Here is a 56,494-nt window from a genome sequence, read left to right as displayed (position 1 = left end):
TCGACGCGCCAGATGTCTATCACCTCTATTATGGTGACGAGCACGGTACGCCCGGCTCGGTGATGACCTATTTTCCGTTCCCGGACATTGCCAAGGGCCGCCATGGCGTCGGGGAAGTCGGTACCACGGCCTATTCGGTGCCGGCCGGCACGCTCGGCTATTGGGAAAAGCGCTTCGCCGATGAAGGCGTTGCGGGTGTCTCCCGCGAAGAGACGTTCGGCGAGAAGCGGCTGGCCTTCGCCGGTCCCGACGGCGACGGTTTCGCGCTGGTCGAAGACAAGGCGGACAGCCGCGCGCCATGGTTGAAAGGCGGCATTCCCGCTGATGAGGCGATACGCGGCTTCCACTCGGTCTCGCTCAGATTGAAGGATGGTGGCGCCACGGAAGAGCTGTTGAAGTTCATGGGCTATGAGCAAGTGGACAAGTCCGGCAGTGTCAGCCGGCTCGCCATCAAGAACGGCAACGGCGCTGATGTCGTAGATATCGAATCGCTGCCTACCGCGGGCTTTGCCAATCTCGGCGCCGGCTCGGTCCACCATGTCGCCTTCGCGGTGGAGAACCGCGCCCAGCAACTCGAAGTGCGCAAGGCGCTGATCGATACGGGTTATGGCGTAACGCCGGTGATCGACCGCGACTATTTCTGGGCGATCTACTTCCGAACGCCGGGCGGCGTGCTGTTCGAAGTCGCTACCAATGAGCCGGGCTTCGACCGCGACGAGGACACCGCCCATCTCGGCGAAGCCCTGAAACTGCCGACGCAGCACCAGCATCTGCGGCCCTATCTTGAAGAGCATCTGCAGAAGCTGGAAGGCTGAGACGATGAGCAAGGAAGCTTACATCCATAAGGCGCTGCCGGGTTCGCCCGGCGGCCCGCTGCTCTTCGTCTTTCACGGCACCGGCGCGGACGAGAGCCAGCTGCTGTCGCTCGGGCGCGACCTCGCGCCACAGGCGACGATCGTATCGCCGCGCGGCGATGTTTCCGAGCATGGTGCGGCGCGTTTCTTCCGCCGCACCGGCGAGGGCGTCTACGATATGGACGACCTCGCGCGGGCGACCGCCAAGATGGCCGGTTTCATCAAGGCGCAGGTGATAGCGGCAAGGCCATCTTCGGTCTTGGGTCTCGGCTATTCCAACGGCGCCAACATCCTGGCGTCCGTAATGTTCGCCGCGCCCGAGCTGTTCGATGCGGCGGTGCTGATGCACCCGCTGATCCCGTTCGAACCGCAGGTGCAGGGCAGCCTTGCCGGACGCCGCATCCTAGTCACCGCCGGCAAGCGCGACCCGATCTGCCCGCCCAACCTGACATCCCGGCTGGAGGCCTATTTGCGCGCCGATGGCGCCGATGTCACAGTGGAGTGGCACGATGGCGGCCACGAAATTCGACCAAACGAGATCGAAGCGGCGAGGCGGCTTTTTGCCGATGCGCCGGTTGAAGGAGCAAGCGATGCCTGACGAATTGCCTGAGATCGAACTCGAGGACCGCGGCTCGAAGGGACGTTATGTCCTGCGCGGGCCCGGTGGCGCCGAGGCGGAAATGACCTTCACCAAGGTCGGCGAGCACCAGATCATCATCGATCACACCGAAGTGCCGGACGTGTTTCGCGGCCAGGGCGCCGGCCTTCGGCTTGTCACACGCGCCGTCGAGGACGCGCGGGCAGTGGGCAAGAAGATCATCCCGCTCTGCCCCTTCGCCAACGCCCAGTTCCGCCGCCATCCGGAATGGGCGGATGTGCTGAAGCAATAGACCTTTTTCCCTTCTCCCCTTGTGGGGTGAGCAGCCGGTTCGCGGCAGGCGAATTCATCGTGCCGGTGGCATGATGAAAGGCCGGCGAACGCCGGGACGCTGCGAAGCAGCGGGGACCGGCAGGTGGTCGGAGTCGCTCAGCCACAAGAGCGAACGCCTCTCTGGCATTTGCGCAGTTCGGCCTTCTTGCCTAAGTACACAGTTCGCTGCGGTTCGTCCGCTCCTGCCAACTGACCGAATGGCTTCCTGATGACCGAATCCGATCTCGTCCCCGTCTTCGACGGCCACAACGACACGCTGCTGCGACTGTACCAGTCGAAAGACACCGACGTCGAAAAGCTGTTCATCGAGGGGACGCAGGGCGGTCATATAGATCTGCCGCGCGCCAAGAAGGGCGGCTTTGCCGGCGGCATGTTCGCGATCTTTCCACCGCCGGTCGAGAAGAGCAAACGCTCTGCGGTGCCGCCGGCGCCGAGCGACAATGAGCCGTTGCCGCCGGAACTGCCGCGCGCTGATGCGCTCAATTCCACCATCGGCATGGCCTCGATCCTGTTTCGGCTGGAGCGAGCGGGGGCGCTGACCGTCTGCCGCAGTGCCGGTGACATTCGCGAGGCGATGGCGAAAGGTTCGATCGCGGCGGTGTTTCATATTGAAGGCGTCGAGGCGATCGATCCCGAACTTACCTTGCTCGACGTGCTCTACGAAGCCGGCCTGCGCTCGCTCGGCATTGTCTGGAGCCGCCCCAACGCCTTCGGCCACGGCGTCCCGTTCCGCTTTCCGTCGTCGCCCGATACCGGACCGGGGCTGACCGATGCCGGCAAGGCGCTGATCAAGGCCTGCAATCAGCTCAAGATCATGGTCGACCTGTCGCATCTCAACGAAAAGGGCTTTCGCGATGTCGCCGCACTCAGCGATGCGCCGCTGGTCGCCACCCATTCGAACGTGCATGCGCTGTGCACCCATTCGCGCAACCTGACGGACTGGCAGCTCGGCGCTATCCGCGAGACCGGCGGCATGGTCGGGCTCAACTTCGCCACCGGCTTCCTGCGCGAAGACGGACGGATGAACTCGGACACCAGCCTCGGCATCATGGTGCGCCATGTCGACTCGCTGCTGCAGGCGCTGGGCGAGGACGGCGTCGGTCTCGGCTCCGATTTCGACGGCGCCATGATCCCGGCGGTCATCGGCGACGTTGCCGGTCTGCCGAAGCTGATAGATGCGCTGGCCGCGCGCGGATTCGGACGCGCGTTGATCGAGAAGATCGCCTATCGCAACTGGCTGAGCGTTCTCGAAAGAACCATAGGCTGAGGCTTAAGCGCCCATGCGCTTCAGCCAATCCTGGCCGCCGCGATCCCTGATCATCGGCAGCGGGTTCTCCCAGTCCAGCCGCGCGCAGATGCGGTAGACTTCGAGCGTCTCGGCGCTCATTTCGCCGCGCTTGTAGAAGTACATGGCGGCGGCATAGCGGGCGCGACCCGACCATTTTTCGCCGAGCGGCGTGTTGACCAGCTGCCACTGTTCGGCGGCTTCCGCCTCATCATCCGGTTCGTTGGCCATGATCAGAAATCCGCCGGCGGATTGGCGGTGCGGCGGTCGAGCTTGATGAAGGGACGGGCCACCACCTTGGCCCGCTTCATCAGCTTCTGGTACTGCAACTCGCGCATTGCGTAGATCTCGACCCAGAGGTCTTCGACCATCCTATCACCATAGGGACGCGTCAGCGAGGCGATGGCGATATTGCGCTTGGCCATCGGCGACCAGATGGCGGCGCTGACCAGCCCGACCTCCTGATGCTTCTTGTGATAGACGATGGCGTGTTCGGCCGGGATGTTGCCTTCGATCTGCAGCCCGACCAGCACATGGCGCAGCTTGCGTTTGGCGCGCGCTTCGAGCATGGCGCGGCGGCCATTGAAATGGCCTTTTCCCAAATCGACCATAAAGCCGAGCCCGATCTCGTCCGGCCTGCGCAGACGGTCGGCGCGAATGGCATGCTCGGCGGTGGTGAAGTCGGCATTGGCGACGATGAGGCCGGCTTCCAGCCGGGCGCGGTTGAGGGCGGCGTAGCCGATGGCGCGGATGCCGCGCAGTTCGCCTGCCGTCATCAGGCGGTCCCAGAGGCTGAGCGCTTTTTCGGCCGGCACGAACAGTTCGTAGCCGAGATCGCCGGTGAAGCCGGTGCGCGAGATGGTGACGGTGCTACCGTCATGCGGGAACTCGGCGAGATCGAACACTTTGAGTTTTTCAACGCCGGCGAAACCCGCCTCGCGCAGCACGGCGAAGGAGGTTGGGCCTTGCAGCGCGAGACCAGCGACGCTTTCAGTCTCTTCCTCGACGGTCACTTCGAAACCGATGGCGCTGTCGAGCAGCCAGGGCAGGTGCCGCTCCTGCGAACACAGGCGGAAGCGGGTCGGCGACAGCCGGAACAGCGTGCCGTCATCGAGGACGAAACTCTCGTCGTCGCACCATGCGGTGTAGTGGACGCGGCCGGGTTTCAGCTTGGTGACATCGCGCAAGGTGACGCGGTTGAGGAAGGCTTCGGCATCCGGACCCTCGATGCGGTATTTCGTCATCGGCGAGATGTCGAACAAAGCCGCCTGGCTGCGAATGGCGAAATATTCGAGTTCCTCGTCCCACAGCGAATGCGGCGCGCGATAGCCGGCCCAATTGTACCAGTCCTGGGTTCTGGCCAGCGCATCAATGCGCGGCTGGAACGGCGTGCCGAGACGCAGTGTGCGGAAATGCGACTGCGCTGTGGTGCGGGCGGCGTTGTTGACCGGACTCGTCATGACGGCATTCCTTCGCCGTAGAGTGCGGCGTTGACTGGCTGAAACATCCGATCATCCCTTCATCGCTATGATGCGCCGCGCCGCATTCAAACCGGGAGCACCCGAAACGCCGCCGCCCGGATGCGAACCGGCGCCGGCCAGGAACAGCCCGTCGACCGGCGTGTTGTAGCCCGACCAGCCGGAGAACGGCCTCGACATCAGCATCTGGTCGGCCTGCAATTCGCCGTGGTGCCACTGGCCGCCCGGCATGCGGTAGTTGGCTTCGATATCGGCTGGCGTCAAAAGCTCGGCATGCAGCACGGACTTGCCGATACCGGGGGCGTACGCTTCGAGCTGCGCCATAACAGCCTTGAGGAATTTCGGCTTGCCGGCATCCCAACCCTCTTTCAGCGCATAAGGCGCGTATTGCACGATCGCCGACAGCACGCAGGCGCCGCTTGGCGCGAGCGAGGGGTCGGAGAGCGAGGGCAGTGTGATCTCCATCACCGGTTCGGCTGAGAACTCGCCATATTTCGACGGGTTGAAGGCGCGCTCGACATGGTCGGGCGAGGGCGCGATAACCAGACGGCCCTTGTGATTATCGGCGTCGACGCCGGAAAATTGCGGTGGCCGATCGAGCGCCAGATGGAGCTTCGCCGCGTCGCCCCTCATGCGGATGTTCTTTACCTTGCGCACGAAACCCGTGTCGATCTCGCGCGGGCCGACGAGATCGAGCATTGTGGTCGCCGGGTTGATGGCGGAAACGATCGTTCTGGCGTGCAGCACCTCGCCGCCGTCGAGGGTCACGCCGAGGGCGCGGCCTTTCTCGACGACTATCCTGGCCGCGGGCGCTGCCGTGCGGACGGTGACGCCGGCTTTCTCCGCCGCCGCGCGGATCGTGGCGACGACTGCGCCCATCCCACCTTTCGGCAGCATCTGCGCGCCGGTTTTGCCGCCGGTCTCGCCGGCCAGCCGATAGTAGAGGCCGAGCAGGGAGGTCGGCGAACGCGGGCCGAGGTGGCTACCAAGCGTGGCGTCGAAGGCAAGCAGGCCCTTCAGCCTGATATCGGCAAGCTGCTCGTCGAGCAGGTCGGCGACGTTCATCAGGAGAACGCGCAGGAAGTCGCGCATGTCTTCCTTGCCGAGCTTTTTCAGCGCCACGGCCGTCTGGCCGAGCGCTGCGGTTTCAAGCAGCGACATGCCACCGAGATCGGGCGGGCGCCGCGACAGGAACGGTTTCAGGATGCCGGCATAGCGCATGAGTTGCGCGCGCAATTCCTTCCAGGCGGACTGCTCGGACGGAGTGGAGCCGGTCAGCACTTCGCCATAGGCGCCATGCAGGACAAGCGGCGGGCCGTCCTTCGCCAAGGCGACTGACGGCATGAAGTCTGTACGGGTGACCTGCAGCCCGTGTTTCTCCAGCTCCAATGTCTTCACCACGTCGGGGTGCAGGCGGTTCAGCACATGCGCGATCGAGGAGACCCGAAAACCCGGCGCAAACTCTTCGGTGCGCGCCGCGCCGCCGACATCGCCGGCCGCTTCCAGCACCAGCACCTTGCGGCCGGCTTTCGCTAGAGTGGCGGCAGCGACAAGGCCGTTGTGGCCACCGCCAATGATAATGGCATCAAATGACGTCATGGGCCGGGCTCATATGGGAGGTCGATTTGGCGAGGTCGCGCAGGATCTCGGCTGCCGCATTGCGGCCGGGTGCGCCCATGACGCCGCCGCCGGGATGGGTCGAGGAGCCGCACATATAGAGCCCGCCGACCGGCGAGCGGTATTGTGCGTAGCCCGGCACCGGCCGGTTGAACAGCAACTGGTCGAAGGTCAGCTCGCCCTGAAAGATGTTGCCTTCGGTGAGGCCGACCTCGGCTTCGATCTCGCGCGGCGTGCGAACCTCCATGTGAACGATGCGGTCGCGGAAGCCCGGCGAGTATTCCGCGATCTGCGCGACCACGCTTTCGGCGAAGCCGTCGCGGTCGGTATCGGTCCAGTCGCGGCCGTTCACCTTGGGCGGCGCGTACTGCACGAAGCAGCTCATGAAATGCTTGCCCGGCGGCGCCATGGTCGGGTCGAGCGTCGTTGGGATGACCATGTCGAGGAATGGGTCGGCCGACCAGCGACCGGCCTTCCAGTCGTCATAGGCGCGCTCCATGCGCTCCATGGAATCGGTGAAATGCATGTCGCCGCGATAAACGGGCGAATCCTTCGGCAGTGCCGGGAAATCGGGTAGCGAATCCAGCGCGATGTTGACCTTGCCGGACGAGCCGCGGACCTTGAAGTTCCTGACCCGACGCAGGAAAATGTCGGGCAGTTCCTTCTCCTCGACCAGTTTCAGGAATGTGCGTTTGACGTCGGCGTTGGAGACGACGAGCTTGCCGTAGACCTCCTCGCCGCCGGCCAGCACCACGCCCTTGGCCTTGCCTCGGCTCACCAGCACATGGTCGACCTCGGCGCCGGTACGGATGGTGCCGCCGGACCCCTCGAAGGAAGCGGCGAGCGCCTTGGTGACAGCGCCCATGCCGCCGCGCGCATAGCCCCAGGCGCCGACCGAGCCGTCGACCTCGCCCATATAGTGGTGCAGCAGCACGTAGGCCGTGCCGGGCGACATCGGCCCGAGCGCGGTACCGATGATGCCGGACAAAGCGAAGTTCGCCTTGATGACATCGGTCTCAAAATATTCGTCGAGGAATTCCGAGATCGACATGGTCCAGAAGCGCAGCGTCAGCGCCATTTCTTCTGATGACAGGCCGGCGAATTTCTTGCCGAGATAGAGAAGCTCTCCGAGGTCACGCGGCTTGAGACTGGTCGGGTCCGGTGCGGTGCGCATCAGCAGCGGCTGGATGAAGCGGCACTGCCGCGTCACGTCGCGCGAATAACGGTCATAGGCCTCGGCGTCGCGCCTGGAGAAGCGGGCAAATTCGCGCCGGTGCGCATCGTGGTCACGGTAGTTGGCGAGGTAGTCGCCATCGCGCGTGAACACGGCGCCGCCCTCATAGGAAATCACCTGCAAGCCGAAACGCGGCAGTTCGAGGTCGCGCATGATCTCGGGGCGAAACAGCGAGCAAACATATGAGCAGTTGGAGTAGAGGAAGCCCGGCGTCAGCTCGCGGCTGGTAGCGGCGCCGCCGACCCAGTCGTTCTTTTCCACCACCAGCACGTCGAGCCCGGCGCGTTGCAAATAGCAGGCGTTGACCAGACCGTTGTGCCCGCCGCCGATGACGATCGCATCCCAAGCTTTCATTCGCGCCCAGCCTTCATGGTGCTCGACCCTTCATTTTTCGCGTGATTTGTCGCCGAATGCGCGGAATTTGGCACGGCAGCGGCTATTCTGTCCAGCCGTTCTGAATGAATGTTCAACAAATTATATTGCGTTTTCCTGTTAATACGCTACGCTTTGCCGGCATTCGAACCTGCGCAATTCGGCTGATGGGACTTAAGGTCTGATGATCGAAACGGCAGATGGCGAGCCGGAATATGACGACGCCTCGATCCGCTTCCTCGAGGCGCTGTGGGGCGAGGGTTATCTGTCGCCGGGCGGACCAGACGAGGTCGACCGGGTGGTGGAAGGGCTGTCGCTCAACGGCAAGACGATCCTCGACATCGGCTGCGGCTGCGGCGGGATCGCGCTGCATCTGGTCGAGCGCCACGGTGCCGCTCATGCCACCGGCTTTGACATCGAGCGGCCGGTGATCGAGGCGGCCAGAAAGCATGCCGCTGCGCGAGGGCTTTCAGACCGCGCCAGCTTCGTCCAGGCGCCGCCGGGGCCGCTGCCTTTTGCCGACGCTTCGTTCGATGTCGTCTTCTCCAAGGATGCGCTGGTGCACGTGCCCGACAAGGACGCGCTGTTTGCCGAAATCTTTCGCGTGCTGAAGCCGGGCGGCGTCCTTGCCGCCTCCGACTGGCTGATCGGCCATGACGGCGAGCCGTCATCTGAGATGAAGGCCTATGTCGCGGCCGAAGGCCTGTCCTTCGCCATGGCCTCGCCGGCACGCTATGCGCAAGCGATGCGCAGCGCCGGCTTTGCCGATGTCACTGTGAAGGACCGCAATTCTTGGTATCGCGAGGTCGCACGCGGCGAGCTGGAAAGGCTGAAAGGCCCGCTCTACCAGACGGCGGCAGTCGCGGTCGGAGCGGCCTATGTCGACAAGAACATACGAACCTGGGAGGCCATGCAGAAGGTGCTTGACAGTGGCGAGCACCGTCCCACTCATCTTCGCGGGTGGAAGCCGGCTGTGGTGGGATAGCCGGCAATGTGGAGCATGACGGCACCGATGAAAGCTGCGCGCGAAGAGCGATCCTCCGACACGTCTGGAAAAACCGAGCCGGAAAAACGCGGCCGCAAGGCGTCGAAGGAGGTCAGGCAACAGCAGCTGATCGAAGCGACCATCGATTCGCTGGCCAAGCGCGGTTATTCGGAAACGACGATGGCCGATGTCGCTGACGGCGCCGGCCTGTCGCGCGGCATCGTCAACTTCCATTTCGAGAGCAAGGAGAAGCTGCTCGTCGCCACGCTGGCCTATATGGCCGACGAATATGCGGCGCATTGGCGCGTCGCGCTGACCAAGGCCGGCGAGGATCCAGCCCGGCAGCTGCGGGCGCTGGTCGCCGCCGATTTCGACCGTTCGATCTGCAACAAGCGCAAGCTCGCGGCGTGGTGCGCGTTCTGGGGCGAGGCCAAGTCGCGGCCGACCTACCAGGCGCTGTGCGGCGCGCGCGACGCGGCCTACCAGAAGATCTTCATCGACCTCTGTGCCACGCTCAAGCAGGGCGGTGGTTACGCCTATGAGCCGCAGGTCATGGCGCTCGCGCTCAGCGCCATGCTGGAGGGCTTGTGGCTGCGGCTGATGATGGGGACCGAGGACGTCACCCGTGAGAGCGCGCTGCAGGCGGCAAACGAATTCCTGTCGGCCGCCTTTCCCAAGCACTACGGATAACCAGAAGCCGGCCAGTCGAGTCGGCAATGCAATGACAAAGAGGATGGAACAGCATGAAAAGAATAACCCGACGCCTGACACTGACATTGGCGCTGACGGCGACGCTGGCTGGTTCGGCCGCGGCGATTGCGGTCGCCGCCGACAAGGACCTGATCGTGTTCGACTGGTCCGGCTATGAGGACCCGAGCTTCCACCCCAAATATGTCGAGAAGAACGGCGACTCGCCGACCTTCGCCTTCTTCGGCGACGAGGACGAAGCCTTCGAGAAAGTGCGCTCCGGTTTCAAGGCCGATCTTGGCCATCCCTGCTCGCAGAGCGTGACAAAGTGGCGTGAGGCGGGGCTGCTGCAGCCGCTCGACACCTCGAAGATCACCGGCTGGAAGGATCTCAATCCCGGCATCATGGCGATGAAGGATCTGGCCACCACTTCGGACGGCAAGGCCTGGTTCATGCCGTGGGACTGGGGCAACACCCAGCTCACCTACAACTCCGACAAGATCGACGCGAAGGATGTGCAGTCGCTGAAGGCCTTCGCCGATCCCAAGTTCAAGGGGCGGGTCTCAATCGGCGACAATGTCGACGACGCCTATGCGCTGGCCAGCCTTGCCATCGGGCTCAAGGACTGGACCAAGATGACGGACGACCAGTTCAAGCAGGCGTCCGACTTCCTGCGCCAGGTGCACAAGAATGTCCGCTCCTACTGGACCGATACCACGGACGTCGTCCAGTTGCTGAGCGGCGGCGAGGTCGATCTCGCCTGGGCATGGAACGATGCCACGGTACAATCCGTCGCTGCCGGTGTGCCGATCAAGTCCAAGAAGGATACGGACGAAGGCATCTCGACCTGGGTCTGCGGCTACGTGCTGTTCAAGGACGCACCCGGCAATGTCGACAAGGCCTATGACTACCTCAACGCGATCAACGATCCCGAGACCGCCAAGGTGCTGGTCAAGGACTGGGGTTATGGCCAGGCCAACGCCAAGGGCATGGCCGGCGTCGACCCGGCGATCCTGAAAGAAAAGGGCTATGACGACGTGCAGAAATTCGTCAACAAGACCCTGTTCCAATCGCCCGTGCCGTCGTCGCTCAAGCTCAAGATGATCGCCGAATTCGAGAAGATCAAGGCAGGCTACTAAAGCTCTGTCCGGCCTCCTCCGTCTGCCTGTCAGTGCGCCGGGCAGACGGTCTCGCCAAGGCCGCTGAAATTCCGTAACGTCGCCCGGCCGCTTTTCGCGATGAGGAGTTTCGCGCCATGAATTCCATGCTTCGCCGCCTCGCCCTTGCCGCTGCTCTTACAGTCGGCGCCGGCGCCGTGCTTGCTTATGCCGAAGGCGGCGGCGACCTCGTCGTGTTCGACTGGTCAGGCTATGAAGATCCGTTGCTGCACCCCGACTACACCGCCAAATACGGCGCCGAGCCGACCTTTGCTTTCTTCGGCGACGAGGAGGAAGCGTTCCAGAAGATGCGCGCCGGCTTCAAGGCCGACATCGCCCACCCCTGCTCGCAAAGCGTGACCAAGTGGCGCGGGGCCGGCATTCTGCAACCGCTCGACACCTCGCGGATCGCCGGCTGGAAGGATCTCAATCCCGGCATCATGGCGATGAAGGATCTCGCCGTCACCGCCGACGGCAAGGCCTGGTTCATGCCGTTCGACTGGGGCAACACTTCGCTGCTCTACCGCACCGACAAGGTCACGGCGGAGGAAGCGCAGTCGCTGAAGATTTTCGCCGATCCCAAATTCAAGGGCCGCGTCACCATCGGCGACAATGTCGATGACGCCTATGCGCTGGCCAGCCTGGTCATCGGCCTCAAGGACTGGACCAAGATGACCGACGCGCAGTTCCAGGAGGCGTCCGCCTTCCTGCGTGACGTCCACAAGAACATCCGCTTTTACTGGACCGACGACACCGACCTCAACCAGGCCTTTACCGGCAATGAGGTCGACCTCGTCTGGGGCTGGAATGAGACCTTCGTGACGCTCAAGGGCCAAGGCATGCCGATCGCCATGAACCGCGACACCAGGGAAGGCATATCCACCTGGGTGTGCGGCTATGTGCTGATGAAGGATGCGCCGGGCAAGCTCGATCAGGCCTATGATTTCCTCAGTGCGGTCAACGCGCATGCCGTGTCCGATTACTTGGTCAAGACCTTCGGCTACGGCCACGGCAACAGCGCCGGGATGGCCGCGATCGACCATCAGGTGCTGAGCGACCGTGGCTTCGACAATCTCGACAAGTTCTTGGACAAGACGCTGTTCCAGCAGCCGGTGCCGCCTGAGCTCAAGCAGCGCATGGTCACGGAATTCGAGAAGATCAAGGCCGGCTATTGAGCGACAGGACTGAAAGAACCGATGTCGTCATCGTCGGCGCCGGTTTCACCGGCCTGTCGGCTGCGCTTGAGCTGAGAAAGGCCGGCATCGATGTCTTGCTGCTCGAAGCACGCGACCGCGTCGGCGGCAGGGTCGAGGCTATTCGCAACGGCCTTGGCGAGCGCATCGACAGCGGCGGCCAGTTTTTCTGCGAAGACATGCCGGAGGTGACGGCGCTGGCCGCGTCCCGTGGCAAGGCCTTCGTCGAAACCTATGTGAATGGCGATTTCATCACCCATCCGTCGCTGTCGGTCGAAGAGGCCGAACGGACCTATCATGGCGCGATGGCAATCCGCGAGCGGATGAATGCGATCGAGCCGGACGATCCCTCGATCGCCGGCATGAGCGCTGCCGCCTGGCTCGAACGCCAGCCTGATCCCACTGACGCCAAGACGGCTTTCCGCTCGATGATCGAAGGCCTGTGGTGCCTGGCGATGGACAAGGTGCCGCTGTGGTACCTCATCGACAATGACCGCCGCATCACCAACGAGGTGCCCGAGCTGCAATATTCGCTGCTCGAAACCATGCAGTCGCTGGCCGAGGACATGGCGGGAGATCTCGGCGACAGGGTTTGGCTGAACGAGCCGGTTACGCGCATCGAGCACGGGCCGCAAGGGGTTCGTGCCGTCTCGGCAAGCAGCGCCATCGAAGCGCGAAAAGTGCTGGTCGCGCTGCCGCCGGCGACGGCCGCGAAGCTGGATTTCGCGCCCGCTCTGCCGCCGGCTCTCGCAAAGGCGCTCGGCGTCTGGGAAAGCGGTGCGGTGATCAAGATCCTGGTGCGCTATCCCACGCCGTTCTGGCGCGAGCGCGACCTGTGCGGCATGGTGATGTGGCGCGACCTGCCGGGCCTGTTCGCCTGTGACGCCAGCAAGGATGCGCAACATGCCGCGCTGGTCGTCTTCGTCGGCGGACCACTGGCGTTGCGTTGGCGTCAGCTCGCGGACGCGGCGCTGCGTGCGGAGGTCACGGCAAGGCTCGTTGATGCCCTTGGCCCGGAGGCGGCCGGCATTATCGATTTCAGCCAGCGCGACTGGATCGATGACCGCTGGAGCGGCGGCGCCTACAGCGACCTAATTGTCGATGTGACGGCACGGGATGCCGAGCGCACGATCCGTGCCGGCGCTGCCCCGGTTCATTTAGCATCGTCGGAACTGTCGCCGTCATTCCCGGGCTATGTCGAAGGCGCCATCGTGATGGGGCGGATCGCAGCCAAACAGATCGCGACGGAACTTAAAATTCTTAGTGGAGCATGATCTTATTCCGAAAATCGGTTCCCACTTTTCGGGATCATGCTCAGTCCGCCATCGCCACCAGGGCCTCGGGATCGTAGCCGAGGCGGACCGAAGTGCCGACGGGGATATCGTCGGCGCCGAAGTCGTTGGTCTCGGTGACCGACAGTGGCTTTTCCAATCCGGGTATCTCGACGATCAGGTGGGTAATCTCGCCAAAATAGTGGCGTTCGACCACCTTGCCGGCCACTTCGAATTTCGCCGTCGCATCGTGCCACAGCACGCGCAATCGCTCCGGCCTGATGCCCAGAGTGGCGCCGCCGCCATTGCGCATGAAGGCCTTCGGCTTGTCGGTCCTGACGCGGCCGAAGCCCAGCGTGTCGACGACCAGCGAGGCGGCATTCTCCTCTATGATCTGCGCTTTTACGAAATTCATGCCGCCGAGGAAATCGGCGACTTGGCGGTTGACCGGCCGCTGGTAGATTTCCTTGGGCGAGGCGACCTGGGCGATCTTGCCGCCGAACATTACGGCGATGCGGTCGGACATAGCGAGCGCCTCATACTGGTCATGGGTGACCAGCACGAAGGTGATGCCGACCGCCTGCTGCAGGCGGCGCAGTTCGACCTGCATCTGCTCGCGCAATTTCTTGTCGAGAGCCGACAGCGGCTCGTCGAGCAGCAGCACCTTGGGCCGCATCACCAAGGCGCGGGCGAGCGCCACGCGCTGGCGCTGGCCGCCGGAAAGCTCGGTGGCGAGGCGTTTGCCGAGGCCGGTGAGCGACACCTGCGCCAGCGCTTCCTCGACGCGGCGCTTTTCTTCCGTTCCTCCCAGCCTGAGCCGTTTCAGCCCATAGGCGACATTCTGCTCGACATTGAGATGCGGGAAGATGGCATAACTCTGGAATACCATGTTGGTCGGCCGGCGGTTGGCCGGGATGCCTTCCATCGACTGGCCGCCGACTGAGATCGAGCCGCTGGTCGGGTTGTCGAAACCGGCAATCATGCGCAGCAGCGTGGTCTTGCCGCAGCCGGAAGGGCCGAGCAGCGAAAAGAACTCGCCCTCCTTGATGGTCAGCGAGGCGTCGTCGAGCGCCTTGAACGCCCCATAGCTGCGGGTAACGCTGCGGATTTCGATCATTGCCCGGTCGGTTTGGGGTCGATCAGATTGGGCCCGCTCGGAATTATCTTGCTTGGATGGCTCATCCTGAGGCCGTTCGGCCCGGGACTGCTCAGGCATAGAGGCCTCCCTCGCTCTGGGTGCGTCTGGCCGCATGGCGGCGCAGGATCTCGGCAACGGTCATCAAAACGAAAGAGGCAACCAGCAGCAGCGTGCCCAGCGCCAACACACCCGGCAGCTTGGCGGCAAAGCGCAACTGGCCCCAGATATAGATCGGCAGCGTCGTCTCGGTGCCGGTCAGGAAGAAAGCGATGACGAACTCGTCGAGCGAGATGGTGAAGCAGACCAGGAGGCTGGAAATGATCGCCGGCGCCACCATCGGTAGCGTCACCCGCCGGAAGGTGCCGAAGGCACTCTCGCCGAGATCGGCGGAGGCTTCTTCGAGGCTGCGGTCAAAGCCCTCGAAACCGGCGGTCAGCACCGTCATCGAATAGGGAATGCAGATCAGGACATGGCCGAGCACGACGGTGAACAGCGACAGGCTCAGGCCTAACTGCAGCATGACCAGCAGCATGGAGATGGCGAGGATGATTTCCGGCAGCACCAGCGGCGCCATGATCAGGCCATTGATTGTGCGGCGGCCGGGATAGCGGTAGCGGGTGATCGAGCGGGCGGCGAGGATGCCGAGCAGCGTCGCCAGCACCGATGCCGAGATACCGACGATCAGGCTGTTCCAGGCGGCGTCAAGCAGCGCCGGCGTCTTCGGCAGGTCTTGGTACCATTTCAGCGTATAGCCGGTGAGAGGAAATTTTGGCGTCGGCGCGGTGTTGATCGAGAAGATCGGCAGGAAGATCACCGGCAGATAGAGAAAGACGACGTAGAGGAAGGCGTAGGCGGACAGCCAGCCGCCGGGAAAAAGGCGCCGCCTCGCCGTCATCGCGCCAGCCTCTGCAGCGCGCGGATGATGAGCACGGTGGCGCCCGCCATCAGCGTCACGACCAGCATGGTGGTCACGGACAATGCCGCGCCGAGTGGCCAGTTGGAGGCCTTATGGAACTGCGACTCGATGGCATTGGCGATCATCACGCCATCCTTGCCGCCGACCAGCTTTGGGGTGACGTAGTCGCCGACGGTGGGGATCATGACGATGAGAGCGGCCGAGATGACGCCCGGCGCCGACAGCGGCAGCGTCACGCGCAGGAAGGAGCGCAGCGGGCCGTCGCCAAGATCGGTGGCAGCCTCGACCAAGGTGCGGTCGACCTTCTCGAGCGAAACGAAGATCGGCAGGATGGCGAAGGCCGCCCAGGCGTGTGTGAGCGTGATGATGACGGCGCTGGAATTGTAGAGTAGCGCGGTCGATGGTTCGTCGATGATGCCGAGGCCCATCAGGCCGGAATTCAGCACGCCATTATAGCCGAGGATGACTTTCCATGACATCACGCGCAGGAGATAGCTGGTCCAGAACGGGATGGTAATCAGGAACAGCCACAGGCTCTTGTGGCGACCGCCATGGAACGAGATGAAATAGGCGATCGGATAGGCGAGGATGACGGTGAAAAAGCTCACCGTCAGGGAAATGTAGAGCGAGCGCCACAGAAGATCGCGGTAGATCGGCTCGGTCAGCGCGATGCGATAGTTCTCCAGCGTGAATGTGTGGTCGATGGTGAGGTAGTTCTGCGTCCAGAAGGAGTGGGCGAAGACCACCAGGATCGGCACCAGCAGCAGGATCAAAGCGTAGACCAAGGTCGGGCTGATCAGGGCAAGGCCCTGGACGGATTCGGACTGCAGAAGGGCGTTTCGCCTTGCTCGCGTCATGCGTCGCGTGGGCACCCCTTCGGCAGCTACCGTCATTGCAGCGACCCGGGCGTGATCTCGGTTGCTGGCTCGAACTGTTCCGCCATGATGCTCCCATTGACCGGGCCGGCTGCCTGTTCCCAATTTTTGCGGAGCGCGCTTTGCTGGTTGCGCTCCAAGCTTGCCGGCTTTCTTTCATCATGAGCGCATCCGTGCATTGAAATCAAGCGCTATTTCTGCAATATTGATTGAACGGACATTCAAAATGAAGTGAAGAAAGCCGGCTTTCCTGCCCTTGGCGCTTCGCTTTCTGTCCGGTGAAATTACGCTCAGACGATGCGAGGCAATGATGGCGGCTGCAAGAGACCTAAGAGCGATGGAAATGGCTGACGGTGGCGATGCGGTCGAGCTGGCCAAGCGCCATCTCATCCAGCCCTGGCCTTATGCCGGCTCGGTCGGCAATGAAGCGCGTGCGCTGATTGGCGAGGGCGATGGCATCTACATCACCGATGTAACAGGCAAGCGACTGATCGACGGGCCGGCCGGCATGTGGTGCATCAATGTCGGCCACCGCCGCGAGGAGCTGGCCAGGGTGATGTACGACCAGGCGATGATGCTGTCCTACAACACGCCCTGGTATACGATGAATGCGCCGTCGGCCGAGCTCGCCAAGCGCCTCGCCGATCATGCGCCGGGCGATCTCAGCCATACCTTCTTCACCACCGGCGGATCGTCGGCTGTCGAGACGGCGCTGCGCTTCATGCAGTTCTACAACAATGTGCGCGGGCGGCCGGAAAAGAAGCTGATCCTCAGCCGCGGCGGCGCCTATCACGGCTCGACCTATCTGTCGGCCTCGCTCAACGGCCGGCCGCGCGACCGCGACTGGATGGACGGCGCCGACGATCTGGTCGTCAAACTGTCCTCGCCAGACCCGTTCCGGCGGCCGAAAGGCATTGACATCGCCGCCTTCTGCGATTTCCTGGTCGATCAGTTTCGCGATACGGTCGCCCGCGTCGGCGCAGAGAAGATCGGTGCTTTCGTCGGCGAACCGGTGCAGGCATCCGGCGGCGTCGTCGTGCCGCCGGATGGCTATCTCAAGCGCATTCGCGAAATCTGCAGGGACAACGATATCCTCTATATCTCCGATGAGGTGGTGACCGGCTTCGGGCGGCTCGGCCATGTCTTTGCCTCCGGCGATGGCTTCGGCATCGACCCCGACATGATCACCTTCGCCAAGGGCGTTACATCAGGCTATTTCCCGCTTGGCGGCGTCATCATCTCGGAGCGGCTGCTTCAGGAAATGCGCCGTTCCAACCATCCCGATGCGATGTTCGGCCATGGCCTGACCTATACCAGTCATCCCATCGGCTGCGCGGTGGCGCTGAAGAACCTCGATATCCTGGAAGACAGCGTGCTGGCCCACACGCGCGATGTCGCGCCCTATTTCCAGGCGCAGTTGAAGACGCTGGAGGAACTGCCGCTGGTTGGCGAAGTCCGCGGCATGGGCCTGATGGGCTGCGTCGAGTGCGTAGCCGACCGCGAAAGCAAGGATCCGCTGCAGCTCGACAAGGATGTCGGCAAGCGCATCGACGCGCATTGCCACGAACTCGGCCTCCTGGTCCGGCCGCTGATCAACATGTGCGTGATGTCGCCGCCGCTGATCATCACGCGAGAGCAGATCGACGACATGGTGGCGATCCTGCGCGAAGGCATTTCGCGGACCATGGATGATCTGCGCAAAGAGGGCGTGTGGCAGGGGTGACTGGCAGTTCCGCCCCTACACCTGCGAGCGCATAGCCTCATTGAGGTTCCACATGTCCTTCTCCTCCGGCGCCGTCTCCAGGCCCAGCACCGGGATCTGCTTGCGCAGATGGTCGTGGTGGGTGCGCACACCGTATTCGAGGTCGGAGAGATAAAAACCCTCGAAGGCCTCCGAGATCATGGACTCGTTTGACCAGACGGAAAGCTGCACGTCCTCGTTCATGGTATCGCGGTCGATGCGGTAGGCGAGATAGCGGGCGGCCGCCTGTTCCCGGGTCTCGTCGGGGTAGCGGTAGATGGCGCCGCGCAGCAGCGTCTCGCCGGTCGACAGCGGGAACTCCTGATAGAACTGCACCGATTCCGGCATGATCGACAGCGCGTTGTTGGGGAAGATGCCGTAATAGATCCAGGCCCTGCGCAGATGCTCCGGCAGGTGTGAGGCATCGGGCGTGAGCTTGATGTATTCGCGCACGCTCCAGCGCCGGCCGGCATGCGGATTGTAGGTGGCAAACGAGCGCGACACGCCGTTGATGAACGGCTCGTCGAAATAGGTCGAGCCGTAGAGATCCTGCAGCGCCGGATGCGCCATGGCGACGTGGTAGCCTTCATTGTCGACGTCGCGCACCGACTTCCAGTTGACCGGCGTTTTCTGTGTCCAGATGCCCCAGGACGGCACCATCTCGGCCACGTTGTAGTGTGCCATCTCGGCCTCGATCGGCTTCAACAGTTCGGCCACCGAAGGCTGCGGGCCGCCCTTGCGAAAGCGGACAAAGATGAAGCCCATCCATATCTCAAGGTCGAGCGGCATCAGGCCGAATTCGGTCTTGTCGAGCTCGGGGAAGGAGCGCGGCCGGGCGGCGCCGCGCAGCGTGCCGTCGAGATTGTAGACCCAGCCATGGAACGGGCAGACCAGCGCGTTCTTGCAGGTGCCCTGGCTGTCGGCGACGACGCGGCTGCCGCGATGCCGGCACATGTTGTTGAAGGCGCGCACGACGCCGTCCTTGCCGCGCACGATGAGCGCCCGCTCGCCGACCACGTCCATAGTCAGATAGTCGCCGGCATTCGGCACGTCGCAGACATGGCCGGCGATCTGCCAATGGTTGCGGAAGACGTATTCCTTCTCAAGTTCGAGAAGCGCGTCGGAGTGATAACTCCAGCCCGGCAGACCCCGCCGGTCCCAATCATTAGGGATCGCCACGTCACGGAGATGCGGGTTCATAAAAAAGCTCTTCTTTTATTGAATACTCATTCAATAAAACCATATTTTACATTGAAATGCAATGGCTTGTAGAAATCTCAACTTTTCAAGTCGGCACAACAGGACCAGCTGAAAGCCAGAAAATCCCGGAATATCCGGGCGTTAACCGGGGGCGTGAAATAGCTGTCCGGCATGCGGATTTGGCCGTGCCGAGCTTGAAAACACGGCCCGCTCCGAGACGAAAATACCTGGCGTCCGCAAATTCGATCCGCAGTGTGAGCTTGTTCATAGTGCGGCCGACAGGAAGCGGGCTTGGTGCGTTCGCGGCCCGCCTGTCGTCAACATTTGATTGCCCGCATGAAACAGCTTCGCAAACGCATCTTGCCGTCGGCACATGACCGGATCTGTCCGGAATGCCCGAATTTTTTGTTTCAAACCTGTTACGCGGGCAAGCCAAGCGCACCATTCGCCCGTTACCAGGCGCGCTTAGGTTCGTTTCATAAGAAAACGAAGGGGAGCAGCAATGCATACGAAAGTCGAGATCACCAGCAACGAACGACGCGCCAAACTGGCACTGCGTCAGCGCGCCAGCGACCATCCGGTTGCGATGTTCTCCATGCTGGGCGCCTGCGCTCTGGCCGTCATGTTCCTGACACCGGCTTCCGGTCCGGCCTTCGCTTCGCTCAACCCGCCGGCCAATGTTGTCCAGGGCGCGCCGACCACCATCAAGACCGCCCGGCTGCCGGAGCCGGAAATCGATTTTGCCTGCCAGGGTCAGGCCTGGGGCGCCGAGAGCGCGGAGTGCCTGCGCGTCATCGCCGCCCAGTCCGGCGTGCACAAGGCGCGTTCCGTCCGCATGATCGCCAACGCAGCGCCGCTGACCACGACACCCAACGTTTTCTGAACCTCCCGAGCGCTTCCTCCCGCGCTCGTTCTTGGCTCCCGCCGCTTCCCTCGGTCGGGAGCCTCTTTTTTAGGGCCTATCGATATTCGGGTGAGGCCGGCCTGCGCATGGAGGTTCCCTGCGCTTCCGGTGCTCGCGTACTTCAAGTACGCTCCGCTCCGGTTCTCGGGAACCACCATTCTCGACTCGGCCTGACCCGAATCTCGATAGACCCTACATGGGTGCTTCCGAAAACTTAGCCGGCGGCGGCGACCTGGTCGGCTATTGCCGAGAGTACGCCGCGGACGTCCAGCGTCGAGAACGGCTTTTCCAGGATTTGCGGGCGCTGCGGCGCCGGCAAGGCTTCGATCTCGGCCTTGGCGCCGATCAGGTCGCCGGTGACCAGCACGAAGCGTTTGGCCAGCGCCAGGTTGTCGGCGAGCAATTCGCGGTAGATGGCAATGCCGCTGGTGCCGGGCATGCGCAAGTCGGAAAAGACGATGTCTGGCGGCATGTGGCCGGTCAAGGTCGCCGCCGCCGACGTCCAGGCCGGCACGACCCGCGACTTGATACCCATCAGTTCCAGGATGTCGGAGAGGGAGCCGGCGACGTCGGGTTCGTCGTCGATGATCAGCGCATGGCGCAAGCCGCTGGAACGAGCCGGGCTGTCGCCGGCTGCTGCCGCGCCGCCGGTGATTACCGGCAGCTGGACGACGAAGCGCGCGCCACGCGGCAGCACCTCCTCGAACCAGATATTGCCGTTGTGGCGCTCGACGATCGATTTCGAGATCGACAGGCCGATGCCGGTGCCGACGCCGACCGGCTTGGTGGTGAAATAGGATTCGAAGATGCGGCTGCGGATCGCCTCGGGAATGCCCGGTCCGTTGTCCTCGACCGAAAACCCGGGGTTGCCGCGATCGCTGCGGAATGTCCGCACCTTGATCAGGCGGTCGCCGCCGATACCGGCCAGAGCGTGTTGGCTGTTGATCAGGAAATTGGCGGCCACCTGCGTGACGTGGTCGGCATCGGCCATCGCCAGCAGCGGGCCGGGCGCGAAATCGGTGTCGATGATGATGCCGCTCGAGCGTGCGCCATAGGCGGTTACTTCGAGTGCGGCGCGGATCACCTGGTTGAGATCGGTCTCGGCCTGCGCCGCCGGATGCAGGCGCACCATCGACAGGAAGCTTTTGACGATGCGGCCGCAGCGCTCGGCAGCGGCGCGCACTTTCTCGGCGCGAACCTTGGTCTGCGGGTCGGTGGCGAATTCATGCAGCAGCGTCGACTGCGCAACGACCACGGCGAGCGGGTTGTTGAGCTCGTGCGAAACACCGGCCAGCAGTGAACCCATCGCCGCCATCTTCTCGTTCTGGTGCAGTTTTTCGCGCTGGCGGTTGATCTCTTCTTCGGCGCGCAGCTTATCGCGCAGATCGCGGATCGAACCGAAGATGAGCTGACGGTCAGCCACCCGCATCTCGGTCGCCGTCAATTCGATGGGAAACACCTCGCCGGCCGCATTCTGTGTCACGGTCTCAAGCCGTTGGCCAACCATCGGCGCGCCGCGGCCAGACATGTATTCGGCGCCCGAGACATAGCCCTTGCGGTAATATTCCGGCACCACGGTATCGAGCAGGTCCTTGCCGAGGATGTCGCTGCGCTGATAGCCGAACATCTTTTCGGCGGCCGGATTGAATTCGATGATCGAGCCGGTCTCGTCGATGACGATGATGGCGTCGAGCGACGCCTGCAGCATGGTGCGGCGGATGACTTCGCTGGCATGGGCGTCGGACGGCGAGTGCTCGATGGCGTCGCCGATGGCGAGCGCGATGATGTGCATCGTCGCCTCTTCCTCTTCGGTCCATTCGCGCTCGTTTAGGCAGTCATTGACCGCGAACGTGCCCCACAGATGACCGTGCGCGAACACCGATACCGACAGGAACGACTTGATGTGCTGCTTTTCGAAATCGGCCCTGAGGAACCCGTCGAGATCGCGCGTATGGCCGGCGAAGATCTTGCCTTGCCGCTCGTCCTCTCCAATCCGCTCCAGCAGCGGATCGGTATCGACGATCGACTGCATGATCACCGTCGGCGAAGCCAGTTCGCCGCCGAAGCGAGGATCGATCCAGTAGGCGGCGACCGATTGGGCGAAGCCCTGGCCGGGCAATTCGCGCAGCCTGAACAGGATGCCGCGCTGGCAATTCATGGCGCTGCAGAGCGTTTCGAGGATGGTTTCCATCTCGCGCTGCCAGTCGCCGGCATCGCGCAACCGGCGGACGACGCGCACAGCCGCCATCGCGGCGCTCTGGCGAGCGCCTTGCGGGTCCATACGTGGTGCTGGTTCAGCGGTCATGTCAGCCATCAGTAAAGGGCCGTCGAATTAGGCAGCTATGGAGCATTTCACGAAAAAGGTGAAACGCTCCATGTTTCAATGCAATCCCGAACGGAAATCGCTACGCACTGTTCCTGGAATTGCTAGAGCGTTTCACCGTTTCACGGAAACGGAGAAGCCTCTATCTCTTTGTTTTTACGCAATTCCGGGCGGAAAACCGCGTACACTTTTCCTGTAATTGCTCTAGTGCCCGTCACCGGTCGGCAGCGAGAAGATATAGCCTTCGCCGCGCACTGTGCGCAAAAATTTCGGATTGGCCGGATCGGTTTCGATCTTCTTGCGCAGCCGCATGATGCGAATGTCGACGGCGCGCGACGATTCAGGATCCTCAACAAAACCAATCGCCTCGGAGATCGCCGATCGCGTCAACAGCCGGTTGGCGCGGGTCAGGAAAACCTCCAGCACATCGAACTCGCTCTTGGCCATGTCGATGACGGCGCCGTTGGCGCCGGTGACAAGCCTGCCGTCGAGGTCGGCCTGGAACGGGCCGAAGGTCAGGCGGCGGCCGCCATCGGCTTGTGTCTTCGCCGCCTGGGGCGGGCTCGGCTGCGGAACGCGGCGCAGCACGCTGCGCACACGAGCCAGCACCTCACGCAACTCGTAGGGCTTGACGATGTAGTCGTCGGCGCCAAGCTCCAGCCCGACAATGCGGTCGAGTGCGGTGCCGGCAGCCGTGGCATAGATGATGCCGACCGGTATTTTCGAGCGCAGCCAGCGGCCGAGCGACAGTCCGTCCTCGCCCGGCATGGCGATGTCGAGAATGGCCAAATGAAACGATTCCGTCTCCAGCAAGGCGCGGGCCTCGGCCGCGCTTCCGGCCTGGGTCACATCGTAGCCGTTGGCGCCGAGATACTCGGCGACCGCGTCCCGGAGATCGGGCTCGTCCTCGACGATGACAATCCGTGCCCGCACTATGGCCTCGCTCCCGCTTTCAGCGGAAAGTAGATTGGGTATAAACATGATGTCCAGCACTCATATCCGGTTGCGGGGGAACGGGAAGAAAAACATGGCTGCACGATCCGTCATCGCGCTGGTTTCCGTCGCCGATGTGGTGGCCGGCGATCTTGCCGATCATCTCGACCGGCGCGGCCATGACGTGCGCGAGGCGCGGCAGCCCTGGGAAGCTGAATCCCTGCTTTCGGCCGGAGGCATCGATATCGTCATCGTCGGCGACAGCCTCAGCCAGGCGGAAGGGCGGGACCTGCTCAGGCGTTATGGCGGCGGCCAGAGCGCGGACGGGAAGGCGGGGCCGGATTTCATCCTGATCTGCCGGCCGGCCGATCTGGTCGACAAGGTGCTGGCGCTCGAGCTTGGCGCCGCAGATGTCGTCGAAAGTCCGCTCAATGTCAGGGAGCTTGCCGCGCGCATCGGCGGCCTGCTGACGCGGCGCGGCAGGTCCGCCCAGGAACTGATCGTGCTGGAAAATGCCACCGTCGATTTGCGGTCGGCCATCGTCATGCACCGTTCGGGTACGGAAGAACAGCTGTCGCCGGGCCAGGTGGCGCTGCTCAGGCTGTTTCTGGCCAGCCCGCGCAAGGTGCTGACGCGCGACGACATCATTGCGGCGGCGCCCGCCGAAAATGCCGATGCCTTCGACCGCTCGATCGATTCGCGCATCGTGCGGCTGCGCCGCAAGCTCGACACCGAAACCATCACAACTATACGCGGCGCAGGCTACCGGTTCGACCCGCCGACGCAGCGCGCCGACTGAGGGTCGGGAGGCTGGATTGTTCCTCGGCTCGCCCAAAAAAGCTGCGCAATCTCGGGCGCCATGCATAGGCGTCAGCGCACCACCAGAAGCGATGGTCCCGACGGCAATTCGCTGGCGACTACGATTTCGCTGGCGGCATGCGCGCGGTCCTTCAGGAGAACCGTGGCGAGACCGGCAAAGCCGAGCAGGCCTTGTGCATAGAGCAGTACCGAAAGCACGGAGGCTGCAGATTTCGTCTTCATCGGTTGTCCCCAAAAATCAGAACCGCGGGTGCTTCAGGATAAACCCGAAGTGCCCGCGTCGCCCACGGAGCCCCCCGTTGCGACGCGGGCCTTCGGTCCTCTCGGCAGCAAGTTGCCGGAGGGGCCGCGCATCCACTTCAACCCGAGGCCGACCCGCCAGAGGGCCCTGAGACGGTTGATGCGCAGACTGGAGACAATCCAGACCAAGGCTATGAACAGCGCGGCATGCAGCGTCGAAATCTCACCCGAATTCATCACCGCCAGTTTCGTCATCGGGGTGCCGGCTACTGTGCCGATGCCGCCGACGACAAATGCGGCGATGCTTATCCTGAAGAGCCAGGACAGGGTGGTCGATTTGATGCTCATTTTCGTTGGCGCCGGCTGTTCTCGTTGGGATGACTGTGCCGCGAGCCTGTAACCAGATCATGCCGCCCAGGCCGCGCTTTGTTGCAAGTCGGTTTCGAGCGAAGCCAATCTTCTTTCATATAAGGACATCAGCACTTTCGTTTGGGGGCGCGGTGCGTGATCGGGAGTGCGCAGCGAAGGCGGAGCACGCTTCCCTTGTCCACCTTGCTTGTTAACCAGAGGAAACAGATTCGAAACACAAACGAGCCTCAGCGAAGTCAGTCTGAAACATGGCGCGGGGATAAGGCGGCCACCGAATTGACGCCGGCAGGACCGGCAAAGAGGAGCCATCATGTACAAAGCCATTTCCGCCAAACTCATCAACGTCACCGCCGCAGCCGGCGGCGCCGCGCTTCTGCTTGGCACCGCCAACAGCACCGCCCATGCCGCGGCAAACCAGATCGTGGCGCGTGTTTCGCTGTCGCAGCAGACCATGGAAGTGCTGGTCGATGGCCGGCCGACTTTCGCCTGGAAGGTCTCGACCGGCGACAGTGCGCATGTCACGCCGACCGGCTCGTTCAAGCCGACCCGCATGCACGAGATGTGGCATTCGAAGAAATACGACAACGCGCCGATGCCGCATTCGGTCTTCTTCAGCGGCGGCTACGCCGTGCATGCGACCAACGCCATCAAGCGGCTGGGACGGCCGGCGTCGCATGGCTGCGTGCGGCTGCATCCCGACAATGCCGCCGACTTCTACCAGTTGGTCGAAACCTTCGGCCCGACCAACACCAGCATCGTCATCGTCAAGTAGCAGACTGCGTTTGGAGCGATGGTGCAGCGCAGCCGGCCAGGTCATGCCGCACCGCAAGTTCCCGCCTGAAGCTCCATCAGAGCTTCGCGGTAAATCAATCCAGTCAAAAAAGAGGCCGGAAATTTCCGGCCTCTTTTCGTTTGTTCGCTAACGCCGTTCGCAGCTCAGTCCGCGTGCACCGGCATCAGCTTCGGGTCTGGCTTTTCGGCGTGGTGCGGCAGGTCCTTGCTGGCGATGAAGGTGTAGAACATCGGCACCACGAACAGGGTGAACATGGTTCCGACCAGGATGCCGGTGAAGATCACGAGGCCCATCGAATAGCGCGCCGCCGCACCAGCACCACTGGACACGATCAGCGGCACGACGCCGAGCGCCATCGCCGCTGTCGTCATCAGGATCGGCCGCAAGCGCACCTTGGCCGAGGCGACGATCGCATCGCGCCGCCTCATGCCATGCAGCTCGCGCTGCTGGTTGGCGAACTCGACCAGAAGAATGCCATGCTTGGTGATCAGACCTATCAGTGTGATCAGGCCGACCTGCGTGTAGATATTGAGCGTTCCAAGCCCCAGATTGAGCGGCACGATGGCGCCAAAGATCGACAGTGGCACCGCCATCATGATGATCAGCGGGTCGCGGAAGCTTTCGAACTGCGCCGCCAGCACCAGATAGATGACGATTACGGCGGCTGCGAACGCGATAAGGATCGTGTTGCCCTGCTCCTTCTCCTGCCGGGACTGGCCGGAATAATCGATGAAGAAGGTATCGGGCAGGCTCTCCTTGGCAAGGTTCTCCAGGGTCTGCAGCCCGTCGCCCGTGGTGACGCCGGGAAGCGGCAGCGCTGATATCGTCGCCGAGTTCAGCTGGTTGAACTGCTCGATCGCGGCCGGCGCGGCGTTGGTCGAAATCTTCACTACCGCTGAAAGCGGCACCATTTCGCCGGTCACGCTACGCACGAAATATTCGCCGAGCTTCTCGGGATTGTCGCGGAATTCCTTCGGCACCTGCGGGATGATGTCGTAGCTGTTGGAGTCGCGGTCGAACTGAGCCACTTCGGCGCCGCCGACCAGCAGCGTCAGCGTCTGGCCGATGTCGGCGATCGGCAGGTTGAGAGCCGCCGCGCGGTCGCGGTCGATGGTCACCGTCACCTGCGGAGCGTCAAAGGACATCGAGTTTTGCACGACGATGAAGCGGCCGGAGGCCTGCGCCTTGTTCTTAATCTGCTCGGCCGCCTCGTAGACCTCGGCGGAACCACCGGTCGAGCGCACCACCATGGAGATCGGCAGGCCGCCGCCGGAGCCCGGCAGCGTCGGCGGCGCGAAGACGAAGGCCTCGACGCCGGCCACCTTGCCGAGGCGTCCCTGGATATCGGCTTGAAGCTCCTTTGAGTTGCGCTGGCGCTCGGCCCAATCCTTGAAGGCGAAGCCGACAAAGGCGCCGTTGGTGGCGCCGCCAAAGGCAACGGCAGAGAATTGCGCCCTGGTTTCGGGAATGTCCTTCACCAGGCCGAGGATCTGGTTGACGTAGGTCTCGGTGTAGTCCGAGGTCGCGTAGCGCGGTGCCGTCACGATCGACAACAGGAAGCCCTGGTCCTCTTCCGGCGCCAGTTCGCTCGAGGTCTTGGTGAACATGAAGCCGGTGAGCGCAACCAGCGCCACGACCATCAGCAGTGTCACCGGTCGATTTCTCAAGGAGGCGGTGACCGCCCGCTCATAGACATGCTCGACACGGCTGAAGGTTCCGTCGACGACGCGCTGGAAGCGACTGTGCGATCCCGCCTTGAGCAGACGCGCCGCCATCATCGGCGTGATGGTGACGGCTATGAGGCCGGACAGCACCACCGAACCGGCGAGCGTCACCGCGAACTCGCGGAACAGCGCGCCGGTCAGGCCGCCGGTGAAGGCCAGCGGCGCGAACACGGCGGCGAGCGTGATGGTCATGGCCACGATGGCGGAGAAAATCTCGCGCATGCCGTTGAAGGCCGCCTGCATCGGCGACATGTGGTCCTCCTCCATGTGGCGATGAATGTTCTCCACCACCACGATAGCGTCGTCGACGACAAGGCCGATGGCCAGCACCATGGCCAGCAGCGACAGAAGGTTGATCGAATAGCCGACCGCAAACAAAAGAAAGCAGACGCCGACCAGCGACAGCGGGATGGTCACGATCGGCATCATCACCGAGCGGAATGAGCCGAGGAACAACAGGATGACCACGACGACGATGGCGACGGCTTCGGCGATGGTCTTGAACACTTCATCGATCGAGGCGCTGATCTGTTCGGTGGAATCGTAGACGATTTCGATGGTCATGCCTTTCGGCAGCGTCTCTTGAATCAAAGGCACGATCTTGTGGATCGCCTCCGCCGTTGTCAGCGGGTTGGCGGCCGGCGTCGGGAAGATGGCGAGGAAGGTGCCGGGCTTGCCATTGAAGCTCACCCTCGTGTCGGTGCTCTCGGCGGCAAGCTCGACTCGCGCCACGTCGCGCAAGCGCACCACCTGGCCGTCCGTCGAGCGCAGCGGAAGCTCGGCAAAGGCCTCAGGCGTCTGCAGCGTCGAGCGAACCGTGATCGAGGAGACGACATATTCGTTCTCGGTGTTGCCGGGCGCCGACAGGAAGTTGGAGTTGTTGATCGCCGCCAGCACTTCGGCGGCGGTGACGCCACGCGCAGCAAGCTTGACCGGGTCGATCCAGACCCGCATCGAATATTCCTCGGCGCCGAAGATCTGCACGTCGGCGACACCTTCGACCGTCGACATGCGGGGCCGCACGACGCGCTCGATATATTCGGTGAGCTGCTCCTTGCTCATGTTCGGATTCTGCATCGAGATGTACATCATCGCGAACTCTTGGCCGGTGCCCTTGACGATGACCGGGTCCTTGGATGCATCCGGCAAGGTGCCGCGTACGCCCTGCACCTTCGACAGGACCTCGGTGAGCGCGACATCCGGATTGGAGCCGAGCTTCATCTGGACGACCACAGTGCTCGAAGACGGCCGGCTGGACGAGGTGACGTAGTCGATGTTCTCGGTCGAGGCGACGGCCCGCGCGATCGGGGCGGAGATAAAGCCCTGGATCAGGTCGGCGCTGGCGCCGGGATAGGCGGTGGTGATGGTGATCGCCGTCTCGTCAACCTTGGGATACTGCCGGATCGACAGGTTGAAGATGCCCTGGAAACCCAGGAGCAGGATCATGCAGGCGAGGACGGTGGAGAGGACCGGCCGGCGAATGAAGATGTCGGAAAAGTTCATTGCTGAGCCTGCTGGTTAGCCGACTTGCTGGGGTCAATGGTGTTGTCGACAGCGACGGACATGCCGTTGAAGAGACGGTTCTGACCGGCGGTGACGACCTCGTCACCGGCCTTGATGCCCTCGATGATCTCGACCATGCCGTCGTTGCGGCGGCCGGGCTTCACGAACACCTGCGACAGCACGAGCGCCGGCTTTTCCGGTTCTGCCGCGGGCTTCGCGGGGTCGACAGCCGGCTTGTCCGCGGGCTTCGCCGCGGCGTCTTCGGCAGCCGGTTTCGCGTCTGCCGGCTTTGCATCTGCCGCCGGCTTTGCTGCGTCGGCCCCCGCGGCAGGCTTTTCCTCGGGTTTCGCGGCTGGGGCGCCTTCCGCCGGCTTCGCCGGAACGACGACGAAGACGAAGTCGCCATAGAGGCTCGACGTCAATGCCGTCTGCGGCAAGGACAGAATGTTTTTCTCCTGCGGCAGCTCGACGCGAACCTGGACGAACTGGCCGGGCGTCAGCTTGCCGTCAGGGTTGGCGACCTCGCCGCGGACGGACACCAGGCGGCTTGAAGCGTCGATCTTGGGATCGATGCCGCGAATGGAGCCGGCAAACGGCATGTCGGCGCCGCCGCCGGTGCCGCCGAGGCCGAGCCGCACCGCCTGGCCTATCTTGAGCAGCGGCAGCTGCTGTTCGGGTACCGAGAAATCGACCCGCATGGTGTCCAGATCCTGCAAGGTCACCACTGCGTTGCCGGGCGAGAGATATTGGCCGAGGTCGATCTTGGGGATGCCCACGGTGCCGGCGAACGGCGCCGTCAGCTGCTTCTGATCAAGCACGGCCTGCAGCTTGTTGACCTGCGCGGCGGAGGCCGATGCAGCGGCTTGAGCGGTGTCGAGCGTGGCATCCGTGCCGACGCCGCGCCGCTGCAGCTCCAGCGCGCGTTCGAGCGCCGTCTTGTCGGACACGGACTGCGCCTTGGCCGCGACCAGATCCGCGCGTTCGACGGCATCGTCGAGCTGCAGCAGGACCGAATCGACCGGCACCTTCTGGTTGGCATGGAAAAGGATGTCCTTGACGATGCCGCTGGTCTCGACGGTAAGGTCGACACCGCGCACGGCGCGTACCGTGCCGATCGCCTCGACGCCCGGCGTCCAGTCGGAAGGCTTGACGACAACCGTCGATACGGTCGTCGCCGGCGGCTTCATGGTGGCGAAATACTGTTTGATAGCGTTGTCGCGGAACAGGTTGAAGCCGACAACGCCGACGCACACCAGAGCGAGCAGAAGCAGAATTGCGGTGATAGAGATGAAGCGCTTCACGAACTGTCCCCTCGGCCGGTGACCGGCAAAATAGCCGAATAGCGGGACACTTATCGACGCCAGGTCCCGATTACAAATGACGGCGAACTTACTGTACCGTCTGGACGGTCTTGTCAATTCCGCCTAGGCTGGTGCGGGGGAAGGGATCGATGAAGACCCAAAGGGCAAATTCGCGCGACAAGATACTCGCCGCCGCCGCCGATGTCGCACGCGAGACCGGTCCCGGCAGCCTGTCGCTTGACGCCGTCGCCAGCCGCGCCGGCGTGTCGAAAGGCGGCCTGTTATATAACTTTCCGACCAAGGCCAAACTGATGCAGGGCCTGGTGGAGAATTACCTGCGCGCGTTCGAGCTGGCGCTGGAATCGGGCCGTGTCGCCGGCGCCAGCGGCGAGAGCCTGCTCGCCACCTATATCCGGCTCTCGGCGGATGATTGTGAGGAGCCGAAGCCGACGGCTTCGTGGATATTCTCGGCGATCGCCGAGGATCCGGATTTCCTGACGCCGATAAAAGCCTTCAAGTCACAGCTGCTGCAGCGGCTGAAGAGCGAGACGCCGGACCTCAAGACGCTGCTGGTCTGCTTTCTGGCCATCGAAGGGCTGCGCAGCATGAACCTCTTCGATTCCGACGTGCTGTCCGCCGACGAACGCCACTTGCTGGTATCGGCCCTACTGGAGATTGCGGGATAGCTTAGGGCGTCGCGGTCGAAGAAGCGATACGGGCCGGGCGGAAAGGACGGTTAGTGAGCGGCATGGCATAGGCACGCATCACGACATCGGCGATTTCAAGCTACAGCCCCCCTGATTCGTTGGATCGATGCTTCAGGAATGACTGCGCGAATGCGCGGCCGACTATGTTGCGCCGCACCATAACACTGCCGTGCCAGCCTTGACGTGTCAGCCTTGAGACGGCGCTCGGCGAGGCCGGCAAAGCGCGTTTTAGGGCTGTGATGGCGCCGGCATATGGTTATGGCATTGTCATGTTGCGGCGCACAAACTATGTGCCTTTGTAGTCCTCCTAACAGTCGCGAGATCTCCATGGGTTCCCTTTCTTCGAAGAATGCGCTCGTCACCGGATCGACCAGCGGCATTGGCCTGGCCATTGCCCGCGCCCTTGCCGCCGAGGGCTCCAACGTCACGATCAACGGCCTTGGCGAAGCCGCGGCGATCGAACAGGAGCGCGCCGGCATCGAGAAGGATTTCGGCGTCCAGTGCCGCTACTCCGGCGCCAACATGATGGACGGCGCAGCGGTGACCGCCATGGTGCGCGAAGCCGAGCAGGCCTTAGGCAGCCTCGACATTCTGGTCAACAATGCCGGGATACAGCATGTCGCGCCAATCGAGGAGTTTCCCGACGACAAGTGGGAAGCCATCATCCGCATCAATCTGCTTGCCGCCTTTTACGCGATCAAGGCCGTGGTGCCCGGCATGAAGGCGCGCAAATGGGGCCGCATCATCAACACCGCGTCGGCGCATGCACTGGTCGCCTCGCCGTTCAAGTCGGCTTACGTCTCGGCCAAGCACGGCCTAGCGGGTCTGACCAAGACGGTAGCGCTGGAAGTCGCGCAGGACGGCATCACCGTCAACGCCATCGCGCCCGGCTATGTCTGGACGTCACTGGTCGAAAGGCAGATCCCCGACACGATGAAGGCGCGCGGCATGACCGAGGAACAGGTCAAGCGCGACGTGCTCCTGGCGGCACAGCCGACGAAGCAATTCGTCACCGTGGAGGAGCTCGCCGCGCTGACGCTGTTTCTGTGCTCGGACTCGGCCAGGCAGATTACCGGCACGACTTTGCCGATGGATGGCGGCTGGACGGCGCAGTAGGCGCGGTCCCCCGGCGCCGCTCTTTCCTTGACAAAGACGAAGGATCAATCCAGCATTGTGGCAAGGGGTTCCTTCGCGACGACCCCGTGAGGCGTCAGCCCAATGATCGCGTCCAAACTCTCACTCTGGAGGTGGACGCCATGCCGTCAACAACCGCAATCACCGTAGCGCAGCTTTCCCGCCTTGTCGGTCTGTCCGACGCGCCTGTTCTTGTCGATGTCCGCATCGACGAAGACTACGACGCCGATCCGCGGCTGCTTCCGGCCTCGTGCCGGCGCGACTTCAAGTCTGTTTCGAGCTGGGCGGCCGAGTTCACGGGGGCTCATGCTGTCGTCATCTGCCAGAAGGGGCTGAAGCTCTCGCAAGGCGTTGCCGCATGGCTGCGCCATGAGGGCATTGCTGCCGAATCCCTTGAAGGCGGCTTCGAGGCGTGGCAGGCGGCCAAGGGACTTCTGGTCAAGGCCGACAAGATACCGCCCCGCGACGACAAGGGCCGCACGGTCTGGGTGACGCGTGCCCGCCCCAAGGTCGACCGCATCGCCTGTCCCTGGCTGATCCGCCGCTTCGTCGATCCCTCGGCGGTGTTCCTGTTTGTCGAGCCGTCTGAAGTGCTGGCGGCCGCCGATCGGTTTGGGGCGGTTGCCTTCGACATCGACGACGTGTTCTGGAGCCATCGCGGCGAGCGCTGCACCTTCGACACGATGATCGAAGAGTTCGGGTTGCGGTCCGAAGCGCTCGATCGCCTTGCGCTGATCGTGCGTGCAGCCGATACGGCGCGCCTCGATCTCGTACCGCAGGCGGCCGGGTTCCTCGCTGCATCGCTCGGGCTGTCGCGCATGTTCCGCGACGATCTCGAACAGCTTGATGCCGGCATGCTGCTCTACGATGCGTTCTTCAGATGGTGCCGCGATGCCACTGACGAAACCCACAATTGGCCCAGCGCGGGCAAAACGCCATGAGCGCCCTCCCCGCGGACGACGATGCACAGGCTACCGAGGCTCCGATAGTCCCGACCTTCCGCCAAGCCGCGAAACTGTGGGCAAGGATCGGCCTGCTCTCCTTCGGCGGGCCGGCCGGACAGATCGCGCTGATGCACAAGGAATTGGTCGAGGATCGCCGCTGGATCGGCGAGCAGCGGTTCCTGCATGCGCTCAACTACTGCATGCTTCTGCCAGGCCCCGAGGCACAGCAGCTCGCCATCTATATCGGCTGGCTGCTGCACCGGACCGCCGGCGGCCTCGTTGCCGGCATCCTGTTCGTGCTGCCCGGTGCGTTTGTCATGCTGGGCCTCAGCATCTTCTACGTGCTTTACATTGATGCGCCCGTCATCGAGGCGCTGTTTTTCGGCATCAAGGCGGCGGTGCTGGCCGTCGTCGTCGAGGCGGTCCTCCGCATCGGCAAACGGGCGCTCAAGAACCGGGTGATGATGGCGATCGCGGTGGCCGCGTTCCTTGCCATCTATGTCATCAGGCTGCCGTTTCCGCTGATCATCCTGGTTGCAGGGCTGACCGGCTGGATCGGCAACCGCTTGGCACCGGCGCGTTTTTCCGGAGCCGCACGCGGCAAGGACAATTTGCCCGATGTCAGGGGCGCCGTCGACGTCATGTTCGAACGCGGCGAACTCGCTCACACCAAGCCGACGAAATGGCACGCGCCGCGCACCATCGCGATCTGGCTGCCGATCTGGCTCGGGCCGGTCGTACTGATCCTGGCGCTGACCGGCCCTGCCAGTGTTTGGGCACAGCTTGGCGGCTTCTTCAGCCTGATGGCGGTGGTCACATTCGGCGGCGCCTACGCCGCACTCTCCTATGTCGCGCAGGCAGCGGTGACGTCGTTCGGCTGGCTGGCGCCGGGTGAAATGGTCGATGGGCTTGGCCTGGCCGAGACGACGCCGGGACCATTGATCCTGGTGCTGCAATTCGTCGGCTTCGTCGCCGCCTACCGGCACGCCGGTGCGATGGGACCGCTTGTGGCCGGATCGCTCGGCGCATTGCTGACGCTCTGGGTGACGTTCGTGCCGTGCTTCTTCTGGATCTTTCTGGGTGCCCCCTACATCGAGGCGCTGCGCGGCAACAAGGCACTGTCGGCGGCGCTGAGTGCGATCACAGCGGCTGTCGTCGGCGTGGTGATGAACCTTGCGCTGTGGTTCGCACTGCATGTCGTCTTCGGCGCGGTGCACCGCGTTTGCCTGGGCATGGAGGTGCCGGTGCTGTCGTCGCTGGACTGGCGTGCCGCGTTGCTGGCGGCAGCCGCCATGGTCGCCATGCTGAAACTGAGGATCGGCATGCTGCCGACATTGGCCGGCTCGGCGCTGGCCGGACTGGCGCTGCTGGCCTTGCCTGCGTAGCGTTCGAAGGCGCGACCAGCCATTATCACAGCCGGATTTTTGAGGTATGCCGGGCCGGCGCACAACGGTCGCGGGCGCTGGTAGGATCAGCGCCGGCCCCGGAGATACGCTTTACGTCGAACCCGATACCGCCAAGCTGAACCTGCTCGACGCGGAGAGCGGCGCGCTGGTGAACTGATTTGACGAGGTTGGCCGAGCTGTTCAAAGTCGATCCTGGATCGCACAACGGGATATGACATGGTGGATTCCGATCGGATCGACAAGCTGATCGCAGGGGTGCCCCCTGCCTTGGCGCTTCGTGCCGGGCTGGACCTTGGCATCTTCACCCGGCTCGGCGGCGATGCTGCGACTGCCGACAGCCTTGGGGCAGCGCTCAAAGTCGAGCCCGCTCGTCTGTCGCGGCTCCTCTACGCGCTCGCCAGCATCGGTCTCCTCGACGTCAAGGATGGTCAGTTTCGCAACGGAGCCGAAGCGTCGGAGTTTCTCGACGCGTCCAAGCCGACCTATCGCGGCGGCGATCATGTGCTGCTGCGCGAACTCTGGGGAGCCGACCTTTTGACCGCAGAGTCGCTGCGGCAGAACCGGCCGGCCGCGCTGCACGACTTTTCCGAAGCGGGGCCAGAATCCGCAGCGGCCTTCAGCCGCATGCTCGCACCGGGAGGGGTGATTTTCGGCCGAAATCTCGCCCGCGAGCTGGACCTCTCGGCGGTCCGTTCGGTGATCGACATCGGCGGCGGCGCCGGGACCATTCTGGTCGGTCTTCGCGAGCGATGGCCGCATATTGCGGCGACATTGATGGAACTCCCGACGGTCGCGGCGGTCGCACCAGCGACCCTGTCGGAATACGGTGCCGGCGATGTGGTTGTCGAAGAAGGCGACATAACGGTCGCGCCATCGACCGGCCTGCATGACTTGGCGATCCTGAAGGCCGTCGTCCAGGTCCTGCCGCCGGACCAGGCGCGCAGTTCGATCCTGAACGCGGCGCGTTGCCTCACCCAAGGAGGCGAGATCGCAATTGCGGGGTGGGGTGTCGTCGATGACGACCGTCTCGGCCCGCCTGAGGGTGTCTTTCTCAATCTCACCTTCCTGAACCTTTACCGCGCAGGCGAATCGTACACGGAAGGTCAGTATCGCGGGTGGATGGCCGAGGCTGGGTTCCGGGATATCTCCAGGTCGCAGCTGACCGACGGCACCACGTTGTTTCGTGGGCGCCTCACGGACTGATCGTGGCTGCTGGTGATCCCGACAGGAATCGAACCTGTGACCTACAGATTAGGAATCTGCCGCTCTATCCTACTGAGCTACGGGACCACGCGGCCCGACACATAGCCGCTTCCGATCGTTTCGCCAAGAGGCTCGCCGAAGGCAATGAAGAGGCCGGCCGAAGGCTAATCGGCCGGCCTTTCGTCGGGGCAGGTCAGGCTGTCAGCGCCGTTTCGGCCAGTTTCACCCAGTAGCTCATGCCGTGCGGTATGACTTCGTCGTTGAAGTCGTAGGCCGGATGATGGAGGCCGGCGGTCTCGCCATTGCCGATGAAGATGAAGGCGCCAGGTCGGGCTTCCAGCATGTAGGAGAAGTCTTCGCCGCCCATCACCGGCTGGATGGCGCGGTGGACCTGGGTGTCGCCGGCGACATGTGCCGCGACATCGCCGGCAAAGACCGTTTCTTCCGGATGATTGAAGGTCACGGGATAGTTGGCGTCATAGTCGACAGTGATCGTCGCGCCGAAGGCGGTGGCTATTCCTTCGCAGATGGTGCGGATGCGCTCTTCCGACTTCTTGGCGATCTCTTTCTTCAGTGTGCGTACCGTGCCGGCAATCTCGGCGGTCTCGGGAATGACGTTGTAGGCGTCGCCGGCGTGGAACTTCGTCACCGAAACCACCACCGCCTCGACCGGATCGGTGCTGCGCGAAGCGACCGTCTGAAGGGCGCCGACCAACTGGCTGGTGATGACGATCGGGTCGATCGTGCCGTGCGGCATCGCCGCATGGCCACCGCGGCCCTTCACGGTGATGGTGAACTCGGCGGTCGCCGCCATGATCGGGCCCGGCCGGATGGCGAACTGGCCCACCGGCAGGCCCGGCATGTTGTGCATGCCAAAGACGCGCGAAATATCGAAACGCTCCATCATGCCGTCCTTGACCATCTCGTTGCCGCCGCCGCCGCCCTCTTCCGCCGGCTGGAAGATGACCGCGACCGAGCCGGCGAAATTGCGCGTTTCGGTCAGATATTTGGCGGCGCCCAAAAGCATCGCCGTATGGCCGTCATGGCCGCAGGCATGCATTTTGCCAGGAATGGTCGAGGCATAGGGCTTGCCGGTGATCTCGTTGATCGGCAGCGCGTCCATGTCGGCGCGCAAGCCGATGGTCGCGCCTTGCCCCTTGCGGCCATGGATGATGCCGACGACGCCGGTCTTGCCGAGGCCCGTCACCACGTCGTCGCAGCCGAATTCCTTCAGCTTCTCGGTGACAAAGGCGGCGGTCTTGAAGACATCGAAATTCAGTTCTGGCGTCTGGTGCAGATGGCGTCGCCAGCCGGCAACTTCATCCTGCATCTCGGCGGCGCGGTTGAGAATCGGCATAATGGTTCCATCTCGCTGTTGGAGCAGACGATCTGGCCTGCTTGATTGCAATTGTGATTGCCATGCTTGTTGCCATCTTGGCACTTTGCCATCTTGGCGTCACATAGGGTAAATAGCACCCCAGACAATGTGATCCGGAAATTGAGGGCCGGATCAGGTCATGCTGGCCATCGCGTAACGAAATCTTACGGAGCCAGGGGCGACTACGGCAAGAGGCGATTTCGAATTCCATGATGCGGCACAGCCATATCCTCAAATTACTGCTAACGGGCGGCTTGGCGCTACCCATGCTGGCTGGGCCAGCTTTGGCCAATCCGGTGATCCTGTTCGACCTCAACAGCGGCAAGGTTCTGCAGCACCAGGACGCCTTCAAGCGCTGGTATCCCGCTTCGCTGAGCAAGCTGATGACCGCCTATGTCACCTTCCGGGCGATTGCCGCCGGCGAGGTCCAGCTCGATTCACCGATCAAGGTGACCAAGCATTCGGCGGGCGAACCGCCGAGCAAGATGGGCTTCAAGCCGGGCTCGGTGATGCGGCTCGACAATGCGTTGAAGATGATGCTGGTCAAATCGGCCAACGATATCGCCATGGCCATCGGCGAAAACATAGGCGGCTCGCAGGCCGGATTCGCCGTTCGCATGAATGCGGAGGCGGCGCGGCTCGGCATGACCGGAACGCATTTCGTCAATCCGAACGGACTGTTTTCGCCGGAGCAGTATACGACGGCGCGCGATCTTGCCCTGCTGGTGATGGCGATCCGCAAGGAATTCCCGCAATACGCCCCCTGGTTCTCGATCGAAGGCCTTGCCGTCGGCAAGAAGGCGATCTCCAACTACAATCTCTTGATCGGGCGCTATCCCGGCGCCGACGGCATGAAAACCGGGTTCGTCTGTCCCTCGGGCTTCAACATGATCGGCTCGGCGACACGCAATGGCCGCACGCTGGTCGCGGTCGTGCTCGGCGAAAAATCGGCGATCAGCCGTGCCGAGACCGCCGCCAGGCTGCTTGACCAGGGCTTTGCCATGCCCGACCCGAACTGGCTCACGGTCGCGGCCATGCCTTCCTATGGCGATACAATGTCACCCAACGACATGCATGATGAGATCTGCAGGAAGAAGGCGCCGCACGAGCAGTCCGAGGCGGCTCCGCCGGTGGCCGCGAAGGGTGCCGACGTGCCGAAATCGCCCTATCAGGAAAAGCTCGACCACGTGCCGACGCTGGTTGCCGTGGGCCTCGGCGGCGCCACCGGGCCGGCGCCGAAGGCGATGCTCGACCAGGGCGGCCAGGAATACGCCGATGTGCCGCTGCCGAGCTGGCGGCCAGACATTCCGGCGCCAAAGGGCGCCGAACCGGCCGTGGTGGGCCAGGCAACCGCGGTGCAGGGCGACCAGCTGGTCAAAGCCGCGAACTAGGCGATGGCTGGCTTTCCGATACCCGTCACGGTGGTCACCGGCTTTCTCGGCGCCGGCAAGACGACATTGCTCAACCGGCTGCTCAAAGATCCGGCACTGGTCGACACGGCCGTCATCATCAACGAATTCGGTGAGGTGGCGATCGACCACCTGCTGGTCGAGCAGGCCTCGGACGGCATCATCCAGTTGTCCGACGGCTGTCTGTGCTGCACGGTGCGCGGCGAACTGGTCGATACGCTGGCTGACCTCGTCGACCGGCTGCAGACCGGCCGTATCGCCCGCCTTGCCCGCGTCGTTGTCGAAACCACCGGGCTCGCCGATCCGGCGCCGGTGCTGCAGTCGATCATGGCGCATCCCGCCCTTGTGCAGGCCTTCCGACTTGATGGCGTCATCACGCTGGTCGACGCGGTCAACGGCAATGCGACGCTCGACGGCCATGTCGAGGCGGTCAAGCAGGTGGCGGTCGCCGATCGCATCGTGCTGACCAAGGTCGATCTGGCCAGCGATCCCGGCGACGTCGATGCTTTGCGAACGCGACTCCATCAGCTCAATCCAGGCGCCGTGGTGCTGGACGCCGGCGACGGCCGAACCGGCGTCGCGGCGCTGTTCGATTGCGGCCTCTACAATCCGGCGACCAAATCCGCCGATGTCCGGCGCTGGCTCGGCGAAGAAGCCGCCCATGAGCACCATCATCATCATGATCATGACCACGGCGAGCATGAGCATCACCACCGCCACGATTCCCGCGTGCGCTCCTACTCGCTGGTCCATGACGGCCCGGTGCCGTTTTCGGCGATCGAGATGTTCCTTGACCTGCTGCGTTCTGCGCATGGCGACAAGCTTTTGCGGATGAAGGGCGTCATCGAGCTTGCGGAGGATCCGTCGCGGCCGCTTGTCGTCCACGGGGTGCAGAAGATCCTGCATCCGCCGGCGCGGCTGCTGGCCTGGCCGGACGGCCAGCGCGGCACCAGGCTGGTGCTGATCACGCTAGATATGCCGGAAGATTATGTGCGCCGGCTGTTTTCCGCCTTCACCAACCGGCCGTCGATCGACACGCCGGATCGCGCGGCGCTGGAGAGCAATCCGCTGGCGATAGCCGGGGGCTGATTGTCAGGCTCGCTCTGCGCCGCGTTCGACCAGGAAGCGGTGGCCGCCGCTGACGGCTGATGTTTCAACAAGCTGGTGGCCAGCGTCGGCGCAAAAGGCGGGGATGTCGATGACCGCCAGCGGATCGGTGGTCTCCAGCCAAAGCCGGCTGCCCGGCCGCATTGCCGCCAAGCGTTTTTTCGCCTTGAGAACGGGCAGGGGGCAATTCAGGCCCTTGAGGTCATAGATCGCGGTGTGATTTGTTTGTTTGTCTTCATGCATGTCTTTGTCCCAAAACCGCGGCGCACTTTTGGGCGGCATGCATCGGCAAGGCGAAAACCTCAGCCGCCGAACATGCCTAGCAGCTTGTTCTTGATCTTCGACATCCGGCTTTCGTCCGCCGGCGGTTCTGCAGGCGCCGCCTCGACGCTCGCAGTGGCGACCGGCTGCTGGGCGGCCTGCTTGGCTGCTGCCTTTTCGGCCAGCGCTTGGGCCTTTGCCGCTTGCTTTTCGGCCAGTGCCTGGGCCTTGGCGGCTTTCGCGGCTTCGATGGCCGCAACCCGCTGTTCCTCGGCCTTGCGCTTGGCTTCCTTCTCTGCGTCCAGTGCCGCCATCTTGCGGCCGGCCGGCGAATCGATGCGGCCCATGCGCGCCGTCTCGGTCAGCGTGCCGTCGGAATTCAGCGACGGCGGTTCGATCGGCACGCGCTCGCCCCGGGCGCGGCGCTTCGACCAGTCGGAAACGATGCTGGCTTCCTTGATGCCGGCAATGGTTGGCTTGGGCGCCGGCACGCTGGCCTTGACCGCGCCGGTGAAGGCCGCGTCATAGCTGCTTTGATATGCGTTGAGTGCGCTCTTCAGCGAATCGGGCTGCGTGGTCGCGGGGCAGGCGCCAGTCGGATCGAATGTCGTGCCCTCGGGCGCCACCTGGTTGAAGACATAGCGCTTGTCGCAGACATCGACCTTCGGCGGCACCTTGGTGATCTCGAAATTGTCGTAACCGACCTTCAGCATCTTCCAGAACTCATAGTTCGGGTCGTTGCGGTAGCGCGCCATGTTGGCGGCGGTCATGCGGAACGGGAAGGCCTGGATCTGGAACTCGGTCTGGCCGCCCTGGAAGGCATCGCGACCAAAAGCGTAGATCTGCTCGATCTGCGGGTCGGTCATCGAATAACAGCCCGACGACGAGCAGGCGCCGTGCACCATCAGATTGGCGCCGGTGCGGCCATTGGCACGGTCATAGGCGTTGGGATAGCCGATGTTGAAGGACAGATGATAGTTCGAGCGCGGATTCATCTGCGACGGGCGGACCGTATAGAAACCTTCCGGCGCCTGGCGGTCGCCCTCGGTGTATTTTGGGCCGAGCTTGCCCGACCATTTGCAGATATCGTAGCTGGCGACCATCTCGTAGCGGCCGGTGGTCTTGGCCTTCCAGATTTCGAGCTTGCCTTCTTCCTTGAAGATGCGAGCCATCACCGACGAGGTGCGGATCATGCCCTTGGCCTTCATGTCGGCCAGGATCTTGTCCGGCAGCGGTTTGCTGGCTTCCGGCGCAAAATTCTTCATCGAGGAATCGTTGCAGCCGGCAACGCCAAGCGCGGCGATCAGAAGTCCAGTGCGGGCAAGCTTGGTAAACATGGATACGGCTATGTCTTTTTCTCGCGGCACGGCCGGATAGCGCCCGGGCCTGCATGCTGAACACTGACGGACCCTAAGCCCGTTAACCTTGAAAATTCCTTACCGCAAGCGTCGGACGGCGCCCCCCACGGCAATTCGCCCGGTGTCACGGATTTTTTATTGAGCCGAATGCGGCGGCATTTTTGTGGCGAAATTGCTCCTTGACGCCACATTGCGGTGCGCTGCCGGCCAAAATCAGAGGCTGCGGCCCATCGCCAGATATTTTTCGCGGCGCTGTTCGCGAAAATCGGTGTTGGCGCCGGCAAAATCCTTCATCGTCTTGGCGATGAGGTCGCCGGTGGCGGCGATCACCGTTTCGGGCGCGCGCTGGGCGCCGCCGAGCGGCTCGGCAATGATGGCGTCGATGATCTTCATTTCCAGAAGGTCCTGGGCGGTGATCTTCATGTTGGTCGCCGCATCTTTCGAGCGCGTCGTGTCGCGCCACAGGATCGAGGCAGCGCCTTCCGGCGAGATCACCGAATAGATGGCGTGTTCCAGCATGTAGACGCGGTTGGCGGTGGCGATCGCAATGGCGCCGCCCGAACCGCCTTCGCCGATGACGACCGAAATCGATGGCACTTTGAGGCCGAGGCAGGCCGAGGTTGAGCGGGCGATGGCTTCAGCCTGACCGCGTTCCTCGGCGCCAACGCCGGGATAAGCGCCGGCGGTGTCGACCAGCGTCAGAAGTGGAATCTGGAAACGGTCGGCAAGTTCCATCAGCCGCACGGCCTTGCGGTAGCCTTCAGGACGCACTGAGCCGAAATTGTGCTTGAGCCGGCTCGCCGTGTCGGAGCCCTTTTCCTGGCCGATGACGGCCACCGGTTCGCCGCGGAAGCGAGCGAAGCCGCCGATGATCGCCTGGTCCTCGCCGAAATTGCGGTCGCCGGCGAGCGGCGTGAAATCGCTGAACAGGCCCTTGATGTAGTCGAGGCAATGCGGCCTGTCGGTGTGGCGCGCGACCTGCACCTTCTGCCACGGCGTCAGCGCCTTGTAGATGTCGCGCAGCGCGTCGCGCACGCGCTTCTCGAGCCGGCTGATTTCGTCGCCGACGTCGACCGCCTCGCCATTCTCCGCAAGCTTCTTCAGCTCGAGGATCTTGAGTTCAAGGTCCTGCACCGGCTTTTCGAAATCGAGGTAATTGTACATTCTTGAGCGGACCGATGCGTCGGAAGGCAAACATCGCGCAGATGTAGGCTCCGCGCGGGCACGTTGCCCTCACATAGCGATATGAGGCCTAGTCGGCAAGCGGATGATGATCGTTGACCAGCCGCACCAACCGCTCTTCCAGCACATGCGTGTAAATCTGCGTGGTCGAGATATCGGCGTGGCCGAGCAGCTGCTGCACCGCCCTGAGATCAGCGCCGTTCTGCAGGAGATGGCTGGCAAAAGCATGGCGCAGCACATGCGGCGAAATTTTGGCCGCCGATATGCCGGCCCGCGCGGCAAGGCCTTTTAGGTCGCGGGCAAAGACCTGCCGGGAGAGAAAGCCGCTGTCGCCGGCGGCCGGGAACAGAAACGGGCTGTCGGCGAAAGCCGGCACCGACGCCCGGGCCGTGAGCCATGCCCGCATCGCCATGCGGGCCTTGGCCGACAGCGGCACCATGCGCTCCTTGTCGCCCTTGCCGCGCACCATGAAGAAGCGGTCGTCGCGCTGGGCGACGGTCACCGGCAGGCCGACAAGTTCGGAGACGCGCAGGCCGGTGGCATAGAGCACCTCCACCAAAGCGTGCAGGCGCAGTGCAGCCACCCGGTCACCATTGACGGCATCGCCTGTCTCAAGCGCGGCGCGGTCGAGCAGCCGACCGGTATCGGCCTCGCTCATCGTCTTGGGCAGCGGCCGGCCCTTTTTCGGACTGTCCAGCGTGCCGGTCGGGTCGTCGCCGCGCAAGCCCTCGGCGTAGAGAAACTTGAAGAACTGGCGGATCGCCGACAGTTTGCGCGCCTGCGACGTCGACGCAAAGCCGCGCGCCGCGATATCGTCGAGATAGGCGCGGATGTCGGCTGCGGCGGCAGCGGCAAGCCCGCCGGCAATCTGCTGCGAAGCGTCTTCGAGATCACGGCGGTAGGAAGACAGCGTGTTTGCAGCGGCACCGCGTTCGGCGCTCATCATCTCGAGAAAGGCTTCGATGCGAGCCGCGCTGTTCATGTTCCAGGGGTCAGTTTTGGGTCAGTTTTTCTTGGGGTTCAGCTTTTCCGGTGGAATGCGCACGGTGATTTCGGCTTTTTTCGGCTCGACGAACATCGCCAACGCCACCATCGTACCATAGGCAATGCCGGCAAGAATCATCATCGTCACGACAAAGCGGAACAGTGTCGGCATCAATCTTCGCCCGTCTTCTTGCTCTGCGATTCCAAGCCCTGTGTCCTTATGGGACGCTAATTCCGTCAATTCAAGGACGAAGGGCTCTGCGTGCGAAAGGCGCTGTGCTTGACGCAAACGGGCTTTTGATGTCGATACGCCGGCAAAGACGGCTTAGAAACAGCATGGTCTCATGAACGCGTTACCAGCAAATCCTCCCGGCGATAGCCATGCCGCGCTGCTCGACAGGCTGGGCAGCCGCTCGATCGTCTTTGTCGGCCTGATGGGCGCCGGAAAGACGGCGATCGGCCGCAAGGTGGCGACGATGCTGTCGCTGCCCTTCGTCGACAGCGACCAGGAGATCGAAACCGTGTCGCGCATGACGGTGCCGGAACTGTTCGAACGCTATGGCGAGACCGAATTCCGGGCATTGGAGCAGCGCGTCATCCTGCGCATGCTGGAGAGTGGGCCGCAGGTGCTGTCGACCGGCGGCGGCGCGTTCATGAATGCGCAGACGCGGGAAGCGATCGCCGGGCATGGCGTGTCGGTGTGGCTGAAGGCCGAGATCGACCTATTGATGGAACGCGTGTCCAAGAAGCAGAACCGGCCGTTGCTCAAAAGCGCCGATCCGCGCGCCGTGCTCGAGCGACTGATGGGCGAGCGCTACCCGGTCTATGCCACGTCCAACATCACCGTGCCGACACGCGACGACCGCAAGGAGGTCATTGCGACGGAGGTTGTCGACGCGCTGTGCGGGCATTTCGGCATTCCGGCTCCGACTGCGCCAGGCGAGGTGCGGCTGTGAGCGAACCGGTCACTGTCGAGGTCGGCCTTGGCGAGCGTGCCTATGACATCCTGATCGGCCCTGGCCTTTTGGCGCGCGCCGGCGCCGAGATTTCGCGCCGCCTGCCCGGCACGAGGGCGGCGGTGGTCACCGACGACAATGTCGCGGCGGCACATCTCGACGCGCTGAAGGCCGGTCTGGAAACAGGCGGCATCCAGCCTGCCGTCATCACTTTGCCGGCCGGCGAAAAGACCAAGAGCTTTGCCCATCTCGAAGAGGTGGTCGACGGCGTGCTCGCCGCCAAGCTGGAGCGCGGCGATGTCGTCATTGCGCTCGGCGGTGGCGTCATCGGCGACCTGACCGGCTTTGCCGCCGGCATCGTGCGCCGCGGCATGAATTTCGTCCAGATTCCAACCTCGCTGCTGGCGCAGGTCGATTCCTCGGTCGGTGGGAAGACCGGCATCAACAGCCCGCGCGGCAAGAATCTGGTCGGCGTCTTCCATCAGCCGAAGCTGGTGCTGGCCGACACCGAAGTGCTCGACACGCTGCCGATCCGCGAATTTCGCGCCGGCTATGCCGAGCTTGCCAAATACGGGTTGATCGACCGACCGGCGTTTTTCGCCTGGCTGGAAGCGAACTGGGAAAAGGTGTTCGCCGGTGGTGCGGAACGGGCGGAGGCGATTGCCGAGGCCTGCCGCGCCAAAGCCGATGTCGTCGCCCGCGACGAGTTCGAAACCGGCGACCGCGCACTGCTCAATCTTGGCCACACGTTCGGCCATGCGCTGGAAGGCGCCACACAGTATGATGGCGCCCGCCTCGTCCATGGCGAAGGCGTCGCCATCGGCATGGCGCTGGCGCACCGCTTTTCCGCAAGGCTCAATCTGGCCAGCCCGGACGACGCGGCGCGCGTGGAGGCGCATCTTCGCGCCGTCGGTCTACCCTGGCGGATGGCCGACATCCCTGGTGAGTTGCCCGATGCCGAGGCGCTGCTTGGCTTCATCACCCAGGACAAGAAAGTGTCGCGCGGCGCGCTGACCTTCATCCTGACGCGCGGCGTTGGCCAGGCTTTTATTGCCAAGGATGTACCGGCGTCGGAAGTGCTTTCGTTCCTCAGGGAGAACCACCCGGGCCAGGAAAGCCGGCAGCGATGATCAACGAGCCCGGCTGGACCGTCGTCGCCGTCCTTGCCATCCTCATCCTGCTGGTCCTGGCCGTGCGCACGCGCCTGCTTGCCATGTTCGGCTATGAGCTGTCGCGCATCGAGCCGCAGCGCTCGACACAGGACGAGTTGCGCGGCGCGGTCGACGATTTCCGCCGCGACGGCCAGATGGTGCGTGAGGACCGCGACCGCGTCGGCGGGCTGTTCGATCTCGCCGAGCTCGAAGTCTCCGACATCATGGTCCACCGCACCAATATGCGCTCGGTCAATGCCGACAATGGGCCGGAAGCGGTGGTGCGCGAGATCCTGCAAAGCCCGCACACCCGCATGCCGTTGTGGAAAGGCTCTCTCGACAACATTGTCGGCGTGCTGCACGCCAAGGACCTGCTGCGAGCGCTGAACGAGGTCGGCAACGACTTTTCCCGGATCGACGTGATGAAGATCGCTTCGAAGCCTTGGTTCGTGCCCGACACCACGACGCTGCAGGAACAGCTCAACGCCTTCCTGCGCGCCAAGGCGCATTTCGCTATCGTCGTCGACGAATATGGCGAGGTCGAAGGGCTGGTGACGCTGGAGGACATTATCGAGGAGATCGTTGGCGAGATCGCCGACGAGCACGATGTAGACATTCAGGGCGTGAAGCAGGAGGCGGACGGTTCCGTGGTCGTCGACGGCACCGTGCCGATCCGCGATCTCAACCGGGCGCTCGACTGGAACCTGCCTGACGAGGAAGCGACCACCATTGCCGGCCTGGTCATCCACGAGACGCAGTCGATCCCCGAGGAAAAGCAGGCTTTCACCTTCCACGGCAAGCGCTTCGTGGTGATGAAGCGCGACAAAAACCGGATCGCCAGAATCAGGATCAGGCCGGCGGGCGAATCTTAAAGGTACCGAGCAGGCCCGCCACATGACGCTCTTTGCCGAGCTTATGCCGCGATCTGGCTCGTAGACCGTTCGTGGATGGTCGCACCGGTTTGAGCGTCAACTGCGACCAGGCTGACCTCGTAGCCCCAGAGGCTGCGGACATGGCGCAGCGTCGCGTCACGGCTGGCCCCTTCGAGCACAACACCATCCTTTACCCTGTGTTGCAGTCGCAACTGCCGGTCGCCGAGCAGGTCGACATCAATCACCTGGATGTCCGGCCGATTCGCTCCAAGGTCGTAACCGTGGGCTAGCTCGGCCCGTATCTTGTGATAGCCACGTTCGTTGTGGATCGAGGCGACTTCGAAATGCGGTTGGTCGGCTCCATCGCCAAGCACGAAGAACCGCCATTTTCGGATCAAGCTCGGGCTGAGGTACTGGCGGATAAAGGATTCGTCGCGGTGGTTGGCCCAGGCCTCAAGCAGGACCTCGCGCCAGTTGCCATGTCCTGCAATGTCCGGGAACCAGTCGCGGTCCTCCGCCGTCGGCTCGGTCGAAATGCGCTGTATGTCCTGCATCATGTCGAGGCCGAGGGCATAGGGATTGATGCCTGAAAACCGGGGATCGTCAAAGGCCGGCTGGAAGATCACGTTCGAATGGTTGCGCAGGATTTCGAGCATGGCACCTTCGCCGATCCGGCCGCGATCGAATAGCATGTTCATGAGCGTATAATGCACGAAGGTGGCGCAGCCTTCATTCATGACTTGAGTCTGTCGCTGCGGGTAGAAATATTGCGCGATGACGCGGACGATCCTGATGATCTCGCGCTGCCAGGGTTCCAGGATCAGGCTGTTCTTCTCGAGGAAATAAAGGAGGTTTTCCTCGGGAAGGTTGAGCGATCTCTTGCGCTCCGCCATCCCTTGATCCTCATTGCCGGACTTGTTTTTGTTCTGCGACGGCGGCAGCGTGCGCCACAGATCGTTGTAGGAGCGCTCTTCGTATTCGAGGCGCTCGCGAAGCCCTTCGCGCTGTCGCTCCGACGAGAGCTTTGGCGGCCGGTGGTAGCGGAACACCCCTTGTTCCATCAGCGCATGGGCGGAATCGAGAATAGCCTCCACTGCTGCAAGGCCGTGCCGCTCCTCGCACCGGGCGATGTAGCCCTTGGCGAAGTCCAGATAACCCAGGATTGCCCCGGCGTCGGTCCATTGCTGAAACAGATGATTGTTCTTGAAGAAATGATTGTGGCCAAGCGCCGCGTGGGCCGTCACAAGGGCCTGCAAGGCCATGGTGTTTTCCTCCATGAGGTAGACGATGCAGGGATTGGAGTTGATGACCAGTTCATAGGCCAGCCCCCGACCACCCTTACGGTAAAGAAGCTCCTGGTGAAGGAAATGTTTGCCGAACGACCAATGCCGATACATCAGTGGCATGCCGATAGATGAGTAGGCGTCGAGCATTTGCTGGGAGGAGATTATCTCCATCTGGACCGGGTAAGTATCGAGATGCAACTCGTCGACCGCGATCGCCTCGATCTCTTCAAAAGCCCGCGATAATTTCTCGAAATTCCAGTCGGAACCGGAAAACAACAAATTCGTTTCGTTGGCTCGCCTGACCATCTCTCTCTCTCAAGCGCTCTTGATGGCCACCGGCTGCGTGGCGAAGAGCCGGTGGAAGACCGGGTAAATATCCGCGGGAGCAGCGATGCGGCTCATCTGGAAGTTGGGCCATTTCAGCTCGATCGTACTGTAGGCGCGCCAAAGCGACGTCCCGTTTTCGGTAGCACCGAATATGTGGCTCTCGCGTTCGTCGATGATCTCGACATAGGCGAAATACTGGCACAGGCGCATGAGCTTGCCGTTCATGAGCTCTATGCATCGCTCGGAATCGGTGGTGAAATTGTCCCCGTCAGAGGCCTGCGCGGCGTAAATGTTCCACTCGCTGGCAGGATAGCGCTGGCCGATAATGCGGTGCATTTCGTCGAGCGCGGTGGAGACGATCGTACCGCCGCTCTGCGTGTTGTAGAAGAACGTGTCCTCATCCACTTCGTGCGCCTCATGGGTATGGCGGATGAAGACGATCTCCGTGCGTTCGTAGCGCCGTTTCAAGAACAGGTGCAGCAGCACGAAGAAGCGTTTGGCCAAGTCCTTTTCGCGTTGGCCCATCGATCCGGACACGTCCATAAGGCAGAACATGACGGCATTGGCATTCGGCACCGGCCGGGCGTCGAAGCGGTTGAATCGGATATCGACCGGATCGACAAAGGCAATTCGCCTGCGCCGTCGCTCCAGCCGGTCAAGCTCGTCGCGTAATTCCGCGATGCGCTGGCGCACCGCCGCGCCGGCCGGGGCCGACTCAAGCGTGACGATTTCCCGGAGGATCGCCTCCAGTTCCTGCTGCGTGGGGCGCCTCAGCGCAATGCGCCGGCCTAGGCTGTTGCGCATCGTGCGGCCGGCATTGATGTTGGTCGGGGAACCAGTTGCCGCGAAGCCGGCCCGGCGCGGCTTGAAGGCAAGGATTTCCTTGAGATTGAGCTTAACCAGGTCGGGCAGTTCGAGATCCTCAAAAAAGAGTTCGAGCACCTCCTCGCGTGACAGCACGAAACGAAAATCGTCTTCCGACGCCGTGTTTCCTGGCGACGACGCCGCGCCGCCCCCATGCGGCTTCGGGAGCAGGTCTCCAGGGGAAAAATGCCTGTTGCCCGGAAGGATGTGTCGGCGCCGTCCGCTGGCCCTGTCATCGTTGAAGCTCGGCTCGGCCGTTTTCCTTTCAGGCATGGGCACGGCGTGCTCGGTATCCACGTCGGCGATCCTGCCAGTGCGGATTTGATCGCGAATGCTCCGCTTCAACTCCTCGCGAGCACGCCTGAGGAAGCGCTGTCGATTGCCAAGGCTCTTGTCCTTGGGGTTCAGGCGACGGTCGATGAAGATCGGCATGGAACCATCCGGCTCTGTCAACCCGCCTTGTTCACCCGCATGTACCAGTCCACCAGCCGGCGTACCTGCCGTTCTGTGTAGCCACGCTCGATCATGCGCTGTACGAATTCGTTATGGCGCTTTTCCGTAACGCTGTCTTGCTTGGAGCCGAAGCTGATCACCGGCAAGAGGTCCTCGACCTGTCCGAACATCCGCTTCTCGATGACCTCGCGCAGTTTTTCATAGCTGGTCCATGACGGGTTGCGGCCGTGGTTTCTTGCGCGAGCGCGCAGAGTGAACTTCACCACCTCGTTACGGAAGTCCTTGGGATTGGCGATGCCTGCCGGTTTCTCGACCTGCGAAAGTTCGTTGTCCAGGATCTCCCGGTTGAGGATCTGGCCGGTGTCGGGGTCCTTGTAGTCCTGGTCCTCAATCCAGGCATCCGCATAGGCGATGTAGCGGTCGAAGAGGTTCTGGCCGTATTCGCTATAGGACTCCAGATAGGCCTTCTGGATTTCGTGGCCGATAAACTCGGCGTAGCGCGCCGCAAGCTCCGACTTGATGAATTCAAGATAGGCCGCTTCCGTTTCCTTCGGGAACTGCTCCCGCTTGATCGCCTCCTCCAGAATGTACATCAGATGCACAGGATCGGCGGCCACCTCCTCATTATCGAAGTTGAATGTCTGCGAAAGGATCTTAAAGGCAAAGCGCGTGCTGACGCCCGTCATGCCTTCATCGACGCCGGCGGCGTCGCGATACTCTTGGACCGACTTTGCCCTGGGATCGACTTCCTTCAGATTTTCGCCGTCATAGGCGCGCATCTTGGTGTAGAGCGGCGAGTTGTCGTGCTCGGCCAAGCGCGTCGAAACTGCAAAGCGGCTGAGGATGTCCAAAACTTCAGGGGCACAGGGGCTGGCGGCCAACTCGCTCTCACGCAGCAATTTCTCATAGATCTGCCTCTCTTCGGTGATCCGCAGGCAATAGGGTACCTTGACCACCAGGATGCGATCGAGAAACGCCTCATTGTTCTTGTTGCTCTTGAACTGTTGCCATTCCGACTCGTTGGAATGGGCGACGATGATCCCCTGGTAGGGAAAGGCGCCGAAATTTTCAGTGCCGTTGTAGCTGCCTTCCTGTGTCGCGGTCAGCAGCGGATGCAGAACCTTGATGGGTGCCTTGAACATCTCGACGAATTCAAGCAGACCTTGCGTGGTCCGGTTCAGGCCACCGCTATAGGAATAGGCATCGGGGTCGGACTGGCTAAAATTTTCCAATTGCCTGATGTCGACCTTGCCGACCAGGGCCGAGACATCCTGATTGTTCTCATCGCCAGGTTCGGTCTTGGCAATGCCGATCTGGCGCAGCCGCGAAGGCATCAGCTTGACGACGCTGAATTTGGAAATGTCGCCAGACAATTCGTCGAGGCGCTTGGCCGCCCATGGCGAAATCAATCCGTTCAGCCGGCGCCGGGCTATGCCGTATTTATCCTCTAGCAGATCACCCATGTGATCGGGATGGAACAGCCCAAGCGGCGACTCGAAAACCGGGCTGATCTGGTTGCCGACCTTCAGCGTGTAGATCGGGCGCTGCTCCATCAGTTTCTTCAGGCGCTCGGCCAGAGAGGATTTGCCGCCGCCGACCGGGCCGAGGAGATAGAGGATCTGCTTGCGTTCTTCGAGCCCCTGCGAGGCATAGCGGAAATACCCGGCTATGCGCTCGATCGTATCCTCCATTCCATAGAAGTCGGAAAAATGAGGGTAGACCTTGAGGGTCCGATTCGCGAAAATGCGGCCGAGCCGCTCGTCTTTGCTGGTGTCAACCAGTTTTGGTTCGCCGATTGCGTCGACCATCCTTTCGGGAGCCGAAGCGTACATCGATTTGTCTTCCCGACAGGCAAGAAGATACTGTTGGATGCTGACCTCTTCGTCCGCCGCATTGGCATAAATTTCCGAAAAAAGATCGAAGACGTCGGATTGGGTTGCACGCATGATGTTCTGCCCTCGGAGCCGATCTGGATTCCAATCGCCTCATCACCTTCAACTGTCGGAAAGCATTGTTGGTTCCCTTCACATGAAGGAGAGTGGCTGCAATCCGGGTAGAAGGCTTGGGAGGAAACATTCGGAGTGGCTGGAATGGCGGGTTGCCCGGTGCTGCGGCGCTGATGGGCGGCGTTGTCGCCGGCCAGCTATCTCGATGGACACAAGCATCCGCCGACCTTCATCGCCTATTCGCGCGCCGAAGGCTGCGACGACCAATCGAAGGCTTTGCCAAGCGCCTGCGCGCCACCGGCACTGAAGTGACGCTGTTCGACGGCAACGCCTACACGCATATGTCGATCAATCACGACTTCGGCGAGGACGTCGACGCGTTGACCGCCGCGATGCTGGCCTTCCTGAATGCGACCGTCGGTTGATCCCGGATCCCCGCGAGGCGTCCTGGATCAGACCAAAAGCCCCGGCGGGACATTGCCGACCCGGCGCCTACAGGTGCAATTGTTCCTGAATTGTCGATTGGGAAAGAAAATCATGAATGGCGCCGATCTGCTGTGCGACGTGCTCCTGGCCAATGACGTCACGGTCTGCTTCGCCAATCCTGGCACATCCGAAATGCATTTCGTTGCCGCACTGGACCGCAAACCTCAGATGCGCTGCGTGCTCGGCCTGTTCGAGGGCGTGGTGACCGGCGCCGCCGACGGCTATGCGCGCATGACCGACCGCCCGGCAGCAACGTTGCTGCATACCGGACCGGGTCTCGCCAACGGTTTGGCCAACATGCACAACGCAAGGCGTGCGCGCAGCCCGATGATCAACATTGTCGGCGACCATGCTTCTTACCATCTGCCGCTCGATGCCCCGCTGACCAGCGACATAGAAGGCCTGGCGTCGCCGATGTCGAACTGGGTTGGCCGCGTCAAGGGGCCGGCCGATATTGTGCCGGCCGCCGAGGCGGCTTTCCGCGCCTCACTCACGCCGCCTGGCGTCACGACGCTGATCCTGCCTGCGGATGCCGCCTGGGGCGAAGTTGCTGCGATTTCACCTGGCAAGGTGGAGCTGGAGCCGCCGCCCGCCGTCGACATGGCTGTTGTGCGCACGATCGCCGAAGCAATCCGCGCCGCGCCGGGCCGTGTCGGCATGGTGGTGCGTGGGCAGGCGGCGCGCGCCGATGGACTTGAAATCGCAGGGAGAATCTCATCGGGAAGCGATGTCAGGCTGTTCAGTGAGGTTCTGATCGCCCGCATGCAGCGCGGCCGCGGGCGGTTCGCCCCGACCCGCATTCCCTATCCGGTCGATGCGGCGACGGCCACGCTCCGGGATATCGATTTGCTGGTGCTGGTCGGCGCCAAGGAGCCGGTTGCCTTCTTCGCTTATCCCGGCAAGCCCGGGCGGCTGGTTCGGGACGATTGCAAGGTGCTTTCGCTGGCGGCGCATGGCCAGGATCTGAAAGCGGCGCTGGAGGCGCTGGCCGACGAGCTCGGCATCAAGCCGACGCAGCAATTCGCCGCCGCAACCGCCTTTCCAGACGAACCGACGCTGAGCGGCAGACTGACGGACGATGCCATCGCGCTGTCGGTGGCGCGCAAACTTCCGGCCAATGCCATCGTCTGCGACGAAGCGGTCACCTCGGCGAGACGGTTCTTCACGCTATCCGCCTTTGCGGCGCCGCACGACTACATGATGGGTACGGGCGGATCGATCGGCGGCGGCATTCCCATGGCTACCGGCGCGGCGATCGCCTGCCCGGACCGCAAGGTGATCAATCTCGAAGCCGACGGCAGTGGCATGTACACGGTGCAGGGACTGTGGACCCAGGCCAGGGAAAAGCTTGACGTCGTGACCATCATCTTTTCCAACCGGACCTACGCCATCCTGCATGGCGAAATGAAGAATGTCGGGGTCAATGAGATCGGCGAGAACGCCAGGCGCATGCTCGATCTCGACCATCCGGCGCTGGACTGGGTTGCGCTGGCCAAAGGCATGGGCGTCGAAGCGGCCCGCGCCGACACGTGCGAGCGGTTCGACGCGCTGCTCGACAGTGCCCTGTCGCGTCCGGGACCGTTTCTCATCGAAGCGGTGATCTGAGGCGGAGAGACTTACCAACGGGTCTTTTCGCCGGGTGCAGCCGGTTCGATTGCCAGCGCATGGACGCCGGCTTGCAGCTCCGCTGCGAGCAATTCGTTGACGGCGCGGTGGCGGTCGATGCGGCTCATGCCGGCAAAGACGGATGAGACGATGCGGACGCGAAAATGCGTCTCGCCGGTGCCGTCATAGGCACCGTGATGGTCGGAGCCGTGGTGGTGATGACCGGCATGAAGGTGGCTTTCATTGACGATCGCCAGCCGCTCCGGCGAAAACGCCTTGTTCAGCTTGTCTTCCATCGTCGCCTGTATGGACATCGCCATCTCCCTTCACCATATCTGCAAGGCGTGATCGGGAAATCGGGATCGATCCCGCCGGGCCGCCTCAAAAATCGCCATTCGCCCTGCTTTATGCCGCGATTCAGCGGTTAGGGCGATGATCGCGAAAATGTCAATTCTTGTTTCGCACGTGCGAACAGCCCATAAATGGGTGAGATGAAACCGTACCCCAAATATTTCGAGAAAATTCGGGTCCGTCCCGACAAGGATGCGGAGCTGAAGTCGCACTCGCCGATCTGCCAGTGGGACGGCTGCAAGGAGGCCGGTACTCACCGGGCGCCGGTCGGACGCATGAAGGAAGGCGAGTATTTTCAGTTCTGCTTCGATCATGTGCGCGAATACAACAAGGGTTTCAACTACTTCTCCGGCGTGCCGGACACCGAGATCGCCCGCTTCCAGAAGGAAGCGATGACCGGCCACCGGCCGACATGGAAGATGGGCGTCGCCGGCGCCTCGACGCGCTCCTCGCCCGATTTCGCCCAGCAGCGTTCCGGTCGCGCCGGCTATTACAACCGCATGCGCGATCCCTTCGATCTGTTCAAAGGGCCGAAGGACCCGCGCGAGGCGCGCGAACGCAAGGCCAAGCCGCTTGAGGCCAAGGCACTGGAAACGCTTGGCCTTGATACAAAGGCGACTGGCAAGGACATCAAGGCGCGCTATAAGGAACTTGTGAAGCGCCACCATCCGGATGCGAATGGCGGCGATAGAGGTTCGGAAGACCGGTTCCGCGATGTGCTGCAGGCCTATCGCGTGCTCAAGCAGGCGGGTTTGTGCTGAGCAACCTAACGGTTCGTGTCGTTTTCCAACTTTCATAAGGGTGGAAAAGGCTCTAAGACCGCCCCCGGACAAAATCGATTGCCGGCGAAATCAGGCATTTCGCCCGTGGAGACTTGGATAGAGATGAACAAGGTCGATCGCGACATCGCCAATTTGCCCGACACGACGGTGTCGGTGAAAGACAAATTCGGCTTCGAGTCCAAGATGGTGGTGCCGGCCTATTCGGTAACCTCGGAACATGTGCCGGACATCGATCCGGATTATCTGTTCGACAAGGCGACGACGCTGGCGATCCTTGCCGGCTTTGCCTACAACCGCCGCGTCATGGTGTCTGGCTATCACGGCACCGGCAAATCGACGCACATCGAACAGGTCGCCGCCCGCCTTAACTGGCCCTGCGTGCGCGTCAACCTCGACAGCCATGTCAGCCGTATCGACCTCGTCGGCAAGGACGCCATCGTCGTCAAGGATGGCCTGCAGATCACCGAATTCCGCGACGGCATCCTGCCCTGGGCCTACCAGCACAATGTCGCGCTCTGCTTTGACGAGTACGATGCCGGCCGTCCGGACGTGATGTTCGTCATCCAGCGCGTGCTGGAATCGTCGGGCCGCCTGACGCTGCTCGACCAGAGCCGGGTCATCCGCCCGCATCCGGCGTTCCGGCTGTTTTCGACCGCCAACACGGTCGGCCTCGGCGACACCACCGGCCTCTATCACGGCACGCAGCAGATCAACCAGGCGCAGATGGATCGCTGGTCGATCGTCACCACGCTGAACTACCTGCCGCACGACAATGAGGTGAACATCGTGCTGGCCAAGGCCAAGCACTATCGCGACGGCAAGGGCAAGGACATCGTCAACAAGATGGTGCGCGTCGCCGACATGACGCGCTCGGCCTTCATCAATGGCGATCTGTCGACCGTGATGAGCCCGCGTACCGTCATCACCTGGGCCGAAAATGCCGAGATCTTCGGCAATATCGGCATGGCGTTCCGGCTGACCTTCCTCAACAAGTGCGACGAGCTGGAGCGTTCGGTGGTGGCCGAGTTCTACCAGCGCGCCTTCGGCGAGGATTTGCCCGAGAGCGCCGCCAACGTGGTGCTGGGGTAAGCTGAGCCTCGATGGCGGGTCCGGGCGACAACACGCGCAACAAGTCGAAGACGGGGTCTGAAGCCGACAGCTTCAAGCGTGCCGTCACCGTCTGCATGCGCGCCATCGCCGGCGACAAGGAGCTCGAAGTCGGTTTCGCCAAGGACCGCCCGGCGCTCGCCGGCAGCCGCGCCCGACTGCCCGAACTGCCGAAGAAAGCGTCCAAGACAGACATCGCGATTACTCGTGGCCTGGGCGATTCCATGGCGCTGAAGCGCGCCTGCCACGATCAGCGCATCCACACCAAACTGGCGCCGGAAGGCAAGCTGGCGCGCTCGATCTATGACGCCGTGGAACAGGCCCGCGTCGAGGCGATCGGCAGCCGCGCCATGCAAGGCGTCGCCGACAATATCGGCTCGATGCTGGAGGACAAATACGCCAAGGCCAACCTTGTCGACGTCAAGGACAAGGCCGACGCGCCGATCGAGGAAGCGCTGGCGCTGATGGTGCGCGAGAAGCTGACCGGGCGGCCGATCCCGAAGAGCGGCGAGCGTCTGGTCGACCTCTGGCGACCCTGGGTCGAGGAGAAGGCCAAGGCCGATCTCGACGGACTGTCGGCCAAGCTCGGCGACCAGCAGGCCTTCGCCCGCGTCGTGCGTGAGATGCTGGCGTCCATGGAGATGGCCGAGGAACTCGGCGACGATCAGGAGACCGAAGACTCCGAGGACAATGACGACAACCAGCCGCAAGGCGAGGAGCAGAGCGAGGAGGGCGGCGAAGAGGATTCCGGCTCCGAGCAGTCGCAGTCCGAGGATGCCGAGGCCTCGGCCGACGACGAACAGTCGTCCGAGACGGAGGCGTCCGACGCCACCGCCGACGATCTTTCCGACGATGACGATGCGGACGCCGAAACGCCGGGCGAAGCCCGCCGCAACGACAACCCCTTCACCAATCTGCCGAAAGAGATCGACTACAAGGTTTTCACCACCGCCTTCGACGAGACGGTCGGTGCGGAAGAGCTGTGCGAGGAGGAAGAACTCGACCGGCTGCGCGCCTTCCTCGACAAGCAGTTGGCCAATCTCTCCGGCGTCGTCGGCCGGCTCGCCAACCGGCTGCAGCGCCGCCTGATGGCGCAGCAGAACCGTTCCTGGGATTTCGACCTCGAAGAGGGTTATCTCGATCCGGCACGCCTGGTTCGTGTCGTCATCGATCCGATGCAGCCCTTGTCGTTCAAGCAGGAGCGCGACACCAAATTCCGCGACACGGTGGTGACGCTGGTGCTCGACAATTCGGGCTCGATGCGCGGCCGGCCGATCACGGTTGCCGCCACCTGTGCCGACATTCTGGCGCGCACGCTGGAGCGCTGCGGCGTCTCGGTCGAGATCCTCGGCTTCACCACGCGGGCGTGGAAGGGCGGACAGGCGCGCGAGA

General features: G+C 62.9%; 52 protein-coding genes and 1 tRNA gene (2 of these 53 running past the window's edge). 28 read left to right on the top strand and 25 right to left on the bottom strand.

Features of this window, described 5'->3' with window-relative positions:
* The 4 genes from NKI06_RS07260 to NKI06_RS07245 all read left to right on the top strand — a co-directional run.
* On the top strand, positions 1–815 hold the 3' portion of the coding sequence (locus tag NKI06_RS07260) for a VOC family protein (protein ID WP_352984646.1). It extends 118 nt beyond the left edge of the window; 815 of the gene's 933 nt are visible here — the last part of the coding sequence; the start codon falls outside the window, past its left edge; its stop codon occupies positions 813–815.
* Positions 816–819: 4 nt separating this feature from the next.
* Entirely contained in the window at positions 820–1,452 is a 633-nt protein-coding gene (locus NKI06_RS07255) for an alpha/beta hydrolase (protein WP_023734636.1), read from the top strand.
* Entirely contained in the window at positions 1,445–1,744 is a 300-nt protein-coding gene (locus NKI06_RS07250) for a GNAT family N-acetyltransferase (RefSeq protein WP_023683956.1), read from the top strand. Before NKI06_RS07255 ends, NKI06_RS07250 begins: the two co-directional genes overlap by 8 nt.
* Positions 1,745–1,993: 249 nt before the next feature.
* Positions 1,994–3,052: a dipeptidase gene (locus NKI06_RS07245; RefSeq protein WP_352984643.1), complete on the top strand. Its 1,059-nt coding sequence runs from the start codon at positions 1,994–1,996 to the stop codon at positions 3,050–3,052.
* A 3-nt stretch (positions 3,053–3,055) separates the two neighbouring features.
* Here NKI06_RS07245 and NKI06_RS07240 read toward each other — a convergent pair whose 3' ends face one another.
* Genes NKI06_RS07240 through NKI06_RS07225 form a run of 4 tightly spaced genes read right to left on the bottom strand, consistent with a single transcriptional unit; the run spans position 3,056 to position 7,753 of the window.
* Positions 3,056–3,301, bottom strand: coding sequence for a hypothetical protein (locus tag NKI06_RS07240; protein ID WP_023670081.1), 246 nt, complete (start codon positions 3,299–3,301; stop codon positions 3,056–3,058).
* A 2-nt stretch (positions 3,302–3,303) separates the two neighbouring features.
* Positions 3,304–4,530: an aminomethyl transferase family protein gene (locus NKI06_RS07235; protein ID WP_352984641.1), complete on the bottom strand. Its 1,227-nt coding sequence runs from the start codon at positions 4,528–4,530 to the stop codon at positions 3,304–3,306.
* 51 nt (positions 4,531–4,581) lie between these two features.
* A complete protein-coding gene (locus tag NKI06_RS07230; RefSeq protein WP_352984639.1) occupies positions 4,582–6,147 on the bottom strand; it encodes a phytoene desaturase family protein in 1,566 nt (521 codons plus the stop codon).
* Positions 6,134–7,753: a phytoene desaturase family protein gene (locus NKI06_RS07225; RefSeq protein WP_352984637.1), complete on the bottom strand. Its 1,620-nt coding sequence runs from the start codon at positions 7,751–7,753 to the stop codon at positions 6,134–6,136. Before NKI06_RS07225 ends, NKI06_RS07230 begins: the two co-directional genes overlap by 14 nt.
* A 202-nt stretch (positions 7,754–7,955) precedes the next feature.
* Between NKI06_RS07225 and NKI06_RS07220 the strand changes: the two genes are divergently transcribed.
* The 5 genes from NKI06_RS07220 (at position 7,956) to NKI06_RS07200 (ending at position 13,067) form a co-directional block, all read left to right on the top strand.
* Positions 7,956–8,756, top strand: a complete 801-nt coding sequence (locus NKI06_RS07220) for a class I SAM-dependent methyltransferase (protein ID WP_352984635.1) — start codon at positions 7,956–7,958, stop codon at positions 8,754–8,756.
* A 27-nt stretch (positions 8,757–8,783) separates the two neighbouring features.
* On the top strand, positions 8,784–9,446 hold the full coding sequence (gene betI, locus NKI06_RS07215) for a transcriptional regulator BetI (protein ID WP_352984633.1): 663 nt from the start codon (positions 8,784–8,786) through the stop codon (positions 9,444–9,446).
* A 53-nt stretch (positions 9,447–9,499) separates the two neighbouring features.
* Positions 9,500–10,582, top strand: a complete 1,083-nt coding sequence (locus NKI06_RS07210; RefSeq protein ID WP_352768217.1) for an ABC transporter substrate-binding protein — start codon at positions 9,500–9,502, stop codon at positions 10,580–10,582.
* Positions 10,583–10,698: 116 nt separating this feature from the next.
* Positions 10,699–11,775: an extracellular solute-binding protein gene (locus tag NKI06_RS07205; RefSeq protein ID WP_352533886.1), complete on the top strand. Its 1,077-nt coding sequence runs from the start codon at positions 10,699–10,701 to the stop codon at positions 11,773–11,775.
* Positions 11,772–13,067: a flavin monoamine oxidase family protein gene (locus tag NKI06_RS07200; RefSeq protein ID WP_352984631.1), complete on the top strand. Its 1,296-nt coding sequence runs from the start codon at positions 11,772–11,774 to the stop codon at positions 13,065–13,067. Before NKI06_RS07205 ends, NKI06_RS07200 begins: the two co-directional genes overlap by 4 nt.
* A 40-nt stretch (positions 13,068–13,107) precedes the next feature.
* Here NKI06_RS07200 and NKI06_RS07195 read toward each other — a convergent pair whose 3' ends face one another.
* The 3 genes from NKI06_RS07195 to NKI06_RS07185 form a co-directional block, all read right to left on the bottom strand.
* The gene (locus NKI06_RS07195) at positions 13,108–14,181 is read right to left on the bottom strand and encodes an ABC transporter ATP-binding protein (RefSeq protein WP_352498127.1); all 1,074 of its coding nucleotides are present in this window, start codon (positions 14,179–14,181) and stop codon (positions 13,108–13,110) included.
* 91 nt (positions 14,182–14,272) lie between these two features.
* Positions 14,273–15,097, bottom strand: a complete 825-nt coding sequence (locus NKI06_RS07190; RefSeq protein ID WP_023670071.1) for an ABC transporter permease — start codon at positions 15,095–15,097, stop codon at positions 14,273–14,275.
* Positions 15,094–16,011, bottom strand: a complete 918-nt coding sequence (locus tag NKI06_RS07185; protein WP_023816431.1) for an ABC transporter permease — start codon at positions 16,009–16,011, stop codon at positions 15,094–15,096. Before NKI06_RS07185 ends, NKI06_RS07190 begins: the two co-directional genes overlap by 4 nt.
* Before the next feature lie 292 nt (positions 16,012–16,303).
* Here NKI06_RS07185 and NKI06_RS07180 point away from each other — a divergent pair, with 292 nt between their 5' ends.
* A complete protein-coding gene (locus NKI06_RS07180; RefSeq protein ID WP_023670068.1) occupies positions 16,304–17,716 on the top strand; it encodes an aminotransferase in 1,413 nt (470 codons plus the stop codon).
* A 15-nt stretch (positions 17,717–17,731) separates the two neighbouring features.
* On the opposite strand, the gene NKI06_RS07175 is transcribed toward NKI06_RS07180, so the two are convergent.
* A complete protein-coding gene (locus tag NKI06_RS07175) occupies positions 17,732–18,934 on the bottom strand; it encodes an aromatic ring-hydroxylating oxygenase subunit alpha (protein WP_023696407.1) in 1,203 nt (400 codons plus the stop codon).
* A 502-nt stretch (positions 18,935–19,436) separates the two neighbouring features.
* On the opposite strand from NKI06_RS07175, the gene NKI06_RS07170 reads away from it, so the two are divergent.
* Entirely contained in the window at positions 19,437–19,817 is a 381-nt protein-coding gene (locus NKI06_RS07170) for a hypothetical protein (protein ID WP_023670066.1), read from the top strand.
* A gap of 235 nt (positions 19,818–20,052) precedes the next feature.
* Here NKI06_RS07170 and NKI06_RS07165 read toward each other — a convergent pair whose 3' ends face one another.
* Positions 20,053–22,143, bottom strand: a complete 2,091-nt coding sequence (locus NKI06_RS07165; RefSeq protein ID WP_023670065.1) for a hybrid sensor histidine kinase/response regulator — start codon at positions 22,141–22,143, stop codon at positions 20,053–20,055.
* 222 nt (positions 22,144–22,365) lie between these two features.
* Positions 22,366–23,094 (bottom strand): response regulator, encoded by a 729-nt coding sequence (locus NKI06_RS07160; RefSeq protein ID WP_023670064.1) that lies wholly within the window; start codon positions 23,092–23,094, stop codon positions 22,366–22,368.
* A gap of 94 nt (positions 23,095–23,188) precedes the next feature.
* Between NKI06_RS07160 and NKI06_RS07155 the strand changes: the two genes are divergently transcribed.
* Entirely contained in the window at positions 23,189–23,893 is a 705-nt protein-coding gene (locus NKI06_RS07155) for a response regulator transcription factor (RefSeq protein WP_023670063.1), read from the top strand.
* 71 nt (positions 23,894–23,964) lie between these two features.
* Here NKI06_RS07155 and NKI06_RS07150 read toward each other — a convergent pair whose 3' ends face one another.
* Complete coding sequence (locus NKI06_RS07150; protein ID WP_023670062.1) at positions 23,965–24,135, bottom strand: hypothetical protein; 171 nt, start codon at positions 24,133–24,135, stop codon at positions 23,965–23,967.
* 33 nt (positions 24,136–24,168) lie between these two features.
* Positions 24,169–24,501, bottom strand: a complete 333-nt coding sequence (locus NKI06_RS07145) for a hypothetical protein (RefSeq protein ID WP_023670061.1) — start codon at positions 24,499–24,501, stop codon at positions 24,169–24,171.
* 331 nt (positions 24,502–24,832) lie between these two features.
* Here NKI06_RS07145 and NKI06_RS07140 point away from each other — a divergent pair, with 331 nt between their 5' ends.
* Positions 24,833–25,294, top strand: coding sequence for a L,D-transpeptidase (locus NKI06_RS07140; RefSeq protein ID WP_023683946.1), 462 nt, complete (start codon positions 24,833–24,835; stop codon positions 25,292–25,294).
* A 164-nt stretch (positions 25,295–25,458) separates the two neighbouring features.
* Here NKI06_RS07140 and NKI06_RS07135 read toward each other — a convergent pair whose 3' ends face one another.
* Complete coding sequence (locus NKI06_RS07135; RefSeq protein WP_023696405.1) at positions 25,459–28,542, bottom strand: efflux RND transporter permease subunit; 3,084 nt, start codon at positions 28,540–28,542, stop codon at positions 25,459–25,461.
* Complete coding sequence (locus tag NKI06_RS07130; protein WP_023670058.1) at positions 28,539–29,843, bottom strand: efflux RND transporter periplasmic adaptor subunit; 1,305 nt, start codon at positions 29,841–29,843, stop codon at positions 28,539–28,541. The genes NKI06_RS07135 and NKI06_RS07130 overlap by 4 nt, the downstream gene beginning before the upstream one ends.
* A gap of 149 nt (positions 29,844–29,992) precedes the next feature.
* On the opposite strand from NKI06_RS07130, the gene NKI06_RS07125 reads away from it, so the two are divergent.
* From NKI06_RS07125 to NKI06_RS07105, 5 genes are all read left to right on the top strand, one after another.
* The gene (locus NKI06_RS07125; protein ID WP_023670057.1) at positions 29,993–30,529 is read left to right on the top strand and encodes a TetR/AcrR family transcriptional regulator; all 537 of its coding nucleotides are present in this window, start codon (positions 29,993–29,995) and stop codon (positions 30,527–30,529) included.
* A 348-nt stretch (positions 30,530–30,877) separates the two neighbouring features.
* Positions 30,878–31,666: a 3-hydroxybutyrate dehydrogenase gene (locus NKI06_RS07120; protein WP_352984628.1), complete on the top strand. Its 789-nt coding sequence runs from the start codon at positions 30,878–30,880 to the stop codon at positions 31,664–31,666.
* A gap of 140 nt (positions 31,667–31,806) precedes the next feature.
* Entirely contained in the window at positions 31,807–32,625 is an 819-nt protein-coding gene (locus NKI06_RS07115) for a chromate resistance protein ChrB domain-containing protein (protein WP_352984626.1), read from the top strand.
* On the top strand, positions 32,622–34,013 hold the full coding sequence (gene chrA, locus NKI06_RS07110; protein ID WP_352984624.1) for a chromate efflux transporter: 1,392 nt from the start codon (positions 32,622–32,624) through the stop codon (positions 34,011–34,013). The genes NKI06_RS07115 and chrA overlap by 4 nt, the downstream gene beginning before the upstream one ends.
* Positions 34,014–34,250: 237 nt before the next feature.
* Positions 34,251–35,237 (top strand): methyltransferase, encoded by a 987-nt coding sequence (locus tag NKI06_RS07105; RefSeq protein ID WP_352984622.1) that lies wholly within the window; start codon positions 34,251–34,253, stop codon positions 35,235–35,237.
* Between the two features lie 10 nt (positions 35,238–35,247).
* Here NKI06_RS07105 and NKI06_RS07100 read toward each other — a convergent pair.
* Positions 35,248–35,324: transfer RNA gene (locus NKI06_RS07100), tRNA-Arg, on the bottom strand.
* A gap of 106 nt (positions 35,325–35,430) precedes the next feature.
* Positions 35,431–36,594: a M20 aminoacylase family protein gene (locus tag NKI06_RS07095; RefSeq protein ID WP_352861221.1), complete on the bottom strand. Its 1,164-nt coding sequence runs from the start codon at positions 36,592–36,594 to the stop codon at positions 35,431–35,433.
* Between the two features lie 233 nt (positions 36,595–36,827).
* Here NKI06_RS07095 and NKI06_RS07090 point away from each other — a divergent pair, with 233 nt between their 5' ends.
* Together NKI06_RS07090 and NKI06_RS07085 are read left to right on the top strand one after the other, a co-directional pair.
* Complete coding sequence (locus tag NKI06_RS07090) at positions 36,828–38,006, top strand: D-alanyl-D-alanine carboxypeptidase family protein (protein ID WP_023699101.1); 1,179 nt, start codon at positions 36,828–36,830, stop codon at positions 38,004–38,006.
* 3 nt (positions 38,007–38,009) lie between these two features.
* Entirely contained in the window at positions 38,010–39,113 is a 1,104-nt protein-coding gene (locus tag NKI06_RS07085; RefSeq protein ID WP_352984620.1) for a CobW family GTP-binding protein, read from the top strand.
* 3 nt (positions 39,114–39,116) lie between these two features.
* On the opposite strand, the gene NKI06_RS07080 is transcribed toward NKI06_RS07085, so the two are convergent.
* From NKI06_RS07080 to NKI06_RS07060, 5 genes are all read right to left on the bottom strand, one after another.
* A complete protein-coding gene (locus tag NKI06_RS07080; protein WP_352666614.1) occupies positions 39,117–39,374 on the bottom strand; it encodes a sulfurtransferase TusA family protein in 258 nt (85 codons plus the stop codon).
* Positions 39,375–39,433: 59 nt separating this feature from the next.
* Positions 39,434–40,729, bottom strand: a complete 1,296-nt coding sequence (locus NKI06_RS07075; RefSeq protein WP_352861228.1) for a L,D-transpeptidase family protein — start codon at positions 40,727–40,729, stop codon at positions 39,434–39,436.
* 234 nt (positions 40,730–40,963) lie between these two features.
* Positions 40,964–41,914 (bottom strand): acetyl-CoA carboxylase carboxyltransferase subunit alpha, encoded by a 951-nt coding sequence (locus NKI06_RS07070; RefSeq protein ID WP_023685389.1) that lies wholly within the window; start codon positions 41,912–41,914, stop codon positions 40,964–40,966.
* 88 nt (positions 41,915–42,002) lie between these two features.
* The gene (locus tag NKI06_RS07065; protein ID WP_352984618.1) at positions 42,003–42,914 is read right to left on the bottom strand and encodes a site-specific tyrosine recombinase XerD; all 912 of its coding nucleotides are present in this window, start codon (positions 42,912–42,914) and stop codon (positions 42,003–42,005) included.
* Positions 42,915–42,935: 21 nt separating this feature from the next.
* Entirely contained in the window at positions 42,936–43,088 is a 153-nt protein-coding gene (locus NKI06_RS07060) for a hypothetical protein (protein WP_023670666.1), read from the bottom strand.
* Positions 43,089–43,260: 172 nt separating this feature from the next.
* Between NKI06_RS07060 and NKI06_RS07055 the strand changes: the two genes are divergently transcribed.
* From NKI06_RS07055 to NKI06_RS07045, 3 genes are read left to right on the top strand one after another with little or no spacing between them, the layout of a single operon-like run.
* Positions 43,261–43,872: a shikimate kinase gene (locus NKI06_RS07055; RefSeq protein WP_352984616.1), complete on the top strand. Its 612-nt coding sequence runs from the start codon at positions 43,261–43,263 to the stop codon at positions 43,870–43,872.
* Positions 43,869–45,002 carry a 3-dehydroquinate synthase gene (gene aroB / locus NKI06_RS07050; protein ID WP_023694054.1) on the top strand — a complete coding sequence of 378 codons (1,134 nt, stop codon included), beginning with the start codon at positions 43,869–43,871 and terminating at the stop codon, positions 45,000–45,002. The genes NKI06_RS07055 and aroB overlap by 4 nt, the downstream gene beginning before the upstream one ends.
* A complete protein-coding gene (locus NKI06_RS07045) occupies positions 44,999–45,895 on the top strand; it encodes an HlyC/CorC family transporter (RefSeq protein ID WP_023670669.1) in 897 nt (298 codons plus the stop codon). Before aroB ends, NKI06_RS07045 begins: the two co-directional genes overlap by 4 nt.
* A 41-nt stretch (positions 45,896–45,936) precedes the next feature.
* Here the strand turns inward: NKI06_RS07045 and NKI06_RS07040 are convergent, their stop codons facing one another.
* Genes NKI06_RS07040 through NKI06_RS07030 form a run of 3 tightly spaced genes read right to left on the bottom strand, consistent with a single transcriptional unit; the run spans position 45,937 to position 50,771 of the window.
* Positions 45,937–47,487 carry a SpoVR family protein gene (locus tag NKI06_RS07040; RefSeq protein WP_023685369.1) on the bottom strand — a complete coding sequence of 517 codons (1,551 nt, stop codon included), beginning with the start codon at positions 47,485–47,487 and terminating at the stop codon, positions 45,937–45,939.
* 9 nt (positions 47,488–47,496) lie between these two features.
* Positions 47,497–48,804: a YeaH/YhbH family protein gene (locus NKI06_RS07035; RefSeq protein ID WP_352984614.1), complete on the bottom strand. Its 1,308-nt coding sequence runs from the start codon at positions 48,802–48,804 to the stop codon at positions 47,497–47,499.
* A 17-nt stretch (positions 48,805–48,821) separates the two neighbouring features.
* Entirely contained in the window at positions 48,822–50,771 is a 1,950-nt protein-coding gene (locus NKI06_RS07030; protein WP_023685367.1) for a PrkA family serine protein kinase, read from the bottom strand.
* A gap of 173 nt (positions 50,772–50,944) precedes the next feature.
* On the opposite strand from NKI06_RS07030, the gene NKI06_RS07025 reads away from it, so the two are divergent.
* Entirely contained in the window at positions 50,945–51,196 is a 252-nt protein-coding gene (locus NKI06_RS07025) for a hypothetical protein (protein ID WP_245260666.1), read from the top strand.
* Positions 51,197–51,308: 112 nt separating this feature from the next.
* Positions 51,309–52,862 (top strand): acetolactate synthase large subunit, encoded by a 1,554-nt coding sequence (locus NKI06_RS07020; protein WP_023711703.1) that lies wholly within the window; start codon positions 51,309–51,311, stop codon positions 52,860–52,862.
* Positions 52,863–52,873: 11 nt separating this feature from the next.
* On the opposite strand, the gene NKI06_RS07015 is transcribed toward NKI06_RS07020, so the two are convergent.
* Positions 52,874–53,176, bottom strand: coding sequence for a BolA family protein (locus NKI06_RS07015; protein ID WP_352984610.1), 303 nt, complete (start codon positions 53,174–53,176; stop codon positions 52,874–52,876).
* A gap of 168 nt (positions 53,177–53,344) precedes the next feature.
* Here NKI06_RS07015 and NKI06_RS07010 point away from each other — a divergent pair, with 168 nt between their 5' ends.
* The 3 genes from NKI06_RS07010 to cobT form a co-directional block, all read left to right on the top strand.
* Entirely contained in the window at positions 53,345–53,974 is a 630-nt protein-coding gene (locus tag NKI06_RS07010; RefSeq protein WP_032887126.1) for a J domain-containing protein, read from the top strand.
* Positions 53,975–54,097: 123 nt separating this feature from the next.
* A complete protein-coding gene (gene cobS / locus NKI06_RS07005; RefSeq protein ID WP_023670677.1) occupies positions 54,098–55,084 on the top strand; it encodes a cobaltochelatase subunit CobS in 987 nt (328 codons plus the stop codon).
* A gap of 11 nt (positions 55,085–55,095) precedes the next feature.
* Positions 55,096–56,494: the 5' portion of a cobaltochelatase subunit CobT gene (cobT, locus tag NKI06_RS07000; RefSeq protein WP_352984608.1), read on the top strand. It continues 500 nt past the right edge of the window; 1,399 of the gene's 1,899 nt are visible here — the first part of the coding sequence; the start codon lies at positions 55,096–55,098; its stop codon lies beyond the right edge, outside the window.

Source organism: Mesorhizobium sp. M0772 (assembly GCF_040320135.1).
In the GTDB taxonomy this organism is placed as follows: domain Bacteria; phylum Pseudomonadota; class Alphaproteobacteria; order Rhizobiales; family Rhizobiaceae; genus Mesorhizobium.
The sequence above is the reverse complement of the archived record's forward strand: the minus strand, read 5'-3'. Positions and strand labels throughout refer to the sequence as shown.

Bases quoted from the DNA above. Each gene is read 5' to 3' on its own strand.
- NKI06_RS07190 (WP_023670071.1), bottom strand. From the start codon at position 15,097: ATGACGGCGAGGCGGCGCCTTTTTCCCGGCGGCTGGCTGTCCGCCTAC.
- NKI06_RS07205 (WP_352533886.1), top strand. From the start codon at position 10,699: ATGAATTCCATGCTTCGCCGCCTCGCCCTTGCCGCTGCTCTTACAGTC.
- NKI06_RS07030 (WP_023685367.1), bottom strand. From the start codon at position 50,771: ATGCGTGCAACCCAATCCGACGTCTTCGATCTTTTTTCGGAAATTTAT.
- NKI06_RS07145 (WP_023670061.1), bottom strand. From the start codon at position 24,501: ATGAGCATCAAATCGACCACCCTGTCCTGGCTCTTCAGGATAAGCATC.
- NKI06_RS07015 (WP_352984610.1), bottom strand. From the start codon at position 53,176: ATGTCCATACAGGCGACGATGGAAGACAAGCTGAACAAGGCGTTTTCG.
- NKI06_RS07120 (WP_352984628.1), top strand. From the start codon at position 30,878: ATGGGTTCCCTTTCTTCGAAGAATGCGCTCGTCACCGGATCGACCAGC.
- NKI06_RS07060 (WP_023670666.1), bottom strand. From the start codon at position 43,088: ATGCCGACACTGTTCCGCTTTGTCGTGACGATGATGATTCTTGCCGGC.
- NKI06_RS07150 (WP_023670062.1), bottom strand. From the start codon at position 24,135: ATGAAGACGAAATCTGCAGCCTCCGTGCTTTCGGTACTGCTCTATGCA.
- NKI06_RS07070 (WP_023685389.1), bottom strand. From the start codon at position 41,914: ATGTACAATTACCTCGATTTCGAAAAGCCGGTGCAGGACCTTGAACTC.
- NKI06_RS07040 (WP_023685369.1), bottom strand. From the start codon at position 47,487: ATGGTCAGGCGAGCCAACGAAACGAATTTGTTGTTTTCCGGTTCCGAC.
- NKI06_RS07180 (WP_023670068.1), top strand. From the start codon at position 16,304: ATGGCGGCTGCAAGAGACCTAAGAGCGATGGAAATGGCTGACGGTGGC.
- NKI06_RS07105 (WP_352984622.1), top strand. From the start codon at position 34,251: ATGGTGGATTCCGATCGGATCGACAAGCTGATCGCAGGGGTGCCCCCT.
- NKI06_RS07170 (WP_023670066.1), top strand. From the start codon at position 19,437: ATGCATACGAAAGTCGAGATCACCAGCAACGAACGACGCGCCAAACTG.
- NKI06_RS07255 (WP_023734636.1), top strand. From the start codon at position 820: ATGAGCAAGGAAGCTTACATCCATAAGGCGCTGCCGGGTTCGCCCGGC.
- NKI06_RS07210 (WP_352768217.1), top strand. From the start codon at position 9,500: ATGAAAAGAATAACCCGACGCCTGACACTGACATTGGCGCTGACGGCG.
- NKI06_RS07235 (WP_352984641.1), bottom strand. From the start codon at position 4,530: ATGACGAGTCCGGTCAACAACGCCGCCCGCACCACAGCGCAGTCGCAT.
- NKI06_RS07075 (WP_352861228.1), bottom strand. From the start codon at position 40,729: ATGTTTACCAAGCTTGCCCGCACTGGACTTCTGATCGCCGCGCTTGGC.
- NKI06_RS07025 (WP_245260666.1), top strand. From the start codon at position 50,945: ATGGGCGGCGTTGTCGCCGGCCAGCTATCTCGATGGACACAAGCATCC.
- NKI06_RS07065 (WP_352984618.1), bottom strand. From the start codon at position 42,914: ATGAACAGCGCGGCTCGCATCGAAGCCTTTCTCGAGATGATGAGCGCC.
- NKI06_RS07085 (WP_352984620.1), top strand. From the start codon at position 38,010: ATGGCTGGCTTTCCGATACCCGTCACGGTGGTCACCGGCTTTCTCGGC.
- NKI06_RS07155 (WP_023670063.1), top strand. From the start codon at position 23,189: ATGGCTGCACGATCCGTCATCGCGCTGGTTTCCGTCGCCGATGTGGTG.
- NKI06_RS07135 (WP_023696405.1), bottom strand. From the start codon at position 28,542: ATGAACTTTTCCGACATCTTCATTCGCCGGCCGGTCCTCTCCACCGTC.
- NKI06_RS07220 (WP_352984635.1), top strand. From the start codon at position 7,956: ATGATCGAAACGGCAGATGGCGAGCCGGAATATGACGACGCCTCGATC.
- NKI06_RS07225 (WP_352984637.1), bottom strand. From the start codon at position 7,753: ATGAAAGCTTGGGATGCGATCGTCATCGGCGGCGGGCACAACGGTCTG.
- NKI06_RS07140 (WP_023683946.1), top strand. From the start codon at position 24,833: ATGTACAAAGCCATTTCCGCCAAACTCATCAACGTCACCGCCGCAGCC.
- NKI06_RS07195 (WP_352498127.1), bottom strand. From the start codon at position 14,181: ATGATCGAAATCCGCAGCGTTACCCGCAGCTATGGGGCGTTCAAGGCG.
- NKI06_RS07080 (WP_352666614.1), bottom strand. From the start codon at position 39,374: ATGCATGAAGACAAACAAACAAATCACACCGCGATCTATGACCTCAAG.
- NKI06_RS07010 (WP_032887126.1), top strand. From the start codon at position 53,345: ATGGGTGAGATGAAACCGTACCCCAAATATTTCGAGAAAATTCGGGTC.
- NKI06_RS07245 (WP_352984643.1), top strand. From the start codon at position 1,994: ATGACCGAATCCGATCTCGTCCCCGTCTTCGACGGCCACAACGACACG.
- NKI06_RS07090 (WP_023699101.1), top strand. From the start codon at position 36,828: ATGCGGCACAGCCATATCCTCAAATTACTGCTAACGGGCGGCTTGGCG.
- NKI06_RS07020 (WP_023711703.1), top strand. From the start codon at position 51,309: ATGAATGGCGCCGATCTGCTGTGCGACGTGCTCCTGGCCAATGACGTC.
- NKI06_RS07055 (WP_352984616.1), top strand. From the start codon at position 43,261: ATGAACGCGTTACCAGCAAATCCTCCCGGCGATAGCCATGCCGCGCTG.
- NKI06_RS07115 (WP_352984626.1), top strand. From the start codon at position 31,807: ATGCCGTCAACAACCGCAATCACCGTAGCGCAGCTTTCCCGCCTTGTC.
- cobS (WP_023670677.1), top strand. From the start codon at position 54,098: ATGAACAAGGTCGATCGCGACATCGCCAATTTGCCCGACACGACGGTG.
- NKI06_RS07185 (WP_023816431.1), bottom strand. From the start codon at position 16,011: ATGACGGTAGCTGCCGAAGGGGTGCCCACGCGACGCATGACGCGAGCA.
- NKI06_RS07240 (WP_023670081.1), bottom strand. From the start codon at position 3,301: ATGGCCAACGAACCGGATGATGAGGCGGAAGCCGCCGAACAGTGGCAG.
- NKI06_RS07165 (WP_023670065.1), bottom strand. From the start codon at position 22,143: ATGACCGCTGAACCAGCACCACGTATGGACCCGCAAGGCGCTCGCCAG.
- NKI06_RS07250 (WP_023683956.1), top strand. From the start codon at position 1,445: ATGCCTGACGAATTGCCTGAGATCGAACTCGAGGACCGCGGCTCGAAG.
- NKI06_RS07095 (WP_352861221.1), bottom strand. From the start codon at position 36,594: ATGCCGATTCTCAACCGCGCCGCCGAGATGCAGGATGAAGTTGCCGGC.
- betI (WP_352984633.1), top strand. From the start codon at position 8,784: ATGAAAGCTGCGCGCGAAGAGCGATCCTCCGACACGTCTGGAAAAACC.
- NKI06_RS07035 (WP_352984614.1), bottom strand. From the start codon at position 48,804: ATGCCGATCTTCATCGACCGTCGCCTGAACCCCAAGGACAAGAGCCTT.
- NKI06_RS07045 (WP_023670669.1), top strand. From the start codon at position 44,999: ATGATCAACGAGCCCGGCTGGACCGTCGTCGCCGTCCTTGCCATCCTC.
- NKI06_RS07175 (WP_023696407.1), bottom strand. From the start codon at position 18,934: ATGAACCCGCATCTCCGTGACGTGGCGATCCCTAATGATTGGGACCGG.
- NKI06_RS07230 (WP_352984639.1), bottom strand. From the start codon at position 6,147: ATGACGTCATTTGATGCCATTATCATTGGCGGTGGCCACAACGGCCTT.
- NKI06_RS07125 (WP_023670057.1), top strand. From the start codon at position 29,993: ATGAAGACCCAAAGGGCAAATTCGCGCGACAAGATACTCGCCGCCGCC.
- chrA (WP_352984624.1), top strand. From the start codon at position 32,622: ATGAGCGCCCTCCCCGCGGACGACGATGCACAGGCTACCGAGGCTCCG.